Genomic DNA, 57671 nt, shown 5'->3' on the forward strand with positions numbered 1-57671 from the left:
AGCGCAACTACGTACCTTTGACTACCAGTTTTCAGTTAACTGTATTGCTCTATATATAAGAAAGAGCGCTGAAGCGCAACTACGTACCTTTGACTACCAATCTTAAGTGAACCGTACTGCTTGATGTATAAGAAAGAGCGCTGAAGCGCAACAACATACCTTAATGCACAAGTTATAATAAATTTAAATAAATCGGAGGTTGAAATGGTAACGCTGCAATTAAGGCAAATCAGTGTGCCGCCAGGACATAGACTGCTGTTGAACGATGTCAACTGGCAGGAATTTGAGGCGATTTTAGAGGAGTTGGGAGAACACCGTGGCTCTAGAATAGCTTACAGTCAAGGAACTTTGGAGATTAGGATGCCCCTACCAGAACATGAGAAGGCTAAAATTATTATTGGCTATTTAGTAAAAATTTTGTTTGAGGAACTTGAAATTGACTTTGAACCATTTGGTTCGACGACTTTCAAACGAAAAAGTATGTTGCAAGGAATTGAGCCTGATGAATGTTTTTACATCCAGAATTACGCTCGAATGATTGGCAAAAAGCGCATCGACTTAACTGTCGATCCGCCGCCGGATTTAGCAATTGAAGTCGATCTCACTTCCAAGACTCAACTGGATGCTTACGAGGCGCTGGGAGTCCCGGAAATCTGGCGCTATGAAAATAAAAGGCTTGAGATTAATGTTCTTGAAGATGGGAAATATGTTGAATCGGAATTTAGTCCGATATTTCCCAATCTGCCAATTATTGAAGCGATTTCTCAATATTGCGAACAAAGTCAAACCGCGGGGACGAGTCAAACTCTCCGATTGTTTCGCAAATGGGTTAGAGAGCAAGTACAAAATTGATATGAAATCTTCTGTTTTTTGACACCAAGCGTTATCATCCCGTTATATTGTTAATTTCGCTGTTGGGAAATTGAGAGAGAATAAGGGTGTTGACCTTGCGATCGATCGCCCACGAAAATCACGTAAGTCCCCTTGTCTCCATAACCAGAAAATTCTACATTCCCCGCAGCAGCATTCGCCGGTAGGACGCAGAAACGACCCCTCGGCCCCTGAATCATCAAACTGGGAGCTCCCGCAGTTTGTACTGCAATCCGCCAGTAAGGCAAATCCTGCGTTACTTCGATGACTTGGTTGGGGCCTTGGGCCACGAAACCGCAGTCGCCACTATTGTTCGGGCCGCCGGAAACTCCCGAAACTCTCAGCGGTTCGGGAAATCCTGGAGCAATTTGCAGCGGTTGGCTCCGAATAGCTCCGGCATCCGCTAAAATCATTGCCAAGGCTACGGTTACGATCGGGCTAAACCACCGTTTGTCGCGATCGCCCGCACAGTGTATCTTCATATTTCCTCACACAATGGGATTTAGTCCTACTTCTTTAGACGATAGATGATAATTGCGGTTCCAAACACGTGGATCTCAATCAAGTAAAATCTACCTAATTAAAGTAAAATATAGATCGCTAACAAGCTTGCTGTGTATGTCTTTGACAGTTGACAGTTGACAGTTGACAGTTGACAGTTGACAGTTAACTAATGACCAATGACTAATGACTAATGACTAATGACTAATGACTAATGACTAATGACTAATGACTAATGACTTCTTCCTTCTACTTAACTACTGATTTTTTTTATGAATCCTCAAAATAACTTCAATTGGCAGCAAGCGATCGGAGAACTCAAAGCTAAACTAGAACGATCGCCTCTCATCCAACAAAATCCAGACAGCTATCAAGCGATCGGAACCTTCTACAATCAATCTCTAGAGAAGTTTCAGAAACTCCCCAAACCTGGACAGGTGGCAGTCTTTGCCGTCGGAGCGATCGTTGTTCTGACAGTCTTCAATAGTATCGTACAGCTACTTTCCGCCGTGATGACTCTTGGCGTTCTCGGAGTGCTAATCTACATAGCGTATAAATTGGCAATATCTCCTGATTCCTCCAACTAAGGATTAACAATAGGAAATTATAAATATGTCTAACCCAACTGCACCCGGTGATATTAATCAACCCGATCCGTCTTGGCAAAGACAATCCCAGCCAATGCCACTGCTGGTTCGCCGGTGTGGCGCTTGGACTGTTGAAATTTCGTTAATCGCAGCTAGCGCCCTGGTTCCCTTCAGTATCGGGGCACTGGTTAACAAAGAAGCTCAAACCGTGCCACTCAATCCCTCGGTAGCAGCAGCATCGGAAACTGTTGCCCGTGTTTTGGCCATCCCCGTGCGCGATCGCAACCCCAGAGTTGCACCCCTAACTAATCTATTCTGGTCGGGGGCGCTGCTGGCGCCGGCAGCTTTAGCGGCGTGGCAGTTGTTTTTGCTCGCCAGAATCGGTCAAACTCTCCCGAAACGCTGGTTCGGAGTGAAAGTTGTCACAGCCTCGGGTACTCCTCCGGGTTGGGCGCGGGTGCTGGTTCGCGAAAGTTTGGGGCGCTGGGGAGTGCCTCTGGGCGTCGCTTACGGGGTTTGGCGCTTGACTGGCGCGTTTCCAGATTTAATCATTTTAGGGGCGTTGAGCGGCTTGGCAGTGCTGGCAGATGGCGCTTTTGGATTGCGCTACAAACGGCAATCGGGGCACGATCGCCTTGCGAATACTTTGGTGGTCAATAGTCGTGAAGCGAAGCTATCCCGTAGGGAATCGCACCAACTGTCACCCAATCCTGTCCAGAGTCAAGATTGGACTGAGGAAGACGCGCAAATTGCGGCTTTGGTTTTGACTCCAGAAACCAATATGAAAGAAGATCCGAGTCTGTGGAATTGGATTCGCCAACATCCAGGCACAACTTTAGTGATAGTTACTATTGGCAGTGCGGGATTGATTTTAAGTTTGTTTGTTGGCACTCTGATCTACACTCAAAGTCAAGCTAATTTGCGGGATTCTCGGCAGCGGAATGACGAATTATTTGTAGCTTTAGTTAGCAAATTGTCTCCTGCTTCGGCTAGCGGAACATCGGGGAGGCGATCGGCTATTTTGGCTTTGGGGGCGGTGGAAGACTCCCGCGCCGTACCCCTGTTAGCGGATTTGCTGGCTCAAGAAGAAAGCAAGGCGATGCTGGACGCGATCCAGCAAGCTTTAGTCAGTACCGGGCCGAAAGCTTTACCTGACTTGCAGCGGTTGAACCAAGCCCTCAGCAATGACCTCGAATCCCTGCGCTACGGTGGAAAGACTCCGGAACGCGAGTTAGCGGCTACCCGTCAGAGAACAGTGCAAAGGGCGATCGGCAAAATTCTCACAGTGTATAGCAGCCAGCTCAACGGCGCCGATCTGAGCCGCACAGATTTAGGTCAAAGTCCTGCCGGCCCGGGTCAGTTTACTTTAGTATTAGACAAAGTTGACTTATCAGGAATTAAGCTGAGAAAAGCCAATTTAACAAATGCCAGCTTGCAGGGAATTCGCTTTTATGGCACCGGCGAAGACAGGCGTCCTGGCACATTTGACGATTGGATTTCTGACTTAAGCGAAGCTAATTTTGAAGGAGCAAATTTAACCGGAGCATCTTTTAACAGCGCCGTAATGAACCGCACTACTTTTGTGCGCGCTGTTCTGAACAAAGCTAATTTGTCAAGCGGAAATTTGAATGGAGCTAATCTTAGCAACAGTCTTTTAATTGGGGCGAATTTGCAGCAAGCAATGTTAAAAGAGGCAAGCTTTACCGGGGCAGATATCGGCAGCGCCAATTTTTCGGGAGCCAATTTAGAAAGTGCGCGTTTGGGCAAAGTCAAGGCTCAAGGCACTCAGTTATCTTTAACAAATTTGTCTAAATCGGAATGGCAAGGTGCTGATTTGTCCGGTGCTGATTTGAGCGGCGCAAATTTACAAAATGCTGATTTAAGTTCGGCTAAACTTGCCAACGCGAATTTAAAAGATGCTCGATTGCAAGATGCTAATTTGCGGAATGCGGACGTGAGTTCGGTTGATTTTAGAGGTGCGAATTTAGCGGGAGCTAATTTTCAAGGCGCTGTTTTCCTGGGGAAGGGGACTTCGGATCAGTTTATTCAAAGTCAGGCTGGTAGCAAATCAGGTCGATTCCAAGGTATTAATTTTGCGGAGGTTAAGAATTTAGATCAAAGTCAAATTGCTTACATTTGTTTGCAGGGAGGGACTCATCCGAAGTGCCCGCCAAAAAATTAAGACTTGGTTCGTAGTGAGGACTTTAGTCCTTCTTTTTTGCGGGCTAAAGCCCTCACTACGAACCTTTATTTTTCTGTCTTTTGTTTGGTAGGATGGATGGCTCCACATACTACCAATTAGATAAGAAGGGCTGAAGCCCAACAACGTACCTTACCAGAAGGGCTGAAGCCCAACAACGTGCCTTACCTTTTTGAGAAGTGCTTTATTATGCAATGGCATCGGCACTTACAAGAGTCTCGAATTGTGCTAATAGCATTCCATCAGTGTTATTTGCAACTCCAAAAATTTTAGGTAACTGGCCTGTTTCAACTAGAACTTGTCTGACTTCTCGGTTAGATATATCGGCTAAATTTTTGTTATTGAGAATGGCATTAACGGCCGCAATACCGACACCTTGACCAACTGCTACATTGAATTCTACAATTCTGCCCACAGCACAAGCAAGCCCTTCAAATCCAGAACAGGGACTGACAACTGCCAGGTTAGGAACATTGTTCATTAATGCGTGGCGGATGCCAATATTGAAGGTAGGCTGTTGGAACATCAGACTTTTAAACCACCCTCGACTCTTTGCTTTGTCGCCAATCCCCGGAATGCCTCCCCGGACATCAAAATGATAGCTAAATGTTCCCAGTGCTTCAGTAGCTGGTACGCCACCACGCAGCATTTGTGCGCCTATTAAAGGTTCTACAACTCCCGTCACATTCCCGGCGTGTCTGATATAAAGTTCTGAAGCCGGAGTAACATAGGTAGCCCCCAAACTTTTCAGCCAAGTGGTCAGAAATGACATCTCTTTTTGCATATTAGCTGTGGGTTTGCTCCCGTTTCTCGCTAAGGCTTCTGCTTCGCTACCAGTGACTGCAAATAACAGCGCATTCCACGAAAGTCTTTCGTCTGGAAGTATGGCGATATTTCCTTCGTCTAAAATTATGCCAGTTTCAGAAAAAGATAGCTTTCTGCCTCTAAAAGAGTGGTATGCTACAGACAAAGCTGGCGATCGCACATCAATGTAATCGTTGCCCGCCCACAGAGTTTTGAGATTTCCTCTGGTGTCGATCATTTCCAGGCGGAGTTCTTCTGCTAGCTTGGCATCTTTCCCCGCAGCAGACAGCAAAAATTTTTGAGCCTCAGAATCGGCAAGGTTTGTGAAGCGTTTTAGATAAATATAATCGAGTTCTTTCAGTCTTCTGACACTGAGTCCTTGAGTTTCAAAAACTAGGGTGACTGGAAGTTCTGAGTTAGGCAAACCAAAGGTTTCAAATCCATTCAGCTTTCGCACACCTGCGGCTTGAGCTAATTCGCCATTGACAGTGGCATCAATAAATTGTTTTGCTACATAAACTGTCCCTTTTGAGGTAATTATGCTAGTAATTTTTTTGCCTTCTTTATTGATTGATTTAATTTCTACTTTGCCCAGGAGTGCAACTCCTGCTTGTACCAGCATTGCTTTCAGGGCTGCGGTGGCTTTGCTGGGGTCAAGGGCGATCGCGCTGACACCAGATTTTTGCAGGAATTCTTTATAGATTGTCGGCGGTGAACCGAAGGGGTCTAAATTTAAAGATTTTTGGAGTTCTTGACTAACCTGACTTCGATCTAAATAAGCGAGGCCGCCTCTGACTAAATGTCCGCCAATTCCTTCTTGCAAGCTTCCTTTAGACATCAGCAAAACTCGCGGATAAAGCTTTGTCCGGCGGCGGTATTCTCTGGCTGCTGAGATAACAGCTAGAACTCCTGGAACTTCATCACCAAAGCAGATGATATCGTAAGAACGTAGATCCATGAGCATTATTTAATCACGTCTCCCGATCGCCATTTTGTCGATCTGCATCTCAATTTTTGCCATCAAACTCTCTGTCTGTTCCAAATAAGGCCGCATCTTTCCTAATTTTTTTGATAATTTTCACACATTTCGGGACGCAAAAATCGGGATTTTCGGGAAAATCTTGCGTTTAGGGCGATCGCGATCGGTGAAAAAACTCGGTTGGCGATCGCCCGCAGGCTGCGTCATTCTGGCACTCTTTCCTCTCAATTAGCTTATATTATCAGGATCTATCCCCAACTCGCGCAATCGTTCAGCTAGTCGATCGGCGCGCTGGGCTAATTCCTTCACCTGTTCTTCAGGAGTCAGATAGCGTTTGCCATCCGCATCGTACCAATACAACCATTCCCTTGTCACCCCAGAATAATTGCCCCTTTCACAACCAATTCCCAAACCAATTTCTGGCATCCAAACTAGATTTCCTGGCTGTAACTCATACTTGCCATTGACTAACTTATGTACTTCCAAACGGGGTTTGCGGCGGCGAGAAGAATAAATGACATAGTAAAGTATGCCTAAACTTTGATATTCTTCCAACTTGGCGGTATATTCGTTGCGATAAGTTGGGGAAACAACTTCGAGGACAAAAGTTGGCATCACTTTTTCCTCCCATACCGCGTAACTGGGACGCAATTCTTCGTCATAAAACCTTTCCACACCTAAACTCAAGAAAGCATCTGGCACAATAGCTGGTTTGTCAGGGTGATGGTAAAGACCCATATCTATGCCAAAAAACCAGTCCATGCGTTCTGCCCAAATTATGAGCAATATTGCTTTCAGCAATCCTGGTATTAATTCTTGCAGTTCGTTATCCACTGGTGTTTCATCTGAGTCTGGTAGTTCTTCTGCTGAGGGCCAGTGCTTCGGGAAGTTGTAATTTAACATGGCGGCTTTTCTCAAAACTCATTAATATTATAGCATTGAGTTGTTGGGTGTTCTTTTGTATTTGATTAAGAATATTATGGATCGCAAAGACGCTAAGTAAGAAAAGGAAGAAAAGCAAGATGATAGGTAATATTGACTTATTTGATCTGAATTAATTTTTGTAAAATATCGGCCCAGAGTTGCGCGATCGACTAAACTATGTCTAAGCAGTCGGTTCTAATGGGGAACAGCCATTAGAGGAAACGGGGAAAGTTTGGTGCAAATCCAACGCTGTCCCGCAACTGTAATGAGGTTTGTAGTAAGGACTTCAGTCCTCTACCTCTCAAGTCAGAACGCCCGCCGATGTGTTGGTTCACATAGTCTCATCCGCGAGGTACTTGATGAAGGCGCGAAATCGGAAATTAGTCAGCCTGGGATTGATGGCTGGCTTGAGTTGTTATCTTGTCTTGGGTTCGGCAACACCGGCCGCTGCTATGCACATTTCAGAAGGTTTTTTGCCTGTACAATGGGCTGCGTTTTGGTGGATGGTGGCTTTGCCTTTTTTTGTGTTGGGTTTGCGTGAAATTACTCGCATCACCAAAGAACACCCGGAACTTAAATTATTACTAGCTTTGGCGGGTGCGTTTACTTTTGTGCTTTCTGCTTTAAAAATTCCATCGGTAACGGGGAGTTGTTCTCACCCAACGGGTACGGGTTTGGGTGCAATTTTGTTCGGCCCTTCGGTGATGGCTGTACTTGGTGCTTTAGTGCTGTTGTTTCAAACGTTATTGTTAGCGCACGGCGGGCTGACAACGTTGGGGGCGAATATGTTTTCGATGGCGATTGTTGGGCCGTTTGCTGCATATTTTATCTATCAATTGCTGATGCGAACTGGTAAACAAAGGTTGGCAATTTTTTGTGCGGCTGCTTTGGCAGATTTGCTGACTTATGTGGTGACTTCGATGCAGTTGGCATTGGCTTTTCCGGCAGCGAGTGGCGGTTTTATGGCTTCGTTTCTCAAGTTTGCTAGTATCTTTGCGATTACTCAAGTACCTCTGGCGATTAGTGAGGGATTGCTGACTTTATTGGTTTGGAATTGGCTGCATTCTTACGGAAAACCAGAGTTAGAAATTCTGAAATTATTGAAACAGGAGTCATAAAGTCGTGAATCAAAAACCTACAAAAAATCAGCAAGCTAGTTCGCAACAAAATTGGATGTTAGTAATTGCAGTTGTCGCCCTTGCGGTGATTCCCCTAGTTTTTGTGCGGGGTGAATACGGCGGATCGGACGATCGCGCACAGAAAGCAATTACCGAAATTCAACCCGATTATAAACCTTGGTTTAATCACTTGTTTGAACCGCCTAGCGCTGAAATTGCCAGTTTATTATTTGCGACTCAGGCGGCGCTGGGGGCTGGTGCGATCGGATATGCGATCGGGCTTTATAAAGGCCGATCGCAATCTCAGCAATCTGATGATAAATCGCCGCTGGAATGAATCATCAGATTGATAGTCTGGCTTACACCAATCGTTTGCGTGGGTTGCCGCCAACTCACAAATTATCGTTTGCGATCGCCCTTTTGATTCTATCTCTGCTTTCTGGGGCGATCGTCCAATTGTCGATCGCCCTGTGGTTAGCAGTCTGGATCATCATCTACGCGGGCATTCCGGGGAAACTATATCTGCGGTTGTTGTCGCTACCGTTGATGTTTTTGTTGACGAGTTTGCCTGCTTTGGCGATTAATGGAATTGAGTTAAATCAAATCCAGACAATGCAGTGGGATATTTGGCAAAGTTGGGGAATTAGCATCGGCAATTTGTATCTGTATGTGAGTCGCACAGGCTTATACCAAGTGAGCCTATTATTTCCGCGCACCTTGGCATCGACAAGTTGTATGTACTTCATTTTGTTGACGGTGCCATTTACAGAAACCTTGCAAATCCTCAGAAAATTGCGCTTTCCGGCTTTGCTGACAGAACTCTTGTTGTTGATGTATCGGTTTATTTTTAGCTTATTGGCGATCGCAGATGAACTTTGGATCGCCCAAAACTCGCGCTGTGGCTATCGCACTTGGAAACTGGGAATGCGTAGTTTAGGCATTTTAATCGGGCAATTACTTCAGCGAACTTTGGTAAATTACCGTCAAGTTTCGTTGAGTTTAGCATCGCGTGGCTTTAATGGAGAATTGCGGGTTTGGCATTCTTCCCCTTACAAAACTTCGCGAAGATATACATTTGAAGCCGTGTTTGGGTGCACGGTTTTAACTTTGTTAAGTGTGTTATTTCAAAGTTGAAAATAAATAAAGAAATGAGGAGACGGCAGTGCCGTGTCTCTACAATATGATTTTGGGTAGGGACACGGCATTGCCGTCTCCTCTATCCTGAGTGAAGATATGACTTTTATGAACATAATCAATGACTTTAATGAATTGACTCCACAAGAAACCTGTTGAATAATTGTAGTCAACACTTATCTTGTGGAAATCCTATGATAAATAAACGACTCCTCAAAAAAATAGCTTTTTCATTACTAGCATCATTAAGCCTACTGTTAGTCACAGTAACTCATGCAGCGGCCCAACAACTACCGTTTTACTGGGACAACATCAATGTTGCGATCGACGTTCAGACAAACGGAGATATGTTAGTCACCGAAACGCAAAAATATGTATTCACCGCAGCCTACAACAATGAACGATATCGCTATATTCCTTTAGATAAAGTCGATGCAATTCAAGATGTGACCGTTACCGAAAACAATCAAATAATTCCGAGTAGCACTGGAACTGAAAACAATCAACTTTGGATTCGTTGGCAACATGAATTAAAACCGCCAGACTCACATATTTTTGTCATCAAATATCGCGTGGTAGGTGGATTGCAGCTAGAAGGTGGGAATACTTTAGTTTATTGGAAAGCCATTGCAGCGGGTCGGAAAGCGCCAGTTAATACTGGAAAAGTTACGGTGAAATTACCAGATGCTTTGTCAGGGAAAGTTCTCTCCTTTACGAATTTTGGTGCAGCAGCAGTTCCTCGTCAAGTAGATACTAAGACATTTGAATTTGTCGCAAGTCAGGCTATTCAACCCGAACAAGAATTAGAAGTGCAGATTGCATTTCCCCAGGCAATTCTGAATATACGTCAACCTACTTGGCAACAAAATGGTAATCAATCTCAATCTACTTCGGAAAAAGCGGGCTTTCCCATGATTTTTGTAATGTTTTGGTTCGGGTTTGTGATGTTTTCGATTAGTGGCAGTGCTCGCAGTGATAGTCTTAGTAGCGGTGGTAGCGACTATGACAGTGGCGGCGGTGGTGGCGGTGGCGGTGGCGGTGGCGGCGGTGGCGGTGGTGGCGGTGGTGGCGGTGGTGGCGGTTGATGTCAACGGGACTTACGCCACAATCAAAGAAACCGGGTTTTTAGCTAATCTGTGGGTTATAGCGAAGTATTTCGGAAAAAACCCGGTTTCTGACTATCCGTTGATATATTGATATCACCCAAATTTAGGAGACGGCAGTGCCGTTTCCCTACAAATAATCGGGTAGGGAAATGGCATTTCCGTGTCCGAATTTGCTTGATTTTGAGATAAACCGATCGCACTCCCTACAAAATCATATTCAAAATATGACTTTTATGAACATAATTCATGACTTTAATGAATTGACTCCACAAGATAACTGTTGAATAATTGTAGTCAACACTTATCTTGTGGAAATCCTATGATAAATAAACGACTTCTCAAAAAAATAGTTTTTTCATTACTAGCATCATTAAGCCTACTGTTAGTCACAGTAACTCATGCAGCGGCCCAACAACTACCGTTTTACTGGGATAACATCAATGTTGCGATCGATGTTCAGACCAACGGAGATATGTTAGTTACGGAAACGCAAAAATATGTATTCACAGCAGCATACAACAATGAACGGTATCGCTATATTCCGTTAGATAAAGTCGATGCAATTCAAGATGTCACTGTTTCTGAAAATAATCAAATAATTCCGAGTACCACTGGCAATGAAAACAATCAACTTTGGATTCGTTGGCAACATGAATTAAAACCGCCAGACACACATACTTTTGTGATCAAATATCGTGTGGTAGGTGGATTGCAGTTAGATGGTGGGAATACTCAAGTTTATTGGAAAGCTATTGCAGCAGGTCGAAAAGCTCCAATCAATAGCGGAAAAGTTACGGTGAAATTACCAGCAGCTTTATCAGGGAAAGTTCTGTCGTTTACCAATTTTGGTGCAGCAGCAGTTCCCCGTCAAGTAGATCCTAAAACTTTTGAATTTGTGGCAAGTCAGCCTATTCAACCCGAACAAGAATTAGAAGTGCAGATTACATTTCCGCAGGCGATTCTGAATGTACCTACACCTGGTTGGCAACAAAGTGGCAACCAGGGAGGAGAAGGCTCTTTCATAAATAACATAATGGGTGTAATCGGTTTTTTGCTAGTTGGTTTGGTATTGTTTATGTCCGTAGTGTTTTTTCCGTTGATGATTCTTCTCTTTGTGTTGACTTTCAGCGTCATTATTTACCAAGGAATCAAGAAATCAATCAATGATCGACAATGCCCTGAGTGCAAAACGTTCAATCTTAAACGGACTTATCAAGTTTTGATTCCTGCAACTACTAGCACTTCAGGAAACAGGTATGTTACCCATCACTGTGGAAACTGCTCTTACCATCAGGAGTACGAAGAAGTAATTCCAGTCATTATCATTAGTAGCGGTGGTGATGGCGGTGGTGGCGGCGGTGGCGGCGGTGGTGGCGGTGGTGGCGGTGGCGGCGGTGGTGGTGGTGGTGGTTGATATCAACAGGAGTTACGCATCACAACCAAAGAAACCGGGTTTTTAGCTAATCTATGGATTATAAACGAAGTCTTTCGGAAAAAACCCGGTTTCTGGCCACCCATATTCCAAATATGACTTTTATGAGCATAACTCATGACTTTAATGAATTGACTCCAACAGAAATCTATTGAATACTGATTGTAGTAAACAAATTTCCCGTACCTTTTCGCTTAAAGCAGGTTAAAAACTATGACTAAATCACGTTGGCTTCGCAAGCTTTTACCCTTAGCAGCATCTTTCGCAACCACGATCGCACTAGCAGGCACTTTTGCCCCACCAACTCCCGCACAAACCAATCCGCCACCTCCCCAACCCCAACCAGTCCAACCAGCGACAGAAGAAGGTTTTACCATCCCGATTTGGATCTTTCCCGTAGGCGCAATGTTCCTTGTGTTCATGTTTATCCCCAAAATTGGTTGGACTTTGGGCTTAATTGCGATCGGCGAACGAGAAGTAGGCATTGTTACCAAGAAATTCTCCAGTAAAAACTTGCCATCCAGTAGATTAATTGCACTCGATGGCGAAGGAGGTTTGCAAGCAGATACCCTTCCTCCCGGCTGGCATTTTGGTTATTTTCCCTGGCAATATAGCGTTCGCAAAGAACCTGTTGTTGTAGTCCCTCAAGATGAAATTGGTTTAATTATTGCTAATGACGGAGCCACCATTCCTTCCGATCGCATTTTAGGCAAAGTCGTCGATTGCGACAACTACCAAAATGCCCGCAAATTCCTCACCGACGGTGGCGAAAAAGGACGGCAACTAGCAATTCTCACCACTGGTACTTATCGAATCAATACGGCTGTATTTGAGGTGATTACTTCAGCTAATGCCGCTGCAAAAGGTATGCAGCCATCGGAACTTCATCTATACAAACTTGCTCCCGATCTCGTGGGAATTGCCAACGTGCTCGACGGAGTTCCGATTGATGAAGGTGAAATCGCTGGGCCGATAATTCCCGGTCACGACAACTTCCAAAAAGCGCAATCCTTCATCAAGGGTGGCGGGCGCAGGGGCTTGCAAGAACAGGTAATTTTATCCGGTTCTTGGAACCTGAACCCTTGGTTTGTGAAAGTTGAAGAGGTGAAAATGACCGAAGTGCCGATCGGCTATGTTGGCGTAGTCATTTCCTATGTAGGGGAATCGCACAAAGATGTAAGTGGTGTGGCTTTTACCCACGGAAATCTTGTCAACAAAGGTGATAAAGGCGTGTGGGTAGAACCGCTTTACCCAGGCAAACATCCGATCAATACAAAGGTGATGAAAGTCGAACTTGTTCCCACTACTGATGTAGTTTTAAACTTCACAACACGGTTCAGCGGAGAACACGGCTACGACTCGAAATTAAGCGCTTTGAAATTGCTTTCTTTTGACGGATTTACCTTTGAGTTAGAAGTTTTTCAAATCATTCATATCGGTACTTTGGATGCACCGAGAGTCATTTCGCGGCAAGGTTCGATGCAAAATCTGATTGACCAAGTGCTGCGTCCAATTGTGGGCAATTACTTTCGGAATTCGGCTCAAGAATATACGATTCTCGACTTTTTAATCGCACGCAGCGAACGCCAAGCAGAGGCCGCCGAACACGTCCGTCAAGCCCTACGTGCCTATGACGTGCAGGCTGTGGACACGCTGATCGGTTTGATTTCGCCGCCAGCAGAGTTGATGCAAACATTGACCGATCGCAAAATTGCTCAGGAACAGGAAAAAACCTACGAAGTACAGCGGATTTCAGAGTATCAGCGTCAAGAATTGGTGCGCGCAACTGCGATCGCAAACATTCAAAATCAGGTGGTGGCGGCCGAACAAGGGGTTAAAATTGCTCAATTGAGTGCAACTGCTGCGATCGAACACGCAAGTGGTGAAGCTGAAGGGATTCGGTTGATGGGACAAGCAAAAGCGGATGCCTATCAAGTTGGTGTCAACGCTCTCGGTACGCAGAGTTATACGCTGCTGCAATTGATGCAAGCTGTCTCGGATGGTAGCGTTCGCGTTGTTCCCGATGTCACAGTCAATGGTAACGGCGGTAGTGGGGGTTTGTTGGATGGTTTGATGGCAATGTTGCTGCGGAATGAAACCAGTAAAAATGGAGATAATGGAGCACAATCACCTGTAATTAATGTGAAGAAATCTAAGTCTGTTGTTGTGGAACCTGTGGCCGAATCACCAGTAGCAAAAGTGCATTCGGTGGAGTCGCCGGAGTCTCCTAATCATTCGCCAGTTGCTCAGTCTGTGGCTGTTGCTGAGACTGATATTGATGCAGCATTTGGTGAATTGTTAGATATTTGAGTTGAGTGTAATTGGTAGAGAGGACGACTGTCCTCTCTGAAGGCTTTTTGTCTAAAACTTTACTATTTAGGGAATTAGAGGTGCAAAATTATGAAGTTTATGGTTATGCAGAAATACGTGAATTTGTCAAGGTTGGTGGCGGTAGTTGCTTTTAGTGCGATCGGTCTAGGATCGTGTGGAAATATATCTTTCCCATCAGTCGCACAGACGCAACCCGCAAACAAAACATTTGGTGATTGGTGTCGCGAAAAAGCTTCTTTAAGTCCTGAAGCTAAACATACTGTTGAAGTGTTGTTGCGGAAAGCTAAGACTACTGAGTGCGATGCAGCCGATCGGAAACTTTCAAGTCTTACAGAACTCGACCTCGATAACAATGACATCAGCGACATCAAACCCTTGCAATCTTTGACTAAACTAACTGATCTAGGCCTCAGTAAAAATGAAATCAGCGACATCAAATCCTTGGAATCTCTGACTAAACTGACTTCGCTCGGACTCTACAACAATCAAATCAGTGACATTAAACCGTTACAGTCGTTGACTAAGCTGTTTTTTCTCACTCTTGACAACAATCAAATCAGTGACATCAAACCCTTACAATCCTTGATTGAACTGGATTATCTCAGTCTTAGCTACAATCAAATCAGGAACATCCAACCCTTACAATCTTTGACTAGCGTGACTTTTATCGAACTCGGCACTAATCAAATCAGCGATATCAAACCGCTAGAATCCTTGACTAACCTGACTAATATCGGTCTCGACAACAATAAAATTAGTGACATCAAACCGTTGCAATCTTTGACTAGACTGTCTAGCCTCGGTCTCAATAACAATAAAATCAGTGATATCAAACCGTTGCAATTTTTGACTAAACTATCTAGCCTAGGTCTCGAAAACAATAAAATTAGTGACATCAAACCCTTGCAATCTTTGACTAAGCTAACTGGGATCGGTCTCGGCGGAAATCCGATCGCCCCCAAAACTTGCCCTCTCAGACCAGAGTCTATCTGTAATTGGGTATCACTACCTAAATCATAAAACTTTACTGTTCGGAAAATTATAGACACAAAATTATGAAATTTATAGCTGGACAGAAACACATGAATTTACCAAAGCCGATCGCACTTACTTGTAGTCCACTCATCGCTGTAGCATTATTATTTAGTTGCTTTTTCAAGATCCATCGATAATGTCTCGAATTTGATTGGCTGGAATGTCATCTTGGTCTGACTTCGAGTAGATAACGACGAGTAAGATGTAGGTATCACCGCTGAGTTGATAGATAACTCGATAGCCACCACTTTTGCCCTTTTGGATGTCGCTGTTTTTCAGGCGAACTTTGAATACGGTGTAGCCAGTTCCGGGGATTTGGTCGCCGATGAAGTTGCCAGACTGTAGCTCGTCAAGTAGCGGTTTTAGGTCGGTGCGGATGCTACGATAGCGTTTAATGAGGGTGCGAAGTCGCGTTTTGAACTCATCGGAAAAGACAAGCTCGATTTGGGGTGTCTCGTTAGTCATCTATGCCATCCCACAGTTCGGAAATAGGGTGTAATTTACCTTCTTTAACTTGCTGTAGGGATGTACGGAGGCTGGCTAGGACAAGTTCGGCGGGCTCGTCATCGATATCTGCGGGTGGAATGACGATATTGCGATCGATTAATAGTTGGTAAAAGTCGTCCACAGACATTACAGCAAGTTGAGCGGCTTGATCGAGACGGAGGCTGTGTTGCTGATAAAGTACGATCGCAAGTTCGAGTCGTACATCGGCTTCAGTCAGAGGTAGATTGTCGGGAAGGGCGATCGTAATTTGCATGATTTAAGGTTTAATTTCAGAGATATAAGACGATCGAACTTATAGTTGCACACAAACACATGAATTTACCAAAGCCGATCGCACTTACTTGTTCTACGATCCTAGCATTACCTGGAAATGCACTGTGTACGATCGCACCATAAACGCGATCGCACACAGCAAAAATTCCTGAAACCCCTGTGGGGGAGGCATCTTGCCCACCCCAAACATCCAAATATGACTTTTATGAGTTTAAATTAGTGAATTTAATGAATTGACTTTAACCAAAATCTCTTGAATACTGATTGTAGTTAATAACTTTTCTGTAGAAATCATATAAGGAGAAAAGATTATGTCCCAAGATAAAAGGAAAAGCCCGCCACCCATTGTTTTTATTATTGCCCTCGGCTTAATTGGGTTTGGTGTATTCAAATTCCTTCCCGGTTTATTCGCATCCAAAAGTTCAGATACATCTACACCTACACCTGGATCTACACCTACAGCGGGTGCGAGTCCATCGGGTGCGATCGCAACTCGCATCAGTTTAGGAAATCAGATATTGGTGACATCGCAAACAACACCAGACAAACAAGCAGGCGTTGATGCTTTTGGTAAAGGAGATTACTCTGCTGCGATGCAAAGTTTTCAGGCTTCGCTGCAAAAAAATCGCAACGATCCAGAAACAGTTATTTATTTAAATAATGCCGCAGCCCGCAGTAACCCTTCCTTGTTAAAAATTGCTGTCAGCGTCCCCATTGGTAGCAACCCCAATGTCGCCCAAGAAATTCTCCGAGGAGTGGCTCAAGCTCAATCTGAAGTCAATAAGAGCGGCGGTATCAATGGCGCAAAACTGCAAGTAGAAATTGTCAACGATGACAACGATCCAGGAGTTGTCAAAGAAGTTGCAAACACATTGACAAAAGATGCCAGTATACTAGCAATAATTGGACACAATGCCAGCAACGCCTCTCTCGAAGCTGCGCCAATCTATCAGCAACAAAAACTGGTAATGGTGACACCGACAAGCTTTGCTAATGATTTATCAGGATTTGGCAGTTACATCTTTCGGACTGTTCCCAATATTAGCATCATGGCCGCTCCCTTAGCAGAATATGCTGTCAAAACAGGCAAAACTAATATTGCTATTTGCTATGACTCGAAAGCACCCGATAATATATCATTTAGAGATGAATTTGTGGCAGCTCTAACTGCTGCTAAAGGCACAATAGTTCCTACTGTTTGCGACTTTTCACTCCCTTCTTTTAATCCCGACACTGCGATCGCCGATGCAGTCAGCAAAGGCGCACAAGGATTGATGTTAGCACCTCACATCGATCGCATCGATCGCGCAATTTTTCTAGCTCGCACCAATCAAGGCAAATTGCCACTCTACGGCAGCACCACAATGTACACCTTTCAAACGTTAAAAGATGGACAAAAGAGCGTTGACGGGCTTGTTTTGCCTGTTCCCTGGCATCCTGAAACGAATCCCGGTAGCACTTTCCCAAAAAATGCCAGTCAGCGCTGGGGAGGAGTAGTAAATTGGCGCACCGCAACGAGTTATGATGCGGCTCAAGCTGTGATCGCGGGATTGCGGAAAAGTAATACGCGGCAAGGGTTACAAGAAGCACTGAAAAGTACAAGTTTCTCGACACCAGGGGCTAGTGAGGATGTGAAGTTTTTGCCAAGTGGCGATCGGGCGGGTTCGCCAATTTTAGTGCAAATTAAAGCAGTAGGAAAAACTGGCTATAACTTTTCCCTGTTGCGGTAAATTTATTCGGACTGTAGGGGCGGGTTCACCAACAATATTTGCCAAAAACCGACAATCTCATAAACCCGCCCCGGCTTGTTTTTAAGCGATTTTTAAGATATACTAAAATAAGTAGATTAAAGGAGAGCCTTGTATATGATCGCGCAAGTTGAAACCAAAACCTACACGGCCCAAGAATATCTAGAAGCTGAAGTTAATTCTCTGGATCGACATGAATTTATCAACGGGGAGATTATTCTGATGGCTGGCGGCACACCGAATCACAATGAAATCACGAGCATCTTAAACGCTATTTTGAGGGTGAGTCTTAAGGGTAAACCTTACAGTATTTTTGCATCCGATCAGCGGCTTTGGGTTCCGCAACTTAATAATTATACTTATCCAGACGTGATGGTGGTGGCAAAACCAATTGAACTCCAATCTGGACGCACTGATACAATCACTAATCCTCTGTTGATTGCTGAGGTGCTATCTAAAGGTACTAGGGCTTACGATCGAGATGACAAGTTTGCGGCTTATCGCAGTATCCCGAGTTTTCAGGAATATTTATTAATCGACCAATATCGAGTACAGGTGCAACAGTATTCTAAAACTGATGCGAATAAGTGGATTTTTTCGGAATATAGCTGTGCGGGCGATCGGCTGATGTTAACGTCTGTGCAGGTGGAAATTTCGGTAGCAGATTTGTATGAAAATATTGAGTTTAGTGAATAGTTACCTCTCGATCGCTCGGCGGTTAAAACCGCTGCTACACAAACAATGTCCGCCTCCGCGGACTAAGAAATAAAGATAATTGATTTCTGATCTATTCACCGATCGCCCCTGAGTCCCTAGATCTCACCAACAAACCATATTTCGGGGCAAAAACCATCGCCAACACAAACAGCAGCGTTTGCAGCACCACAATACATCCGCCTGTCGAACCATCAATGTGATAGCTGATATAAGTTCCCATTACGCTAGAAAATACTCCCGAAGTCATCGCAATTAGCGTCATATGGTCAAAATTATCACTCAACAAATACGCCGTAGCCCCCGGAGTTACCAACATTGCTACTACTAAAATAATCCCCACAGTTTGAAGTCCCGCAACTGCTGTCAGCGATAGCAAAGACAGCAACACGTAATAAAGGAAAGTGATATTTAAACCGATCGATCGCGCGTGAGTCGAGTCAAAACAAAACAGGATTAAATCTTTGCGTAAAATTGCCAGCGTCACTAAGGTAATGACACTAATAATCACAGTTTGAACAATATCTGAATCGGAAATACCTAAGACATTGCCAAATAAGATATGCGTTAAGTCGATCGAACTTCTGACTTTAGAAATTAACACCAAACCAAAGGCAAAAAATCCAGTAAACACTAAACCAATCACTGTATCTTCTTTAACGCGAGTTTTTGCTTTGATAAAGCCGATCGCAATTACGGAGCCCACGCCAAACAAAAACGCCCCCACCGCCAAAGGAATATTCAGCACATAAGCAATCACAACCCCCGGCATCACCGCATGGGAAACCGCATCGCCCATCAAAGCCCATCCCTTCAAAGTCATATAGCACGAAAGCGCCGAACAAACAATCCCTACTAAGGCGCTGACTAAAATCGCCTTCACCATAAATTCATGCTGCAACGGTGCGGTAAACCACTGAATTAAGTCCATTATTGCTTCTCCCGATTCACTTGAGTTAACCGACTTTTTGCAGACGAAAAATCACCAACCGAACCGCCAAAGGTGCGGGAAAGATTTTCTTCTGTAAACACTTCTGAGGTGTTGCCGTAGGCGAGAATACTGCGATTAATTAATACTACTTGGTCGCAAAATGTAGTAATCGATTCTAAATCGTGAGTTGAAACGAGAATTGTATGGCCTGTTTGACGCAATTCCATCAGCAAATCAATCATCATTTTCTCGGTTTTGATATCAACTCCGGCGAAGGGTTCATCTAGCAGTAAAACCTTTGCTTGTTGCGCCAAAGCCCGCGCAAAAAAGGTGCGTTTCTTTTGTCCCCCGGATAACTCTCCGATTTGGCGATCGCGCATGGGCCACATTTCCACCCTTTCCAAGCTTTCTCGCACCGCTTGTTTGTCGATCGAACGCGGAATCCGCAACAGATTCATGTAGCCGTAGCGCCCCATCATCACCACATCATAAACGTTCACCGGGAAATTCCAATCTACCTCTTCCGACTGAGGCACATAGGCAACCAGATTGCTTTTTTGCACTTGACGGATCGGCAAGCCATTAATTAAAATTCGTCCGGTGTTTGGCTTCACAAACCCCATAATTGCCTTAAACAGGGTTGATTTTCCCGCACCATTCATCCCCACCAAACCGCAAATTGTCCCCGCTTTAAGTTGCAGAGAGGCTCTGTGCAAGGCTACTTTACCATGATAAGCAACCGTGACATTTTCAATGTCAATACTGATTCTATCCATACCAATTTCTCCAAATTACCAAATTACCAATGCCCAATGCCCTATCCCCCATTACCCTGTAGTCCTTTTATCAAAGTATTGACGTTGTATTCAAGCATCTTAAGGTAGGTTGATGCAGGGCCTTCCGATGGAGAGAGGGAATCGACATAAAACACCCCGGCAAATTTTGCCCCGGTTTCCTTTGCTACTTGAAGCTGTGCTTCGTTGCTGACGGTACTCTCGCAAAATACGGCGGGGATTTTGTTTGCTTTGACTGTATTAATCACCCGTTCAACTTGTTTCGGTGTAGATTGCTGTTCGGCATTTACAGGCCAAATATAAACTTCTTTCAAGCCGTAGTCGCGCGCAATGTAAGAAAAGGCGCCTTCACAACTTACTATGTAGCGTTTTTCTGGCGGAATCGCTGAAATAGCTTTTTTGAGCTTTTCATCGATCGCTTCAATTTGCTGACTGTATTTTGTCGAATTCGCTTCATAGGTTGCAGCATTGGCTGGATCGGCATTTGATAAAGCTCTGCGAATATTTCTAACGTAAATTAAGGCATTTTTAGGTGACATCCAAGCATGAGGATTCGGTTTACCTTTGTAGGAATCTTCGGCAATATTAATGGGATTGATTCCTTCGCTGACAGTAATGCGAGGAACTTTTGGCAAACTGTTATAAAATCGAGTTGCCCAACGTTCTAAATTCAATCCGTTATCCAAAATTAGACTAGCACCTTGCCCTCGTTTTAAGTCGCTAGGAGTGACTTCATAGCCGTGAATTTCCGCCCCAGGCTTTGTGATGGATTGAACAGTTAGCTTGTCACCAGCGACGTTCTGCGCCATGTCTGCCAGCACCGTAAAGGTGGTGAGAATGACTTTTTTGTCTTTTCGGAACCAATCGGTGGCAGTAGGGCTAGAATCTCGATTTTGATTGGTTTGAGGCTCTACCGTCGTCTGAGTGTTGCACGCGGTGACGCACACTCCCAGCAACAGCCCCAATCCAATCATCTGATATTGTTTCCAAACGGGAGAGGAGAGGAGAGATAGGGGGAAAGGGCGAGATAGAGTGAGACTTTGACGCTTTTTCAGCATATATTCTAAAATGCTAGCTAAATTTGCCACAGATTACGGCAGACAGCCCGATCGACTATCGCTAATTTTCATAATCTTTTCATTATTTAAATTTATCACAGAATCGGGGAAAATGAAAGAAGCATGAACAGTGAGGGTAAATAGGCGATCGGATCAGCAAAATAGACTCTTCAGTGAGAAGCCTGTTTTGGGGAGACACGATGCCTACCCACAAGTTTTGAATATGATAAACTTAAATAGATCGCTGATTGAAAAGTGTATAATTGCTGAGGTATTATAGTTGGTTGCGGAAAAAGATTACCAAAGAATGATTCAATCATTGCAATGGGATGGGTTGCGAACTCTATGGAACAATATCGAGAATCGTAGCACTCCAGGATGGGACGCGGGCAAAGCCTTTGAGTACCTGATTATCCGAGCATTTCAACTTGATGGTGCAGAGGTAAAATGGCCTTACAGCGTGACACTTTTTGATGAGGTAGTCGAACAAATTGATGGCGCTGTCCATTGGTTGGGACTTTCTTGTTTAGTTGAAAGCAAAGATTTTGCAGACAAAACAGTTGATATTACTCCTATTGCTAAACTTCGCAATCAACTTTTACGTCGTCCCGCAGGTACAGTTGGATTAATTTTTAGTCGTACTGGGTTCACCAATGCGGCTGTTAGCCTTTCATACTTTTCGCTGCCACAGGCGATTCTGATGTGGAATGGAGCAGAACTAAAATATGCCTTAGAACAGGAAAAAATTTGCGAACTATTAACTTTAAAATACCGTGCCTGTGTAGAAGAAGGATTGCCTAATTACAACGTTATCGAGGGAGATATTCAATGATTACTTACATTCTTTGTGAAGGGGCTTTTGATGCACAACTACTTAAAACTGTGCTACCAGAAAATTTACTCACTGATGTGGGAGTTGTTGTTGGTGGTAAAGTATATAATATTAAGTCACTAGCTATGTCTTTAATTGTGCGGCGGCGAGTACCAGTTCTGATCGTATTTGATGCAGATTCAGTAGTACCGGAGTTAGTTGAATTACGTCGCAACGATATTGAAGAAATACTTAAATTTGTAGCGGGTAAGACACCATTTAAAGTAGTTTCTGCTGTTCCTGAAATAGAAATTATCTTTTTTCAAGATGTCTCTTTGCTTTCGCGGTTGATAGGATACATTCCTCCTCAAGATGTACTTGACTTGGCAGTTTGTCAACCTAGAAAAGCTTTAGAAGAATTGATTGCCCGATCAGAAAATATTCACGATCGCTCACAAATAATCGATCATTTGACTAATGAAGATATTGAGATTTTACGATCGTCTTCAGTTATGCAGGAGATTGTTCACTTTCTTGATTCTGTACGTGAAACAGTAGCAGCTACTTTATAATACTCTAATTAATAACTTTGTTAATTTGAGTATAGATATTGTATGATTGGCGATTCACTTCCTGGTTGCAGGCTAATGCTTATTTGCAACAGCTAAAACTAGAGGAAAATACTGTTTCAAGTCTGCTCGAAATCATTGCCACCTACGAACTCAACTATGTAATTGTGTTTTTGTCGATCGCGAATGACAAGAAAATTTTGGATTTTGTGGCAAAAGTTGGCAATTTATGCGGTTCGCGTGCTATTAACATATATGCAAGCACTGGGAAGAATTTTAACCCTCCCGGAAATCCTAAAGTTTATTCAATTCTCCCTATGCCGAAATCACCATCAATCGAAATTTCCAAAGTAACTCGCTACCAAAATGCAGCGCTGAATTACTATTTGGGCTTGACAGAATCTCCCTATCTTCACTATGGCTATTGGGAAACCTTACCTGTGCCCGCTGATGAACTAACACTCGCGCGGCTACGCATCGCCCAGCAAGCTTATACGGATAAGTTGTTAGATTTTATCCCGAAAGACATTAAGACTGTCCTAGATGTAGGATGCGGGATTGGGGGAAATGCGGCTTATTTGCTCGATCGCGCTTTTGGAGTCGAAGGACTAGCGCCCGATCCGTTCCAACAACAGCGCTTTCTGAAGTGTACAGGCGATCGCGCCATCTTCCACCTCACCAAATTTGAAGACTTCCAAGCCACCCATTCCTACGATTTAGTCCTCTTTAGCGAAAGCAGTCAATATATGTCTGCTGTCGATATAGCTAAAGGTGCGGCGGCGGTGCTCAATCTTGGAGGATACGTACTGCTTGCGGATATGTTGCGCTCTAATCGTGATTATACAGAAGGAATGTTTTCTAACTGTCATGTTGTGGAAGAACTGGAATCTGCATTGATGCAAGCGGGGTTTAATTTAGTAAAAGCTGAGGATATTTCTGCTCATATTGTACCAACAATTGATTTGTATGTCGATACTTTCCGCAGGTATGGACTGAACACAATGATTTATGTTGCAGATTTAATTTCGATCGCGGTTCCGCCGATTCATAAAATTCTGCGTTGGATATTTCGCCGCTGGTTTAAGAAATTGGTGGTTGAAGGATTGGAGGCGAGTCAACTTTTTGAGCAGCATCTCTGTTATGAGATTCAACTTTGGCAGTTGAGAGAAAAAGATGAACGCAGCAAATAGAAGATTGGGCGGTTGAAACCGCGTCTATACAAATTGCTGTAATTGTCATTGCGAGCTCCTAGCGAATCAATCGCATAATCTCGGGGATTGCTTCGCTAAGAGCTCGCAATGACATATTGCAGTTGATAGTATTTAAATTTAATTTTTGTGCGGGCTAGAAGCCCACCCCACAAATCCCAATTACCAATTACCAATTACCAATTACCAATTACCAATTACCAATTACCAATTACCAATTACCAATTACCAATATATGTCTCAATCAATTCTAGAATTCGATCGCACTTTTTACTCATATCCCTGCACTTCGCGAGTAGCAATTCACGATTTAAGCCTCAAAATCCCGGCGGGGAAGCGCTGCGGGCTCATCGGTCAAAACGGCTGCGGCAAAACCACCTTGTTTCTGCTAGCAAATGGCTTGTACCAACCGCAACAGGGAATCATTCGCTGGGAAGGCGAACCGTTTCGTTACGATCGCAAATCTCTCATGAAACTGCGCCAACAAATCGGACTCGTCTTTCAAAATCCCGAACATCAGTTAGTTGCTTCCACAGTCGAAGAGGATATCTCCTACGGATTGTACAATCTAGGATTGCCAGAATCCGAAATTGCTCAACAGGTAGAAAAGGCGATCGAGCAATTCAACTTAAGCGAACTCGCCCGCGAACCAATCCACAACCTTAGTTTAGGACAAAAAAAGCGCGTTTCCATCGCCGATATCATGGTACTCAAACCCAAACTGCTGCTGCTAGACGAACCTACCGCCTATCTCGATCCGCGCCACACCAAACAACTGATCGGTTTGCTGCAACAAATTCACGCAGCCGGAACCACCATACTTTTAGCAAGTCACGACCTCGATTTCATCTATCGCTGGGCCGATTGGGTGTTTGTGATGGATTGCGGAAAACTGATTCTAGAAGGCACACCCGAAGCCGTTTTTGCCCAGCGGGATGTCTTGGAACAATTGCAACTTGGCGTACCGCTGGCGATCGAGCTAATCGACCAAATAAAGGATCTCATTGACAAAAATCCTAACTCAAAACTGCCCGCTTTCGAGGAATTGCAACAACAAATTTTACAAACCCGCAGACTGCTGTAAAAACCTGTAAAAAACCTTTATGTAAGGTGTCCATTGTGTACCTACTCAAATCAACTGCCAAGGGTGCATCTGGTTTTTGAAGCCTGAAGAAGCATGACCGTATATAAGTTATTAGTTATAATCCCATATTGACTGCGGTCATGCTTCGCCCCTACGGATATATTTGCCTTGCACAGGTCGCTGCACCCACTGTCAACTGTCAACTGTCAACTGTCAACTGTTTAACGATCGTACCAAAGTTGCAGCGCCAACCGATGAACTTCGCGCCAACTAACATTTTTAAGTCTGGCAATTTCCGCACAATCTTCGTATTCCGGCTGTACATTAACAATCGTTTCTCCCGACTTAGCAACTTTTATTTGCACTTCGCCGTATTCTGTTTGAACTTTCTGGATTTCTCTATCCAAAATAGTTCTCTGTTGAGTCGATCGCCTAATTCCCAGAGTAGTAGTCTCTCGAAACATCACAGCTTCGCAAGCATCCTGAAATTCGGGATGACAAATCACACTTAACAAAACCCCCAGCCGCGACTTTTTCATCACAATTGGTGTAGTAAAAACATCCAGAGCTCCGGCGAGAAACAAAGCATCAAAAACATACCCAATAGCCTGCGGGTTTAAATCATCAATTTGCGTTTCCAAAACACAGACTGTTTCTTGGGAATGGGGCATTGGGAATGGGGCATTGGGCATTGGGAATTGATTAAATACTTCCTTCTCCCCTCTTCCTTCTTCCTTCTCCCCTCTTCCTTCTTCCTTCTTCCTTCTTCCTTCTTCCTTCTCCCCAATCCAGAGGCGCAAAATATTAGGAATTGCCAGATTTCGCGAACCTGCACCCAAACCAATTAGCTGAACTTGCATCGGTGGCGGCGGGCCAAAAGCAGAGGCGAGAGTACAGGCGATCGCAGTTCCTGTAGGAGTGCACAATTCGCGATCGATTCCATTACTATAAACCGGTACTCGGTGCGTTTCCCACAACCGCATCACAGCAGGCGTAGGTACAGCTAACCTACCGTGGGCCGCCTTCACCGTACCCCCACCAGTCGGCATCGGCGAAAAGTAAAACTCATCAATATCCAACCAATCCAAACCCAAACAAGTACCGACAATATCAACAAGTGCATCCGTAGCCCCCACCTCGTGGAAGTGAACCTCACTGGGGGGAATACCGTGTACGGCAGCCTCTGCATCTGCTAACTTGCCAAATACGGCCAAACTCCAAGCTTCCACCCGCGGAGGCAATTTTGCAGCGACGATAATTTGCTCAATTTCTGGTAAGTGGCGGTGATGAGTGTGGCTAATTTCCGCATCTGCTTCGCCGTGAGTGTGAGAATGTTCTTCCCCGTGATGGTGGTGGCGCGCATCGAAAGTCGGCGATTCAGTTTCCGAGGGATCGAGGGCGGAGTCAGCAGCCAGATTGTTTGATTTTAAAGGCAAATCCGCAGCTAAATCGACATAAAATTTAGTTGCTTGTTGAGTATTGCGGTGAACTAATTCGGCCCGCAATTGGTACTCAGTCGAAATGCCTAGTAAATGGAGTTTTTCGATTAGGTACTCTAAGGGAACGCCCGCGTGTACAAGAGCTCCGAGGCACATATCGCCAGCAATGCCGGTTGGGCAGTCAAAATAAGCTATTTTATTCATTATTAACAATTAATTTTCAACATTGATTGTTTTAGCACATTTGTCGATCGCCCACTTAGCCTGGAATATATTAACATGGCAATTATTTACGGACTCCATCCAGTTGCACCCCAGAAAGACCGAATCGAGAAGATTACAAAAGCTCTCAAAGATGGGGCCGTGATGCTTTATCCCACAGATACAGTTTACGCGATCGGCTGCGATCTCAACTCCAAATCTGCCGTAGAACGAGTCAGGCGGATCAAGCAACTATCCAATGATAAGCCTTTAACATTTATGTGTTCCTCATTGTCAAATATCACCGAGTATGCTGCCGTCACCGATGAAGCATACAGAATCATCAAGCGGTTAATCCCCGGGCCCTACACATTTCTGCTACCAGCTACCAAATTAGTGCCCAAATTGGTAATGAACCCAAAACGCAAAACCACGGGAATTCGCGTTCCCAACCACCCGCTTTGTTTTACACTTCTAGAATCTTTGGGAAATCCGATTATTTCCACATCTGCTCACATTACCACTGATGATGAAGGTGCTGCACCAGTACCTGCTGCAAAAGCAGAAAGCTTTGGCAAAGCTGAACTATTTGACTGTTTTTTAAAGTTAGTAGATATCATTGTCGATGATGATTCCGATCCAGGATATCAAGTTTCTACCATTCTCGATTTAACTGAAAACAAACCAATTGTCGTTCGTCGCGGTTTGGGATGGGAAGCGGCCGCCGCTTGGGAACAAGATTAAAAATTAAGAGGAATTAGACTTGAATTGCAAAACTCGCAAATTATCTTGAATTAATCTCCGTCCATTCTTCAACCCACGGAGGTGGGTTTGGTTTGTATAGACGCGGTTTCAACCGCCCGGTATTATATCATTCTTCAACCCACTGAGGTGGGTTTGGTTTGTATAGACGCGGTTTCAACCGCCCGGTATTATATCAAATTTAATTCAAATAACCCGTAGGGACACAACAACGTTGTGTCCTCTATCTTGACTTGTCTAAATCGTGGCTAAGAAACCTGCGAAAAAGACCTAAGCCTCCACCTTAACTCCTTTCCAAAAAGCAACATATCCTGCAATATTTTTAGCAGCATCTTTCGGAGTAGGATAGTACCAAGCAGCATCCTTATTAACCTGTCCGCCGACTTCAACACTGTAGTAACTAGCAACACCTTTCCAACCGCAAGTAGTGTGAGTGCTGCTATCCTTGAAATACTCGCGGTTGATGGCATCCGCCGGGAAATAATAGTTATTATCTACCATTTCGCACTTATCGCTCTCGGCCAAAACGGCACCATTCCAAATTGCTTTCGGCATCGGTTTATCTGCTTAAATTGAGATTCTCAAATATTGTAACTGTATTTGTGCTCAAAAGACCTAGAATAAGGTTGAAGTCAACAACCAATTACTGCAAATGTCAGGGTCGAATCCGCCAACATCTCTCGCGCCCTCATCCCTCGAACAATCCCTCAAACATTTCTTTGGCTATGACTCTTTCCGCCCGGGCCAGCGGGAAATTGTCGAAGCTGCTTTACAACAACGCGATATGATGATTGTCATGCCGACTGGCGGTGGCAAATCTTTGTGTTTTCAATTACCGGCTTTGTTGAAACCGGGATTGACGGTGGTGGTTTCGCCGCTGATTGCCCTGATGCAAGACCAGGTGGAAGCTTTGCAGGATAATGGGATTGGGGCGACTTTTCTCAACAGCACTTTGAGCGCGATGGAAACCCGATCGCGCGAAACAGCAATTCTCGAAGGTAAAATTAAACTACTGTACGTTGCGCCCGAACGCTTGCTGGGCGAGAGATTTTTACCGTTTTTAGATATAGTAGCTTCTAAGTTAGGAATTTCGGCATTTGCGATCGACGAAGCCCACTGCGTTTCGGAATGGGGACACGACTTTCGACCAGAATACAGGCAAATGGAGCGAGTGCGCGATCGCTACCCAGACATCCCCATTATGGGACTAACAGCCACCGCCACCGAGCGCGTCCGCCAAGACATCATCCAGCAGCTAAACCTGCGAAATCCCTACATCCACGTCGCCAGCTTCAACCGCCCCAACCTATACTACGAAGTCCGCCAAAAAACCAAGCACAGTTTTGCCGAAGTCTTGCAAATCATCCAAAAAAAAGGCGGTTCAGGAATCATCTACTGCCTCAGTCGCAAAAAAGTTGACGAAGTTGCCTACAAATTGCAGCAAAGTGGCATCCAAGCCCTACCATACCATGCCGGAATGAGCGATGTAGATCGATCGACCAACCAAACCCGATTCATCCGCGACGACGTACAAGTAATGGTAGCAACAGTCGCCTTCGGCATGGGAATCAACAAACCAGACGTGCGATTTGTAATTCACCACGACTTACCCAAAAACCTAGAAGGATACTATCAAGAATCAGGCCGCGCAGGCAGAGACAACGAACCATCCCACTGCACCTTATTTTTCGGATTCGGCGATGTCAAAACCATCGAATACATCATCGAACAAAAACCCGACGAACAAGAACAAAGAATAGCCCGCCAACAACTACGGCGAGTAATCAACTATGCAGAATCCAGCGATTGCCGCCGCACAGTCCAACTAAGTTATTTCGGCGATTCATTTCCCGGCGATTGCGGCAACTGCGACAACTGTTGCAACAAAAAACCCGTAGAAGACTGGACGCTTGAAGCCATGAAATTTCTTTCCTGCATCGCCAGATGTCAAGAGAAATTCGGGATGAATCACATTATAGACGTACTGCGGGGTTCCAAAAGTCAAAAAATATTGCAATACCAGCACAACCAACTTTCCACCTACGGCATTGGCAAAGATAGAACTGCCGACGAGTGGAAAAAGTTAAGTCGTTCGCTGATCAACCAAGGTTTTTTAGACGAAAAAACAGACGGCTTTCCCATCTTGAAACTCAACGAAAAAAGTTGGGAAATCATGAAACGCCAGCGCACAGTTGAAATCGCCATCGAAGCGCCGCGGGAAGTACAGGCAAGAGTGCGGTCTTTAGCCGTAGAAGTAGAAGGCTTATTTTCCATATTGCGAAGTCTCCGCAAACAAATTGCCGACGAACAATTTGTACCGCCTTACGTAGTTTTTGCCGATAGAAGCTTGCGAGACATGGCAGAAAAACGCCCGCAAAATCTCACCGAATTTGAAGAAGTTTACGGCGTCGGTAGCAACAAGCGAGATAAGTACGGCAAAGTTTTCTTAGAGGCAATTCACGCTTTTTGCCAAGAACAAGGATTGCCAATCGGTACAGCATCTGCTGATGTCGCAAATCTTCCCACTCTTGCTAATGCTCCATCTTATTCGCAGATGCAAACCTGGGAATTATACCGCCAAGGTTTGACGGTTCAAGCCATAGCCAATGCGCGGGGCATGAGTCCGACTACTATTGCGGGACATCTGGTAGAATTGATGGATATGGGCAAGGAAGTTGATATAAATTTGTTGGTAGAATCGGAAAGCCAACAGGCTATTGTACAAGCAATTGAAGTTGTTGGAGATGAGAGATTGAGAGTAATTTATGAGTATTTGCAAGAACGTTATACGTTTGAGGAAATTAAGTTTGTCCGCGCTTGGTGGCGGCAAAATTATGTCAGCTTTTAACCGCTGATATCGGCGGATTAACGCTGATGGACGCAGATGATTAATAGATAGGAGCGGAAAATGAGAATTAAGAAAGTAGCTTTTTGCGATCGTGTATTAGAGTGGCGTTTTGAACCAATCTATTTTTCCAATCTTGCCTTGCTAGTTGGGGTATCTGGCGTTGGCAAAACTCAAATACTCAAAGGAATTTCGAGGTTAAAAGAGATAGCAAATGGTGCTTCATTAAATGGCTTAGCGTGGGATATCACATTTTCGACAATAGATGATGATGTGGAGTACCAATGGCAAGGCGAGTTTGAAACGAAAAAAAATCCTGTCATAATTCCTAATCAGGCAGACGAAGCCAGTAACTTTAGGATTGTCCGCGAGCATTTATCTAGAAATGGAGATACAATTATCGAAAGAAACTCTACTGAAATCAAGTTTAAAGGTAACACAACGCCCAAATTATCACCTTTTCAAAGCGCAGTACAAATCTTAAATCAAGAGGAAGATATTTTACCTGTTCAGCAAGGTTTTAATAAAATCATTTATAGTGACAATCTTAGTGTTTCTTTTAATGCAGTTTTTGGTATGCCTCACAGGGTAATATCGATATTTTCAACTAATATTTTCTCACTAGATGATATCAAATCAAGTAATTTACCAATTTTAATCAAAATTGCTTTAATTGCTCGCCATCACCCAGATACTTTTCATGAAATCAAACGCAAATTTATAGATATATTTCCTCAAATTGAAGATATTAAAATAGAAGCAGTCGAAAATGATGACAATCCATTATTTCCGAATTTTCCGATTCAGATCAAAGAGAAAAGTATCAATGATTGGATTTTGCAAAATAACATTTCGTCGGGAATGTTGAAAACGCTAATTCTCATTAGCGAACTGTACTTGTCGCCACAAGGAACTGTAATTCTGATCGATGAATTTGAAAACAGCTTGGGGATTAACTGTATCGATGTTGTTACCGATTTGCTCACGGAAAACCGAAATATTCAATTTATCCTCACCAGTCATCACCCGTACATAATCAACAATATCAGCATGGAATACTGGAAAATAGTAACTCGCAAGGGAGGTGTAGTAACGGTAACTGATGCGAAAGATTTGAACCTGGGAAAATCTAGGCATCAGGCTTTTACACAATTGATTAATCTCGAAGAATACAGCGAGGGAATTAAAGTTTAATGAATCTGTATTTTTTAGTCGAAGGGATGCAATCGGAGAGAAAAGTTTATCCAGCTTGGTTAAGTCATCTGTTGCCTGAATTAACACGAGTTCAGAGTTACGATGAGGTGAATGAAAAAAATTATTACCTGATTAGTGGTGAAGGATATCCATCATTATATGATTTTATTCCTCCTTCGATTGAGGAAATTAACTTAAGTGGAAAATACAACTATTTTGTAGTGTGCTTTGATGCGGAAGAAAATACTGTTGCGGAAAGGTACGCAGAAATTTATGATTTTTTAAATCAGGAAAAGCTAGTATTAAAAAATACAGAACTTGTGCTAATTGTTCAAAATCGCTGCTTGGAAAGTTGGCTTCTGGGCAATCGCAATATTTATTCAAGACATCCTCAACATTTAAGAGATCATCAAAGCCAACTTTTATTAGATTTATTAGATTATAATAAGTATTACGATGTTTCCATTGAGTGTCCTGAAAAGATGGGAAGATATCACAAATTTCATACTCACGCTCAGTTTCACGGAGCTTATTTGAGAGCATTATTGGCAGCTAAACACACCACATATTCTAAAACAAGACCCGGAGATGCACTCAAGCCCTTTTATTTGGAACAGCTATTGAAAAGAATTGAAGAGAAGCCAGAACAATTGACTACTTTTCGTCATTTTGTCGATTTTTGTAATAGAGTTAAATCTAAATTGCAGCATTAAATCGCAATAATTACAGAAATTACGCAGAACATCTAGTCGATCGCACCGATCGCTCTCTTAACTATCAAACAATATATCTTCAGGATATTGACAGAATTTATAAAATGTGTTGTTAACTCTCGAATTTTTGTGAAACTAGCTATTTACCCGATCGCCCTTAAATCGCATACAGTCATATAATCCCGCGGATTGAGAGATAACGTGCATACAGTTCGTGGATAACAAACAAATTTACGCATCGATTTGACTCGCTAAAATCATTTGAATTTAATCTTAGCAAATTGCGAAGTATCTTGTCAACTCCGATTCACAGTACAATCGATCGCAATATTGCATATGAGGAATCCCTATGTCAGAAAAGTTTTCCACCGAAATTAGCGATCGCATCTGCACTCACATGAACGACGATCGCGCTAGCGCCGTAGTTTTGTACGCTCAAGCCTACGGTGGCCAACCCGAGGCGACATCAGCTCAAATGCTCGCTATTGATGCCAACGGCATGGATTTAACAGCTCAAGTCAATGACGAAATAGTGCCAGTCAGAGTAAAGTTCGTAGGCGTAAGCCGGGGCGTAGCCATCGCACTTTAGTAGACGCCGAAGATGCTCACCACACTCTCATTGACATGGTGAAACAAGCCCGAAAAGTTGCTAAGTAGCCAAATTATCCCTATTCTGTTATAATTTCAAAGTTCGTTCGTAGTACGGACTTTAGTCCGTTTAAATCCTTGATATGGACTAAAGTCATTACTACAAACCTTGAGTCTGGTGAAATGATTAATAAGGACTAAAGTCCTTACTCCAAACAAAATATTTAATCAAGTTAAATTTACATCTAAGATATCAAATAAAATGACAGAAAAATACCCCAATTCTAAAGAATTAGATGCCCGAAATGGCAGTAAAAATAACCCTTTCGATGCCCTAATCAAGCGACTGGATTTGATGATTCGCGCCCGGTACTCCCTGCTGTACATTGTCGGCGCCGAAGAAGAACCAGTCGAAGCTGTAATTGCCCAAGTAGCGCTGCAAGTAACACCCGCGCGCCGAGTATTGTTCTGGGATATCGTGCGCGGCTGGGAAGATAACGGTTCTGGAAAAGGTTCAGTAATGGCAGCGCTCGATCGCATCGGCAAGACCGCTGTCGAAGAATATACTCTATTTGTACTCCGAGATTTGCACCCAATCTTGAAATATCCCTACAGCAGTACAAGTGCTCCTGTAATCCGGGAATTACGTAATTTAACCAGGGAATTGAAGCGCAGCAAAAAAACGATCGTCCTCACTTCTCACGCGCTAGAATTGCCGGAGGAATTGAAAGAAGAAGTAACAGTAATTGATTTCCCTTTGCCCAACATCCAAGAAATCAATCATTTAATTTCCCACGTTGTGGAAAAGCCGGAACAGTTGCAAGTTAGCGGCTTAGTAAAGGAACAATTAGTTAAAGCTTGTCAAGGTTTGAGCCGCGCTCGCATCGGGCGGGTTTTAGCTAAAGCTTTGGCCGCCAAACAGCAAATTAACGAGTCAGATATTGACGGAGTTTTGGAAGAGAAACAGCAAGCAATTCGCCAAACCGGAATTTTGGAGTTTTGCAACTCCCGAGAATCCTTAAAAAATGTCGGCGGATTGGAGAATTTGAAACAGTGGGTAAAGATGCGGCAAGATGCTTTTACTGACGAAGCCCGCCGCTACGGTATACCCAATCCTAAGGGCGTTTTGTTAGTAGGAATTCAAGGAACGGGCAAATCTTTATCGGCGAAAACTATTGCTTGTGAATGGCGTTTGCCGCTGCTGCGCTTGGATACTGGCAGATTGTTCGGCGGCATTGTCGGGGAAAGCGAAAGCCGGGTTCGGCAAATGATACAATTGGCAGAGGCGATCGCACCTTGCGTCTTATGGATCGATGAAATAGATAAAGCCTTCGGCAACATCATCAGCGGCGGCGACGGCGATTCGGGAACTTCGCGCCGGGTATTCGGCAGTTTGATCACTTGGATGCAGGAAAAAACTAGCCCAGTGTTTATCGTCGCAACTGCAAATAACGTGCGGATTTTGCCCGCTGAGTTGCTGAGAAAGGGCAGGTTTGATGAGATTTTCTTTTTGAATTTACCCTCGGAATCAGAAAGGCAAGATATTTTTAAGGTGCATTTACAGCGTTTGCGCCCCACTAGATTCCGCGACTTTGATTTGGCAATTTTGGCGAAGTCTTCTGAGAATTTTAGCGGTGCGGAAATTGAGCAAGTGGTGATTGATGGATTGTACCGGGCTTTTGGCACTTTTGTGAACGGGCAGCGCCGGGATTTGATGACGGAGGATGTTTTGAGGTCGATCGAGGATACAGTACCATTAGCTGCGATCGCGCGATCGCAAATTGAAGATTTGAAGCACTGGGCTGCCGAAGCAGGTGCGAGAACAGCTTCTAACGATACTCGATTGATTGATGAATTGAAGCGTTACAGCCGGCCGCTGGGTGAAGATGCGATCGATAATTAACTGAATTTCGGTTCGTAGTAAGGACTTTAGTCCTTAATTCAGAGGACTGAAGTCCGAACGATCAAACCGGGTGCATCTGGTTTTTGAAGCCTGAAGAAGCATGACCGCATATAAATTATTAGTTATAATCCCATATTTTCTGCCGTCATGCTTCGCCCCTACGGATATATTCGCTTGCATGGAGATGCACCCTACGAACCTTACTCGACGGTGATTATTCCGCAAACCGAACCTCCCCAGACGGATAACACCCTAATTCAACCATTAACATCTCAGTTACATTTCGTTACGATAAGGAAACAGAGAGCAAAAAACTCTCACCCATAATATCAGAGGTAGCCATTATGAACGGTACATTTCGCGTCGGCAACCTGTTTGGAATTCCCTTTTTTGTCAACGCTTCTTGGTTTTTAGTCCTGGGTTTAGTAACTTGGCAATACGGCGGCGCACTAGCAGCCCTGTTTCCCACATTAGGCCCCGTAGCGCCGTGGCTGCTAGGATTACTCGCAGCCCTGCTGTTATTTGCTTCCGTCTTAGCCCACGAATTAGGACACAGTTGGGTAGCTATCAAACAGGGAATTGGCGTGAAATCGATTTCGCTATTTCTGTTTGGCGGACTGGCTAATTTAGAAAGAGAATCGAAAACCCCAGCCGAAGCATTTTGGGTCGCCATTGCAGGCCCGTTAGTCAGCTTATTTTTGGCTGGTTTGTTAACAGTTATCGGCGTCGGTGCAGCCCTCACAGGCCCAGCCGCAGCCATCGTTCAACTTTTAGCTTCCATCAACCTAGCTTTAGCCTTATTTAACTTAATTCCCGGCTTGCCCCTCGATGGCGGCAACATCCTCAAAGCGATCGTCTGGAAGATTACCGGCAACCCTTACAAAGGCGTAATTTTTGCCAGCCGCGTCGGTCAAATCATTGGCTGGATTGCCATTGCTACAGGCATCTTCGGCAATATTTGGAATCTAGTAATCGGTTGGTTCTTGCTGCAAAATGCCGGTCAGTCTGCACAGTATGCCACAGTCCAAAATGAACTCGCAGGACTCACAGCCGCAGATGCTTTGACTGCCGAAAGCCCGATCGTCCCAGAAAACTTATCCCTCAGAGAATTTGCCAACAACTACGTCATCGGTAGCACTCACACCTGGCGCCGGTTCCTAGTTACCGATGATGCCGGACAATTGGTAGGTGCGATCGACCTTGACGACATGAAAACCATCCCCACCGGAAGCTGGCCCCAAGTTCAAGTTAAAGAGCTCGTGAAGCCGATCGAATTTTCCACCACCGTCAAACCCGAATTGTCCCTCCTCGAAGTCGTCACCCTCCTCGAACAACTCAAAGTCCAAGAACTCCCCGTCACAGGCGAAAACGGCGTCCTAGTCGGGCTTGTAGAAAAAGCTGAGATTGCCCGCCTCCTGCAAAGACGAGCTCAAGCAAACCCTGCTTGACACCCTCAGATACTTGACAAATAACAGTTAACCCCCTCGATTTGCCTTACCAAAAGGGCGATCGGGGGGCTTAACTGTAGCTACCCAAAAGTCAAGTAAAATACTAAATTATTAGCTGCAAAGCAGCAATAAATAACTATAATAGTGTATTGATCATCTGAGCGAGGACGGTATGCCATCTCAGAACGTTACCTCTCAATCCGAAACCCAAGAGTCAAAAGTTCTACCTACTCTAAAAAACAATATATTGCCCGAGGCGCGATCGTCTCAACCAACAGCTCAATTACAAAAATCAGAGCTGACAGTTTTCGCAGCTCAAGAGATCGTTTACAAATTTTTCATATATCACATCAACAACTCGGAACCAGAAGTTAGTCTCCAGGAATTCAAAAAAATCTTTATAGAACTAATTGCTCCAGTTAACCCTAAATTAATTCAATCCCTATACATAATAATTGAATTTAACAGTCAACAAGAATTTAACAACTTATTTAAACGCTGCTCTTACATCTTATTAAATAACTGGATATCCAACAAACAATACGAACTTGCTCGGAAATTAATTACAATTATTAGCGAGAGAACCCTCAGCGAGCCTCACGCAGACAATATTCTCAAAAGACTGAAAGTGTGGCTGACAAACTTTGTCAGCAGCCAAGACTATGAAAACATCAAATTATTTGTATTGAAGTACGGCGACTACCGGCCCGTAGAAAAGCACTGGACTTCTCGCTATCAGCCTTATTTGCTAGCCACTCAATATCTCGATACTAAAAACACCCTCGAAGCACGCCAAACTGCCAAACTCTTGTCCCAGAAGTTAAAAGACAAGTATAAGTTTGACCTAGCAATGTATACATCTCGCTCTCAGTCAGCCACATTCAAATTTAAAAATTATCATAATCCCACACTTTTAGGAGAGGAAGCCCTGCGTTTAATCAAAATAATTTTGGTCAACCGAGGCTCGTTGAACTATCGCAGCTTAGCCAATCTTTTTATCAGTCACAGTCAAAATATTACCTACAAGCAGTTCAAGGAATCTCTGATTAAGTATTTATGTTATTACAATGAAAAAAAAAATAGTTCTGATATTTATCACCAACAACTCATCAATATTTTAGATAATTTTCATCCCCAGAATGACGAAGAAAGTTTGAACAGTAGCCTGTTGCTCAGAACTTGCAATTATCTAATCAAATGTTTGACAGTGGAAAATTCTGGGGAACCAACCGCCTTATTTCTAATTTTCGTGACTCAACTAAATCCTTTAACGCTAGCGATTTTGATGCTAAAGATAATTTTAATCTCACCGTATTCCCAAACCTACTTAGAACTTTGTTTTGCTCGATTAATTGAATACTATCAAGATAACTCCGCTGCTGAATGTCAGTGGCTAATTAAATTTTTAGAAGTTTGCCAGATTGCTCTAACTATTTATGGAGACAATGTTCAATACAATCTAGTGAATATGTCAGACAACAATCAAGAGGAACATTTGTTTATCGACCTCAATAACTGTCGAGTTTTTTCTCAACACAAACAAACACCCAAAAATCGAGATTAGTCATTAGCGCTGTCCCCGCTCGCGAACATTATTAGCGATGTATTCGTAGGGTGCGTCGCCATGAAAAATCCCTAAACTTAATCGGCAATCTGATAGCGACGCACCTTATACCAATTCACTATGAAGGTACACGCTCATACATGGTAAAGTAGAGGAGAGCAAATGTTGATTTTTTCGGGGAGAACTGGTATTAGTCATTAGTCATTAGGTGTACCCTACAGCTCAAATTTTGCAATCAAATCCAGTATCTTTTGATAATCAAAATTATCTAAATAATTCATCATAACTTCGGCAAAAATAGGATTATCGCTGCGAATTTCCTCAATTGTTTTGGCAATAAAATCGAAGTCAGCCTGATGGACTGCCTGTTTGAGATTGCGCGTCCATTCTGGGGAAACTTGCGGCTTAGAGTCCAACGTAAATATTGCAGCACTATCAGATATTTTTTCGGTAACAATAGTTGAACTCTCCGATACATTATTTACTGTAACATATTTATTGATAAGTTCAACAGGGCCGACTCCCGTCACAACTTGAATATCAAATTTGAAGACTGTGCCGCGTCCAACTTCGCTCTGGGCGGTAATGTCACCGCCCATTAATTTGATGAACTCGCGGCTGATACTTAATCCTAAACCTGTACCTTTTTGAACTTTTTGACCAGATGAACTTTGCACGAATAATTCAAATATACTGTCTAATTCCTCGGGGATAATTCCTAACCCTGTATCGGCAATTTCAAAGTAAATAAAAGCATTATTTTTTTGAGCTTCTGATAGATTGATATTATTATTTGGTTCTGGAGATATAGCTACTTCTATTCTGGGTCTTACTGTTACTGAAATTGAGCCTTTTTGGGTGAATTTAACGGCATTATCTAACAAATTAATCAGCACTTGTCGCAACTTAACATCATCAGCTTGTACGTACTGAGGAACATCGGGCGAGCGGTTGACAATTAATTGCAATTCTTTATTTTGTGCGGGAAGTTGAAACATATTTTGCACGTCGCCCAGCAAACGGTACAAGTCAAAGTTTTTTGGGTTGAGTGTCATGCGTCGAGCTTCAATTCTAGATAAGTCTAATATTTGATTAATGAGTTGAAGCAAGTGTTCTCCGCTGCGACGAATAATTTTAATATTCTCTTGTTCCTGCAAAGTTAAATTAGCACTGGGTTCTATTAATTGAGCAAAGCCGAGAATGGCGTTGAGGGGTGTTCGCAATTCGTGGCTCATGTTGGCAAGAAAGATGCTTTTAGCTTTGTTGGCAGCTTCTGCGGCTTCTTTGGCTTGTTTGAGTTCTTGTTCTGCTTGTTTGCGATCGCTAATATCAAGTATTATGCCGTGCCAGACGATATCTCCATTTTCGCGCAATTCTGGGCGAGAATAGCCTTGCAGCCATTTGAGTTTTCCCGATGCTGTCACAATCCGCCACTCGTGGGAAAATGGTTCAAGATTTGTGGCGCTGTTGACAATTGCCTCGAAGTGGCTGGGGCGATCGTCCGGGTGCATTTGTTCGTAGAGTAAAGCAGAGTTGTTTTTGACTTCCTCCGGCTCTAATTCTTGAATTTCTCGGCACATAGGACTGATATATTCCATCTTGACTGAGCCGTCGGGATGTTGCACGAATATGTAAAGTTCTCCGGGAACCGTGATCGCTAATTTGTGAAACAGAGCTTCGCTTTTTTGCAAGGCTAATTGTGCTTGTTTGCGATCGCCAATATCAATCCCAAATCCAAAAAGAAAGTCAAAATTGCCATTTTCATCCAAAACGGGCGTACCGTGCCACTCGACTAACAAACCCCGATCCGACTTGGTGACAATCCGGTGCTCATTAACCGTTTGCGGGCTGGCTTTGACGGCCTTAAAAATCGAGTGCAATCCGGCTCGATCGCCCTCGGGTACAAATATAGCTAAATAATCTTTGCCGATAACTTCTGCGGCAGTATAGCCCACAGCTTGCAGCATACAGTCATTCACCCGCAGGATTTTACCCTCACAGTCGATCGCCACAAAAAATATCGGAGAATTTTCGATAATCTTGAAGTTAAAGTCGCGCTCTTTGCGGATAATTTTTGTAGCTTGCTTGCGCTCCTCAATTTCGATTTCCAAGCGGGCATTGATTTCGGCTAACTCGGTTGTGCGCGAAGCTACTTCAATTTCCAGAGTCCGGTTGTAGTCAGCCAATATTTTTTCTGCTTGTTTGCGATCGGTGATATCTTGAAAAACAATAATCACATACAGGACATTGCCAAGAGCGTCAAACACCGGCATCGATCGCACTTGCAAAGGAATAATTTTCCCACCGAGGCGAATTTCCATATCTTCAACAATCATTGTTGCACCCCTCACAGCCCGTGCAAACGGGGACTTATCGATCGGGTACAGCCGATCGGTGCCTGCTACATAAAGCTGATAAGTTTCTGAGAGCCCTGCTGCGGTTGTACTTGGCATTGCCCTTTTGCCAGTGAGCTCTTCTCCCACCGAATTCATAAAAATAGTGCTACCTGTGGGAGTCAGGGCTGTGACTCCAACGGGCAAGCTTTCTAACAACTTGGCAAATTTTTCTTCACTAGACGCCAAAGCTTCAAAAGATTTTTTCAATTGAGCGGCCATTTCATTAAAAGACTGGGCTAATTTACCGACTTCATCCAGCCTGCTCACACCAACAGTGCGATCGAATTCTCCTTGGGCAATATCTTTAGCTGCTGCGTTGAGACGCAGCAGCGGCAGCGTTACCCACCTAGCTGTCAGAACTCCGGCAATGGTCGATAGCAGTAGCGCGGCCACACAAAGTACAATCGTATTGCGGGTATTTCTGTTAACTTGCCCCATGAAATCGGATTCGGGAACTGCGATCGCAATCAGCCAGTTCAAACCGTAACTATCAGAAAAAGGCACCACTGCCACAAAATAATCCTGCCCGTCTCGGTTAAATTTCAGTTGATGCTGCTGCTTAATCTCGCCAAAGCCCCCGAAGTATTCGTACAAATGCTTAGCTGCGGTACGAATAACAGGAGTTTGGCTGTCTAAAACATTCAGCCGCTCCGGCTGGTGCTTTCCCGACAACTTTCTAAAGGGTGATTCTTGACTCGAACTGGCAACCAGCAAGCCCGATCGTTCGATCGCGAAAATTTCCCCCGTTTTGCTAAACCTGAGGCGATGGAGATATTGCTGAATTTCCAAGATCGAAAAGTCTACCGCACTAACTCCCAGCAATTTACCATTGCGATCGCGAATCGGTTGACTCGCAGCAATAAACACAGTCCCCGGAGTGAAACCGGGGTAAATGCTCGTCCAAATTGGTTTGTTAGCTGCGACAGCTTCTTTGTACCAAGGGCGCTGGCGAGCATCGTAGGTTCCTGCTTCTACTTTTAATTGAACCGTGCGAGTTCCTCTGTTGTCTGTAGCGTAGTAAATGTTCTGAGAGTTGGTAGATTTGTTAGCGACGACAATTTGCAAGCTCTTGTCCTTAGGGTTGCGCCAAATGGCGAGACATTCTCCTGAGTTTTCAGAACCGAGGGACATCCACTGAATGCTTTTAAACGATTGCATTTGCTGCCAAAGGAACTTTTCTGCCCGAGGCTGGCGGCTTTCTAACTGTAAGTTTAATTCCTTGCGATCGATCGCTTCAGCGTTGAGTTGATTTACCCAGTGAGTATTTTCGAGAACACCACTCAGCTTTTCTTCAACTCTTTTCCCCGTCTCCCCGATCAATTTCTGGGCGAGCTCTTCGACTGCTCTTTGTCCGTTGCGAAAGGAAAAATATCCGACCATCCCGACTGCTGCGACGATTTGCACCACAAAAGAGCCGACTAGAACGCAGCGCAGAGGTATTTTTGTGGGTTGTCGGACAGTTTGAAAGGCGAATCGGGACAAAGGCATAGGCTGCTGACTAATTGCTCCCTAACACTGTAACTGTTTCGACCCATAATTTCACGTAGGGCGATCGAAGCTGGTTGCTTCGGTGTCAGTCGATTTTAGATTTTAGATTTGAGATTTGAGATTTGGGAATGATCGAGCTCGTGCTGGCGATCGCCAGCACGAGAGTTGCATCAGACAAGATTGGAAAAGTCACTCTCCAATCGGGAAATACATCTGCTTGTCCGTCAAACTTCATCCTGAAATCCCTCGAACCTGTTCCTTTTCCTTCTTCCCTCTTCGTTGTTCGGGTGCATCTGGTTTTGGAATAGGGCGAAGCATGACCGCATATAAGGAGGGAGCATCTCAATTTGGCATTTACAGTGCGAGCGTCCCCGCTCGCGTGCTTGTTTGTACAAGCACGCGAGCGGGGACGCTCGCACTACGATAAAAAATGCTTCTTGCAAAACTGAGATGCTCCCTATAAGGAATGAGAATTAAATAACTTACAATTTTAATGATTGTGGGATGGGCGTCCCGCCCGTCTATAAGGGACGGGCGGGACGCCCATCCCACTTTTAAGAGTGTAAGTTATTAAATTTTCGTTCCTAAGTTATTAGTTATCATCTCATATTGACTCTTGTCATGCTTCGCCCCTACGGATATATTCGCCTTGCACAAGCCGCTGCACCCCGTTGTTCGAGCAACTGTCAACCGTCAACTATCAACTGTCAACTATCAACAGCTACGCGGAAAATCCCCCGCTTGTCCAAACGGATATAGCGAGGGGCGAGAATAGGTATTCTCAGAAAATATAAAGTAGTAGCACTGACTTTTATCGAGCCATTGCCATCTATAGAATCCATACTGTTTTAGGCGCACTGAAAAATTTCAGAACAAAATTTCAGAGCCCACTCTCTGCCAGCAGTCAATGCTTGAAGTCAAACCAACCCGTTCAAGCAAGAATTCAAAGCAAATTGTAAAGACCTAGGATACTTCTTCGCGATCGATTTGGCGCAGGTGAATGTGCTTGCGTCCCAGAGAAATTTCAAATTCATCTCCTGGCTGGAGTTCCATCTGCTTGGTGTAGGCAGCTCCAATCAGTAAGTTGCCATTAGATTGAACGCTAATCCGATAGCTAGCCGAGCGTCCGCCGCGTCCGTTGCCGTTTTGCTTCCCATCTAGCTGAATGCCTTCTGCATCAATCAGCGCATTCAGGAATTTCATCATGTTGACCCGTTCTACGCCGTTCTTGGTAACGGTATAGTAGCCACAGGCTCTAGCTTTTTCTTCCTTGGTCAGATTCTCTAGGTCTTTGACCTTTTTGATCAGATCTTCGCCTTCAAGGGGTTCGATATTTTTCTTTTTAGCCATTTACTGAGTCCTGAAATATTCAAGTGGTGTACGGATTTTTTCTCGGTTGGTTTTTGGTTTGACCAAGAAAGTTTAGCTTTATAGCCGGTCTTGACATACTCCCCCACCTAAAGGCGCTGGGATTCTGGGTTCAAACAGCGATTGCAGGTTCTTCACCTGTCTAACATCACCTCGCCCACAGGTTGATGCCCCAACCTGTTTGAGATTTTTTGAAATAAGAGAGTTGAGACCGGATTTTTATATCTCGCGAATCAACAAAGTCTACTCTATCATGAAAGCCGTCTTTTTAGGATGGGGCTTTAAACCCAATTGTTTGATAAAACTATATTACACCGATCGGCTCAATTGTTAACCACTATTGTCTAAATATTTTTAACAAGGTGGAGTCTTTCTTGAGGAGTAGCTGCCAGGAGCGTGCGAGCAATCTCTAAACTAGGTAGCATAAGCTATCAGCTATCAGCTAGCTGAATATTTGCCCCGCTCTTAAAATCCCATGAAGTTAACCACACGCGGACACTACAGTGTCAAAGCTCTACTGGATCTAAGTTTGCAACCTCGGTTCGGGCCGACATCGGTGAAATCGATTGCGAACCGACAGGAGTTACCCGCTCCATATCTAGAAAAATTGCTGATTGAAATGCGACGAGCCGGTTTAGTCCAATCTGTTCGGGGTTCCCAGGGAGGATATCAATTGGCTCGGGAGCCAGCTCAAATCTCTTTAGGACAAATCTTAGAGGCTGTAGGGGAAACTATTGAACCTTTACCTCGACATTCTCCTGACGCTACCCAACCAGAGGACTGGGTAACATTCAGTTTGTGGAACCGATTGCACAAAAAACTGGCCGAAGCGCTGTACAGTATTTCCCTCGAAGACTTATACTATGATGTCCGCAGTTGGCAAGCTGCTCTCGGAGAAGAAACTAGCTTTATCATTTAGATGGTAAGTTCATTCATTCGATCGCCAACTCACATGGACGCAACACTTGTTACCTACTCTGGTGGCACACGTTGCGGTGCTGTCCGCTTCACAGTCACGGTTGACAAACACTCGTCATCTGACTGCAACTGCTCTATCTGTAAAAAGAAAGGATTTTTGCACCTGATTGTGCCGCCCGAACGTTTTACCTTGCTCTGCGGGGAAGATGTTTTGACAACCTATACATTTAATACAGGCACTGCTAAACATACTTTCTGCCGGATTTGTGGGATTCACTCGTTCTATCGTCCCCGATCGCATCCCGATCAATTCGATGTCAACGTCCGCTGTCTTGACGACTATGCCGTTTCCCAATTTCAGATTCTACCCTTTGACGGTGTTAATTGGGAACAGAACGTACACGAACTGCACGACGAAAGTCATCTCAGCAGTTAAAATCGGCTCTAAAAAATCACACTCCGCTCGATGTAGCAGCAGTTAAAACAGCAGCTACCCGATCGCTCACTAGCGATCGAAGGGACTATCATGTTGAACACCATATATAATAATGCCGGATGAATTTACTGTTTTGATTTTAGCTGCGGTATTGGATTATTCGATCGGCGATCCTTGGGGTTGGCCGCATCCCGTGCAGGCGATGGGTTGGGCGATCGACCGCTATACTCGATTTGTCTTTAATATATGGAACAATCCCGCAGACAAAATGCCTCTCTCTGGCGATCGTCCCCCAGGCGAGCGGCACCAACTGCTGCTACGATGTGCTGGTACAATACTAGCGATCGGGCTGATTATAGGCAGTTATACTGTCAGTTGGTCGATCGTCCTTGCTGCTAGTTGGGTGCATCCTGTTTTAGGCATTGCCCTACAAACCATTTTGCTGGCTAGCTGTTTTGCCGGTCGCAGTTTGAGGGCGGCTGCTGAAGACGTGCTAGCGCCTTTAAATGTTGGAGATCTAGTCAAGGCGCGAGAAAGGTTGAGCCTTTACGTCGGTCGGGATACCGAAAACTTATCTGAGCCAGAAATTCTGCGAGCATTGTTAGAAACTGTAACAGAGAATGCAGTAGATGGCGTGAGTGCCCCGCTATTTTATGGATTAGTTGGGTTCGCTCTGCCGCATCTATTATTAACTGTTATCGATCGACCGATCGCTCCTGACTCGATGTGGGATCTGGCGATAGTTCCCTGTGCGATCGCCTACAAAGCAGCTAGCACATTAGATTCTACCGTCGGCTACAAAGAAGCACCATACACAGATTTAGGATGGTTTAGCGCCAAACTAGAAGACGTGCTGACATGGATTCCTTGTCGGCTAACAGTGATTACTTTAGCCCTGATATCTGGCAAACCGATCTACGTTTGGCAGATTTGTCAGAGAGATGCTGTTAAAGATGCCAGTCCCAATTCCGGTTGGAGCGAGTGCGCCTACGCCGCCATCTTGGGAGTACAACTGGGAGGTACAAATTCCTATCGGGGAGTTATCAAACACAAACCGCTGTTAGGCGAGTCGATTCGTGCGATCGCACCGCAGCAAATTGACCAAGCATTGCAATTAACTCGGTATTGCTTTCTGATTTGGTTGGGACTATCATTGCTTGTTTATACTTTATTATGTTTTGTTCCCTAACAATGGGCCTGACCCGCAGACAGATACAGCCCTCCGACAGGAGTCTGGAAGGGGAGTATCTTAGTTTTGCATTTATAGTGCGAGCGGTATAATACTCGCGAGCGGGGACAGCACTATAATAAAAGATGCTTTTTTCAAAAATGAGATGCTCCCTCTGGAAGAGCCAAACAAGTTTCGACGTTAGTAGTTCTACTCCCAGATTCAACTGTCAAGTCAATCTAAAATCTAAAATCGTTCGACGCTGACACTAACGCCGAAGTCTCACATCTAATAATTGTTCCAACCCTGAGATTAATTTGTCCAGTCAATCTAAAATCTAAAATCTAAAATCTAAAATTGTTCGATTCGCCAACAGCCAACCATTAGCTCGCAGCCAGCAATGACTAAAATTATTAAGATTTTATCCCCGGATGAAGTGAGGCGCACTCTCACCCGCGTCGCTTCCCAGATTGTCGAAAAATCAGGAGCTCCTTCGGACTTAGTGCTGTTGGGGATTCATACTAGAGGAGTGCCTTTAGCTCAAATGTTGGCAGCTCAAATTGAAGTCCTCGAACAAGTCAAAGTATGCGTGGGTGCTTTGGATATTACGTTTTACCGAGATGACTTGGATCGAGTTGCGATGCGGACACCTGCTAAAACAGAAATTCCTTTCGATTTGACCGGCAAAACGGTGGTGTTGGTAGATGACGTTATATATAAAGGTAGAACAATTCGAGCGGCTTTGAATGCGGTAAACGATTACGGGCGGCCGGAGAAAATTTGGTTGGCGGTATTAGTCGATCGCGGCCACCGAGAAGTACCGATTCAGCCGGATTTTACGGGTAAAAAGTTGCCGACAGCCAAGGAAGAACAAGTTAAGGTGTATGTTCAAGAACTTGACGGGCGCGACGGAGTGGAATTGATTAAGGGTTGATGTCGCTCGTTAGCCTCGAAACATCCGGGACACAACTGACTTAGGTACGTAGTTGCGCTTTAGCGCTCTTTGCTTCATGAAAGAGCGCTGAAGCGCAACTACGTACCTTAACGGCAGAAACAGATTCTCAGTTTTTCCAATCAGTAGTATAGACAAGAGCGCCCAAGCGCAACTACGTACCTTAAAATCGGCAGTGCAGGAGTTGAACCTGCCTGGGGCGAATTATGAGTTCGCTGCCTAAACCGCTCGGCCAACTGCCGTTAGATCGACTTATGTCGATCCAACTCAAAAGTAGTATAACATAATTTCCCAGTCCGTGCTAGAACTAGAGAACAAAAATCAAAATCTTTTAGATCTGCCGAACCCGCGATCGCCTGCATCACCTCTGTGCTGGAGTCGATCGACCGGAATTAGCAGTTTCTACGACTTGGAATCAACTTATAGGCAATGGCAGTCAACAACCCACCGTTAAATCGGAGTACCGACTATAACGGGGGCTTGAAACATAGCCCTAGTTGACCAGACTCAGGCAGTAATGCCTGCGTTAGTGGCAAGGCGTTTAACTAATACGAGTTGGAAGTCCCGCACTCTATCCGTTTACAGGATGAGTGACGGGATGAAAACGAGCACCAAACAAATTGAGCGATAGCGAATCCATGATAGGCTCGAACTAAGCGGGGATGATAAGAGTAGCCGTGGTGGGCGAACTTTCCGTTGTATAAAGGCTAGACACCACCTATCAGTTTCTGACTGGTAGCCCCAATATCCAGCTAAGCCGTAAAAGAGCTGATGGATGGGTGAAAAAATCAACAATTCTACTCCTTGGGACACAGGGAGTCTGCCGGAAAAGATAAGTAATTATCTTGCTAGTGAGTACCACATAAAGGTGAGTAAAACCTACGGAGGGAGGATAAGACCAGCTTAGAGAGGGCTGCGAATAAGGCTCTCCCGTTGAAAGAGGAAGCCCGCACTCTATTTGTTTACAAAATGAGTGTCGGGTATGTCACGTTCTTACCTACGGATGCGTAGCTAGTCCGTAGCTCTAAAACTCTTAGGTTAAACAGTCATTTGGGAGACAGTGCCAAGCGAGAAAGTACCGACCACTAACTTTGTCGAAGCTAACATTACCGGAGCAATCCGAGAGGGAGCAATCCCCAAATTAAACGCCCCACTGAGGCGGGTAAGCGAAAGAACAATATCAGCAGCCTCTATCCTGTAATGTCAGCAGGTATGCCAGGGAGAATAACCACTTTTGAGGCGCAACGGTTTCCTTTTATGGAGATACATAATGCAGTATAGACCCTGGCCTCCCTTTCCTCTCACCGCCAAGCCGAGTATAGTTATGGCGGGAGTCTCTAGGGAGGAAGAAAGGTGAATTCGACGGTAGTGCTGACTCTTATTCTGCTAACTCTAATGTTTGGAGCAGGTGTGACGAGTTCTGTTTGGGGATTTACTATAGGTCGCGAAGCGTTGAAAGGAACGACTCAACCTGATGTTCGCCCCAGCAACAATGCTGGCAGCGGTAAGCAGGGAGCTGCGGCTAGCAAAGACCAAGTGAGCATTTTGAAAGAAAAAGACATTCTTAAAACCGTCAAAGCGCGGGTAGAAGGTCGCGATCCTGACAAAAAAACAGCCGCGACAAATACTAAAGCAGACAAGGCAAGCTCTAAACCTGCCACAGCCAAAAAACCGGCTGCGGCAAATACCAGTGCCAAGTTTCCCCTGAACAGTCGCGACGGGGGAGTAACTCTGGAAGTGAGCGCAGCCAGCCAGCGCAGCAACTCGATGCTGCTAGACGTGAGCATGAAAAACGAAGGTTCCCAAGCTGTGAGGTTTCTCTACAGTTTCTTGAACGTCACTGACAATCAAGGGCGGGCTCTTTCGGCGACTGCTGAGGATTTGCCGGCGGAACTTCCACCCAACGGGCAGGTGTATTACGGTACGGTGAGTATTCCTACAGCTTTGCTGGAAAATGCTAAGGAAGTTTCGCTGACGCTGACAGATTATCCAGGCCAAAAATTACAGTTGCAAATATCTGGCATTCCAGTGGCAAAGTAATTATTGGATTTGGGATTTGGAATGGCTGATGAATTAAGTGTTTGGAGCACGGGCTTACATTTGCATTATTTTCGGACAATGGTATGAGACAAAAGGAGACCAAACCTCCAGACTGTTGACATAAAGTAAATAATTTCCTAGAAATTCCTAGTAAATCATTGTAAAAGCTGGCACTATGGATTGAAAACAAAAATACCACCTAGCGATGACAAAATATGTCACACCGCGAAAAGCTTGCAAAATCCTGCAAGTCTCAGATAAAACCCTTAGAAACTGGGAACTTGTCGGCAAAATATCAGCAATCAGAACCCCATCCAACCAGCGACGCTACGACATCGACAGCGTTCTCGGAGGCAGACACGACCGAATTACAGCCATCTACGCCAGGGTTAGCAGCTATAAACAGCGAGAAGACCTCTACAGACAAGTCAGCTACCTCCAAAGTATCTACCTGCAAGCCAAGGTCTTCAAAGACATCGGAAGCGGACTCAAATTCAAAAGAAAAGCGCTGCTTGCCCTTTTGGGACAAGTCATGTCGGGAGATATCTCAGCAGTTGTGGTCGGACATCAAGACAGACTCGCAAGGTTCGGTGGTGAGCTCATCAAATGGATCTGCGAACAAAACAATTGCCAACTCATGGTTCTCAGCAGAAACGAGTTGTCTTGTGAACGAGAAATGGTTGAAGACATCCTTGCTATCATCCACGTCTTTAGCAGCCGACTCTACGGTCTGGGAAAATACAAATCTGCTATCAAAGAAGATTCGAGTTTACCCGGAAGCCAAGCTAGCAGCAAAATGGAGGACTTGGATTGCGGCAAGTAGGTGGTGTTACAACCAAGCAATTGCTATTCTTAAGGACGAAAAAATAGGCAAGTATGATTTAAGAAAAAAGATAATGGATTCGGCTCCCGACTGGGTTTGCGAACAACCTTACAACCCGCGACAGATGGCAGTGTTTCAAGCTTTTGAAGCACACAAAGCTGCTAAAAAGGCAAAAGGAACGGCAAAATTTAGAAGCCGTTTAGACACATCTCAAACTATCCGATTTCAAACATCTAACTGGAAGTTCGGGGCTTTTTACCCGCTTGCTACTAAAGGGCTAACCTTTAAAGCGTCCGAACCAATCGTTGAGGTAATGCAACACGAGCCAACACTCAGTTTGATCGACAGGCAGTGGTTTATCTGCTATGTGATTGACGAACCAAAAATAAAGCCGATCGATAGTGATTTAGCTGTCGCACTGGATCCAGGTGTTAGGACTTTTGTTACTGGTTTTGACGGCAGTGACTTTATCGAAATAGGAAAAAACGATATTGGTCGCATCTATCGGCTAGCAAGACATCTAGACAAATTAATGTCCCGCATTGGACTAAGTAAAGGGAGGCAATTCAAGCGACTGAGGTATTGCTTGCGGAAATCGGCAGCAAAAATTAGAATCAAAATCAAGAACTTAGTTAATGAATTGCACAAAAAAGCTGCAAAATATTTTGCAGCCAAGTACAAACTAATTTTCTTGCCAACCTTTGAAACACAGCAAATGGTTAAGAAAGGTAGGCGTAGGTTGGCGACTAAAACTGCTAGAGCGATGGTCACGTTGAGCCATTATCGTTTTAAGCAAATGTTGAAGCATCAAGCCACCAAACATGGTGGTGTTGTAGTAGACGTAACAGAAGAGTACACATCGAAAACTTGCTCAAAATGTGGGCATATCCACGCTAAATTGGGTGGAGCTAAAATCTTTAAATGTCCAGAATGGGGACACACTCTGGACAGGGATAAAAATGGCGCTTTCAATATTTTGTTGAAAGCTTTGAGAGATACCTCCCTGACAGGAGAGCTTGCTGCTTTTTCTGTTTTGCCATACACGGCTATTCTGGGCTTAGTCCGGGATTTACCGGGTTAAATGTATCTGATTCTCAGGTTCGATCGAGAAAGTTGTTCTAGGGAGAATTGTGTCACTTTTAGGGGCTAGAGTTCAGGAGATAGCTGATTTACCTGCGATGAGTTGGGCAGAGGTGCTGTCGCGGTTGCTGTCAGTGCTGCTGCTGATTGCGATCAATGCTTTTTTCGTGACGGCTGAGTTTTCGATGGTGACGGTACGCCGATCGCGCATCAATCAATTAGTCGAGGCCGGCGATGTTCCGGCGATAACTGTTCAATCTTTGATACACAGTATCGAGCGATTGCTCTCAACAATGCAGTTGGGAATCACTCTTTCTAGTTTAGCTCTCGGCTGGATTGGAGAAGATACGATCGCCGTACTGATCCGAATGTCGATCGGCTATTTGCCGCTACCAATCTATATCAAATCGGCGATCGCCCATTCTGCCAGCATCTCAATAGTAACTTTTTTCCTGCTAGCTTACCTGCAAATCGTACTCGGCGAAATCCTGCCCAAATCTGTAGCCTTAGTTTATTCCGAACAGCTAGCCAGAAGTTTAGGGCCTCCGAGTTTATTGATTTCCCGCTTGTTCAATCCCTTTGTGTCGTTTCTCAATCAATCCACGCGATCGCTATTGCAGCTTGCGGGAATCGAATACGAGCGCACGCACCAGCCAGTTACGCCCCAAGAACTGCAATTAATTATAGCGACTTCCAGCGAATCAAGCGGCTTGGAAGCAGAAGAGCGAGAATTGCTGAATAACGTGTTTGAATTTGGCGAAGTTTGCGTAGAAGAAGTGATGGTACCCAGGCCCAGCATTGTGGCACTTCCCAAGACGGCTACGTTTCAAACTTTGCTTTCGGAAATGGCGATTTCCAACCATTCCCGCTATCCCGTCACGGGAGATTCTTTAGACGATATTATCGGGATTATTGGCTTCAAACAACTGGCGAAACCCTTAGCTGAAGGTTTGCTATCTCCCGACACGCCGATTGTAACTTGGATTAGTGCGGTGAGATTTGTGCCGGAAATGATGCTGCTGGGGGAATTACTGCCTTTGATGCAGGGTTCGTCGGAAGAAATTGCGATCGTCGTCGATGAATTTGGCGGCATTTCCGGCTTGGTGACGCTGAGGGATTTGATCGCTGAAATTATCGGCCGCACTTACGAGTCGCCCGACAGCAAAGAAATAGCTTTGCAAGTATTGGACGATCGCACTTTTTTAGCGCAAGCGCAGTTAAATGTAGATGATGTCAATCAAATATTGAATTTGGACTTGCAGGTGACAGACGAATATCAGACAATCGGAGGTTTTCTGAGTTATCAGTTGCAAAGAATGCCGGCGGTTGGGGAAGTTTGGCGCTGCGAAAATGCGGAACTTACAGTAGTTTCTGTGTGCGGGCCGCGGTTGGATCAGATTCAAATTCAGTTGTTGAGTGCGACGGCGGGCGATCGAGTTTTGGGTGAAGTTGCAGCGGCGGGCGGGGAAGTTGGGGGAAAAGGGCGATCGAATGGCGGTTTGAGAGGTGCGGCGAAGTTTTCTAGTTAATACCAATTAAAAAAATAAATGCAACAATATTGGTAGGGTGTGTCGCCAGAAAGCTTACCTTAAAAGAGATGAACAATCAGCTATGGCGACGCACCACCGACAAGATTTCAGCAAACAAACTCAACCTCAATTATTGTACAATACCGTTTACTTAAGACCGCCCTGGGGGTAAAACCCTCTGAAAAATAGATACGGAGATTGCTTCGTTCCTCTCTTCGGACTATATTAAGTAAACCGTATTGAATTATTGTAGAAACATTTTTTTGAATTGGTATTATATTTGGATTTTGATGGGGAGGACGATCGCAAATATGTCGATCGGCTTTTAGTCTGATTAAATGCAAAACGAAATTCAAAATAAACAGGACAATAACTAATGTTGGAGGAACAAGCTAAAGTCCTTTAATATCAAGCTTTGTGCTGTTCGTAAGAGTTTTTGCGGTATCAAGCATTCGGGAAAACTTCCTCTGAAAACATACGGCGCAGAATCTCATAGAAGGGTTCACAATACTGCGCTTGTTCGGGTGACAGACAAGCCCCAATCTCCTTACGAAGTAGGTGAGTCATCTGGCTGACGAGCTCCCAACTGACATTCAGTCGAGGGTAAATCATCACGCACAGGGGAAATAGTTCCGTTTCTAGCGCGTGCAAATTGCCTTCGAGCAAACAAACCCACATATAAACCTGAAACATCTCGACATCACGAACACTTGATGTACGGATACGTTCACTGTTAAGGGGCCCAGAATAACAGCGATAGCGTGGGTACAGTTGATTCACTCGATCGACTACCCGTTCAGCAATATAGCTCATCTTCGACATCAGCAGGCGAACAGATTGCACCGGAATCGCATTCGGTGGATGCTTTGCAGCAGCTTGGTATGCGCGTTGCAGTGGCATATATAAATGATCGTCTAGCATCTTGACGTAGTTACCAAAATTTTCCTGTTCTCCCTCAGGGAGCAAGTCCATCAACTGCGTTCCCGTGTAGTGATATTGCATCGCCACAAAGCCAATCACGCGGGGATCAATTGCTGTAACGTGCTGTCGGACTTGTCCGAGAACTGGGCTCACCTTGTTAACTATACGATAGGGCGACAATTGCTCGCTATATGCTTCGATCGCAAACTTATAAACTTGATGAATACCACCAGAAATATACCAAGGATCGATCAGATCCGTATCTATACCGTGTTCAATTAACGTTTCTGCCAATAGGTAGTCAGTTTTTGTCCAGGATTTTGCACTCACAGAACGCAGCGATGTCAACATTTGTTTTGCCATACTGATACGCCGTCGTTCGATAAATTTATCCTCACCCACAACCGCAGGGGTACCGCTTTTCATCTGTTGTAGATACTTTTGCGCGAAGGAAACAGATAAGTCTACCGATGGTGATAGCGGATCGAATGATATGGAGCTGAGCAAAGAAGGATGAGTAGTCATTGATTTAGTATTTATTCTGTCAAGGTTAGATGCTGATGGTTTTTCAGTCACACATTCATTTTTTGCGAGAGACAATTGTGCGAATGCCGGAGTAGATTTAATCTAGAATTTGGTAGCAAATGATGGCGATAATAGCGATCGCTATTGTTTGTTGAAGCATTCGATCTTAACTATAATCTCCTAAAACTCCAGGATTCAATCGTATAAATACTGATAAATATAATAAACTTCGCAGCCATTTCCGAGTCAATACCGTACTTGTAGGTAGACTTTCAAATTAAATAGTTGGCTGACTTTGTGCAACGCCTATATACCACGCTGGTAAGGTCAAAAAACGGCACTTGTCGCTGGAACCGAACTCCTTAGCCGAAATACCGAAGCTAGAGACTGTTATTGTTCAAAATTAGCCTAAAATTGCCTGATTTAACGATCGTGCTAGACAGTGCTGGCTGTATGTACCCAGCGGGTGCATCTGGTTTTTGAAGCCTGAAGAAGCATGACCGCATATAAGTTATTAGTTATCATCCGATATTGACGGAGGTCATGCTTCGCCCCTACAAACATATTTGCCCAAGTGACATGCACCCTACCCAGCACTGTTCGGCGGAATAAATTTAAATTGCACAAAAAGCAGGAAATCGCTATTTTGCTTGAGATTTTTTCATATTTCAAGCAAAGAAAATTGATCGAGAGCTTGATTTCAAAATCAAAACCCTTAAACTTGACGAGACTCGCGGTGTTCAAAATCAATCTATCTGCATTGCCAACCCTACAAATTGGTTAATTTCAGTGAGTTAAACAATCAATTAGTGCGGATTGAAAGGGTGCATCTGGCGCAAGGCAAATATATCCGTAGGGGCGAAGCATGACCGTAGAAAATAGGAGATTATAACTAATAACTTATATGCGGTCATGCTTCGCCCTCTTCAAAACTCAGATGCTCCCTTGCAAACCTGCAATATTAAGCGTAAGGCACCGGATCTTTTAATCCTAATTCGTCAAAAGCAGCCAGCCGCAGCCGACAAGAATCGCAAACGCCGCAGGCTTTTTCCCCGCCTGAATAACAAGACCAAGTTTGTGTCCAAGGCACTCCCAACTTGTTGCCCAATTGAATAATTTCGGTTTTTTTAAGTTCTATCAAAGGTGTGAAAATCTTAATAGCTTCTCCTTCCCTTCCCTGCTTGGTTCCCAACCGAAATACTTCCTGCATGGCTTGGATGTAATCGAGGCGGCAGTCGGGATAGCCGGAATAATCTAAAGCGTTGACACCGATGTAAATTCGCTGAGCTCCTAGGGTTTCGGCGTAGGCGAGGGCAAAGCTGAGAAAAATGGTATTTCTAGCTGGAACGTAGGTAACGGGGATGTTTTGCGACATTTCTGCCAGATTGCGATCGATCGGCAATTCTATCTGATTGTCTGTCAAAGCCGAACCGCCCCACTGCGTCAAGTCAAAGTTTACCACCTGATGCACCTTAACCTGTGCTGAAAGTGCGATCGCCCGTGCTGATTCTAACTCTCGCCGGTGTCTTTGCTTGTAGTCAAAGGATATCGCATAACATTCGCAGCCGTCGGCTTTGGCTTGATACAAAACTGTTGAGGAATCCAGCCCTCCCGACAATAAAATAACTGCTTTCACTTAAAACATCCTCGATTGCATCAGGTTTTATATTTATATCAAATCTGTTGTCACTTGACAAGATAGGACGTACGGTTGAAACCGCGCCTACAAAAACGTAGGCGTTAGCCTTCCCGAAGGGTAGTCAGCCGGACGCCGACTGAAGAAGATAAAATAATTTTAACCGCATAAGACGGCGGTTGAAACCGCGTCTACAAAAACGAAGTCCGCCTCTGCGGACTGAAGAAGATAAAATAATTTTAACCGCCGAGTCTTCTTCAACCCGCGGAGGCGGGTTTTGTTTGTATAGAAGCGGTTTCAACCGCCGAGTTTTCATGCAACAAATCGTCTAGTTCCCGGTAATCCGGCAAAGTTGTATCAATTGCTCTACCCTGCCGCAAAACTGTGCGATCGCGCTGCGATCTAGATAACAATTCGCTAAAATTCCGCGCCTTAAACAAAATCAAATCTGTGGGTAAACCAACTCCGATTCGTCCCAAATTCGGCAATCCCATTAAGTCGGCTGCTGTGGTTGTGACTGTGCGCGGCCAATTTTCCCAAGGCCGATCTAAATGGGCGATACGGGCTGCCATATTCAAGACTTCCAAAACATCGTGATCGCCAAATCCGTAAAACGGATCGCGACAATTGTCGCTAGCAACTGCGACGGGAATTCCTGCTGCTTTTAGTTCATGCAAGACAGTCACTCCGCGCCACCTCGGTGTACGCCCAGATTGTCTGTCTTGCAGGTAAAGGTTGCACATCGGCAAGCTGACAATGCCAATATTTGCTTCCTTGAGTAATGTCAAAGTTTCTGTTACTAAGTCTGGCGGTTGTACGGCTAAACTACAGCAATGCCCGCAGATTATTTGACCTGCAAATTCATGCCTAATAGCGGTTTTTGCGACTTCTCGCAGTGTCGTTGATTCTGGATCGTCAGTTTCGTCGGTGTGGAAGTCGAGGTTTAAACCGCGTTCTTGGGCTAAGCTAAATACGCGATCGAGTTGTTTGTCTAAATCGGGATTCATGTAGGCGACGCCGCCGAGAATGCCACCGATTTGGGCAATTTTGTCTGCTAATTTTTCGCCCTCGGGTGTCAGGTAATAGTCGAGGGAAACTAGGGAAACTGCTTGCAAAATTAGCCGATCGCGCCATTCGGCCTGCAAGGCTGTAAATACTGCTAAACTAACGGTTCCCTGTTCTCCTGCGCTGTCGATGTGAGTGCGGATCGCCTTGGTTCCGTGGGCGTAGCTGCACTGGAGGCCGAACTGCATCCGCCGGTAAACATCCTCTGCATTCCAGTATTTTTGGGCATCAGCGTGCACTGTGTCGATCGCGCTAGCAAACGTTCCATCGGGATTGGGCGATCGTTCCCAGATATGTCCTTTGTCTAAATGCGCGTGCATATCGACAAAACACGGGAAAATTAAGCCGCCTTGCAAGTCTACCATCGGAATATCTGCAAGTTGGGATAAAGATTCTGTACCTGTGGGGATGATTTGGGCGATCGCGCCGTTGGCAATTTCCAGATCCACCAGACAAAAATTGCGATCGGCTGTTGTGGTGATAGTAGACGCTGAATTGGCGATCGATTTCATCTCTAGAAGAGATTCGGGTACGCGACCATTTTTTAGCAAATAATTAGATGTAGCTGGCAACATGAAATTTTCTAGTTAATATTTTATTGAGTTGAGAGTTATTGAAGATGTCTATTGTAGGGGCGCGTATCTGCTAATAATTCATGAAACAATCCAGTGTGTCAATGCTCTCATCCGCCCTCTTCTCCTTAAATGAACTCTATTGGGTTATACAATAACATTATAGCAGCTTTAATAAACATGATATCTGTCAAATTTTGCTGCTGGGATAAGCCCCTCAGGGAGAGCAAAAGTAATCTAAAAATAGACACAGAGATTGCTTTCATAAAAAATCGCGTTCATGTATATAGCGTTATATCGTTGACCGTTACATCGGAATGATTTAACCACAGAGAACACAGAGGACACAGAGTCCGAGAATAGAGAGATGAATCATTCTGATGCTACCGGATTTGGTGTTACTCACTTCGGAAAAAATTAACATTTACCCAAGCATATCACTCGATCTAAAATCTTAAATGAAAAATCCCCATTCCCCAATCCCCAAATCTAAAATCAACTGAGCCGTGTTGCTTTATATTATTGGCAATGTCGTGCATATTTCTGACCCACAGAAGCAGTTGGCGGTACGGGTAGACGATGAATGCAAGGGTTCTGACGTGTTTAGTTCGGATATCTGCACTTGTTGCCGTCCTGATTTGGTACAGGGTATCGAAATTTGCATCCAAACGGCACAATCCGGTAGTTCTGGGGTAATTGTTTACTTCCGCAAGCAAGGCAGAGCTTTGGGGGAAGTAACTAAGTTTTTGGTGTACAATGCCAGAAAAAGGCTGGGAGCATCTCAGTTTTGCATTTATAAGTGCTGTCCCCGCTCGCGAGTTGTAGAATACGCGAGCTCTTGCGTGCTCGCACTATAATAAAAAAATGCTTTTTGCAAAACTGAGATGCTCCCAAAAGGCTCGAAGGTGGCGATCGCCCTGATGACTATTTTACTCGCACTCAATGTGTTGCAGGATTTCAAGATATGCGGTTTCAAGAACTAATGCCAGACGTGCTGCACTGGTTGGGTATCCCTCGCACTGACCGTTTAGTTTCCATGAGCCATCTCAAATACAATGCTATTATCAATTCTGGCATTCAAGTAGTCGATCGCCTCCCCATCCTCGAAGATTGGATTCTCGCAGGCGCACAAGTCGAAATCGTCGCCAAAAAAGCCGCCGCCTACTACACGCCAGACCCTGTGCCAGATGCTACAATTCTTGCAGAAGCGATCGGACGCGATGCCAGGAGATTCAGAAGGCAAAGACACGACTGTTCGGAAACAGTTGCGTCTTTGCCAAATTAAATTTATTACTGGTTTTTGATCAGTCAGGGTAGGTTATGGCTAATTTGCGTTCTACTGTGATCGTAAAAACAGATATTTGCGGATATACCGCCCG

53 protein-coding genes, 1 tRNA gene and 1 riboswitch (1 of these 55 running past the window's edge) are annotated in these 57671 nt (G+C 44.4%); of the genes, 37 read left to right on the forward strand and 17 right to left on the reverse strand.

Annotated elements, in window-relative coordinates; translation table 11 throughout:
* Positions 1-204 precede the first annotated feature (204 nt).
* Complete coding sequence (locus JGK11_RS06285; RefSeq protein WP_293210994.1) at positions 205-852, forward strand: Uma2 family endonuclease; 648 nt, start codon at positions 205-207, stop codon at positions 850-852.
* Between the two features lie 50 nt (positions 853-902).
* On the opposite strand, the gene JGK11_RS06290 is transcribed toward JGK11_RS06285, so the two are convergent.
* Positions 903-1352 carry a hypothetical protein gene (locus tag JGK11_RS06290; RefSeq protein ID WP_293185384.1) on the reverse strand — a complete coding sequence of 150 codons (450 nt, stop codon included), beginning with the start codon at positions 1350-1352 and terminating at the stop codon, positions 903-905.
* Positions 1353-1643: 291 nt separating this feature from the next.
* Here JGK11_RS06290 and JGK11_RS06295 point away from each other — a divergent pair, with 291 nt between their 5' ends.
* Both JGK11_RS06295 and JGK11_RS06300 read left to right on the forward strand, forming a co-directional pair.
* On the forward strand, positions 1644-1958 hold the full coding sequence (locus tag JGK11_RS06295; RefSeq protein ID WP_293185382.1) for a hypothetical protein: 315 nt from the start codon (positions 1644-1646) through the stop codon (positions 1956-1958).
* A 25-nt stretch (positions 1959-1983) separates the two neighbouring features.
* Positions 1984-4140 (forward strand): pentapeptide repeat-containing protein, encoded by a 2157-nt coding sequence (locus JGK11_RS06300; RefSeq protein WP_293199119.1) that lies wholly within the window; start codon positions 1984-1986, stop codon positions 4138-4140.
* Between the two features lie 205 nt (positions 4141-4345).
* On the opposite strand, the gene JGK11_RS06305 is transcribed toward JGK11_RS06300, so the two are convergent.
* Together JGK11_RS06305 and JGK11_RS06310 are read right to left on the reverse strand one after the other, a co-directional pair.
* Positions 4346-5920, reverse strand: a complete 1575-nt coding sequence (locus tag JGK11_RS06305; protein ID WP_293210996.1) for an FAD-dependent oxidoreductase — start codon at positions 5918-5920, stop codon at positions 4346-4348.
* 249 nt (positions 5921-6169) lie between these two features.
* Positions 6170-6844 carry a Uma2 family endonuclease gene (locus tag JGK11_RS06310; protein ID WP_293185379.1) on the reverse strand — a complete coding sequence of 225 codons (675 nt, stop codon included), beginning with the start codon at positions 6842-6844 and terminating at the stop codon, positions 6170-6172.
* A gap of 194 nt (positions 6845-7038) precedes the next feature.
* A riboswitch (cobalamin riboswitch) is annotated at positions 7039-7203 on the forward strand.
* 21 nt (positions 7204-7224) lie between these two features.
* Between JGK11_RS06310 and JGK11_RS06315 the strand changes: the two genes are divergently transcribed.
* The 8 genes from JGK11_RS06315 to JGK11_RS06350 all read left to right on the forward strand — a co-directional run bounded on the left by JGK11_RS06315 (position 7225) and on the right by JGK11_RS06350 (position 15006).
* Positions 7225-7983, forward strand: coding sequence for an energy-coupling factor ABC transporter permease (locus tag JGK11_RS06315; RefSeq protein WP_293199114.1), 759 nt, complete (start codon positions 7225-7227; stop codon positions 7981-7983).
* 4 nt (positions 7984-7987) lie between these two features.
* Positions 7988-8320, forward strand: coding sequence for an energy-coupling factor ABC transporter substrate-binding protein (locus tag JGK11_RS06320; RefSeq protein WP_293185377.1), 333 nt, complete (start codon positions 7988-7990; stop codon positions 8318-8320).
* The gene (gene cbiQ, locus JGK11_RS06325; RefSeq protein WP_293210999.1) at positions 8317-9117 is read left to right on the forward strand and encodes a cobalt ECF transporter T component CbiQ; all 801 of its coding nucleotides are present in this window, start codon (positions 8317-8319) and stop codon (positions 9115-9117) included. The genes JGK11_RS06320 and cbiQ overlap by 4 nt, the downstream gene beginning before the upstream one ends.
* Before the next feature lie 194 nt (positions 9118-9311).
* On the forward strand, positions 9312-10202 hold the full coding sequence (locus JGK11_RS06330) for a DUF2207 domain-containing protein (protein ID WP_293185375.1): 891 nt from the start codon (positions 9312-9314) through the stop codon (positions 10200-10202).
* Entirely contained in the window at positions 10120-10314 is a 195-nt protein-coding gene (locus JGK11_RS06335; protein ID WP_293185374.1) for a hypothetical protein, read from the forward strand. Before JGK11_RS06330 ends, JGK11_RS06335 begins: the two co-directional genes overlap by 83 nt.
* Before the next feature lie 228 nt (positions 10315-10542).
* Positions 10543-11637: a DUF2207 domain-containing protein gene (locus JGK11_RS06340; RefSeq protein ID WP_293211002.1), complete on the forward strand. Its 1095-nt coding sequence runs from the start codon at positions 10543-10545 to the stop codon at positions 11635-11637.
* A gap of 231 nt (positions 11638-11868) precedes the next feature.
* A complete protein-coding gene (locus JGK11_RS06345; protein WP_293211005.1) occupies positions 11869-13965 on the forward strand; it encodes an SPFH domain-containing protein in 2097 nt (698 codons plus the stop codon).
* 90 nt (positions 13966-14055) lie between these two features.
* The gene (locus JGK11_RS06350; RefSeq protein ID WP_293211007.1) at positions 14056-15006 is read left to right on the forward strand and encodes a leucine-rich repeat protein; all 951 of its coding nucleotides are present in this window, start codon (positions 14056-14058) and stop codon (positions 15004-15006) included.
* A gap of 135 nt (positions 15007-15141) precedes the next feature.
* Here JGK11_RS06350 and JGK11_RS06355 read toward each other — a convergent pair whose 3' ends face one another.
* From JGK11_RS06355 to JGK11_RS06365, 3 genes are read right to left on the reverse strand one after another with little or no spacing between them, the layout of a single operon-like run.
* A complete protein-coding gene (locus JGK11_RS06355; RefSeq protein WP_293185370.1) occupies positions 15142-15486 on the reverse strand; it encodes a type II toxin-antitoxin system RelE/ParE family toxin in 345 nt (114 codons plus the stop codon).
* Positions 15479-15781 carry a UPF0175 family protein gene (locus JGK11_RS06360; protein ID WP_293185368.1) on the reverse strand — a complete coding sequence of 101 codons (303 nt, stop codon included), beginning with the start codon at positions 15779-15781 and terminating at the stop codon, positions 15479-15481. The genes JGK11_RS06355 and JGK11_RS06360 overlap by 8 nt, the downstream gene beginning before the upstream one ends.
* 16 nt (positions 15782-15797) lie before the next feature.
* Entirely contained in the window at positions 15798-15995 is a 198-nt protein-coding gene (locus JGK11_RS06365; RefSeq protein WP_293185367.1) for a hypothetical protein, read from the reverse strand.
* Positions 15996-16112: 117 nt separating this feature from the next.
* Here JGK11_RS06365 and JGK11_RS06370 point away from each other — a divergent pair, with 117 nt between their 5' ends.
* A complete protein-coding gene (locus tag JGK11_RS06370) occupies positions 16113-17531 on the forward strand; it encodes an ABC transporter substrate-binding protein (protein WP_293185365.1) in 1419 nt (472 codons plus the stop codon).
* A gap of 135 nt (positions 17532-17666) precedes the next feature.
* On the forward strand, positions 17667-18245 hold the full coding sequence (locus tag JGK11_RS06375) for a Uma2 family endonuclease (protein WP_293185364.1): 579 nt from the start codon (positions 17667-17669) through the stop codon (positions 18243-18245).
* Positions 18246-18336: 91 nt separating this feature from the next.
* Here the strand turns inward: JGK11_RS06375 and JGK11_RS06380 are convergent, their stop codons facing one another.
* From JGK11_RS06380 to JGK11_RS06390, 3 genes are read right to left on the reverse strand one after another with little or no spacing between them, the layout of a single operon-like run.
* Complete coding sequence (locus tag JGK11_RS06380; RefSeq protein ID WP_293185363.1) at positions 18337-19194, reverse strand: metal ABC transporter permease; 858 nt, start codon at positions 19192-19194, stop codon at positions 18337-18339.
* On the reverse strand, positions 19194-19970 hold the full coding sequence (locus JGK11_RS06385) for a metal ABC transporter ATP-binding protein (protein WP_293185361.1): 777 nt from the start codon (positions 19968-19970) through the stop codon (positions 19194-19196). The genes JGK11_RS06380 and JGK11_RS06385 overlap by 1 nt, the downstream gene beginning before the upstream one ends.
* A gap of 41 nt (positions 19971-20011) precedes the next feature.
* Positions 20012-21076, reverse strand: a complete 1065-nt coding sequence (locus JGK11_RS06390) for a metal ABC transporter substrate-binding protein (RefSeq protein WP_293211010.1) — start codon at positions 21074-21076, stop codon at positions 20012-20014.
* A 277-nt stretch (positions 21077-21353) separates the two neighbouring features.
* Here JGK11_RS06390 and JGK11_RS06395 point away from each other — a divergent pair, with 277 nt between their 5' ends.
* From JGK11_RS06395 to JGK11_RS06410, 4 genes are all read left to right on the forward strand, one after another.
* The gene (locus JGK11_RS06395; protein ID WP_293211013.1) at positions 21354-21878 is read left to right on the forward strand and encodes a hypothetical protein; all 525 of its coding nucleotides are present in this window, start codon (positions 21354-21356) and stop codon (positions 21876-21878) included.
* Positions 21875-22429 carry a hypothetical protein gene (locus JGK11_RS06400; protein ID WP_293211016.1) on the forward strand — a complete coding sequence of 185 codons (555 nt, stop codon included), beginning with the start codon at positions 21875-21877 and terminating at the stop codon, positions 22427-22429. Before JGK11_RS06395 ends, JGK11_RS06400 begins: the two co-directional genes overlap by 4 nt.
* A 38-nt stretch (positions 22430-22467) precedes the next feature.
* Positions 22468-23616, forward strand: a complete 1149-nt coding sequence (locus tag JGK11_RS06405; protein ID WP_293211018.1) for a methyltransferase domain-containing protein — start codon at positions 22468-22470, stop codon at positions 23614-23616.
* Between the two features lie 253 nt (positions 23617-23869).
* Positions 23870-24718, forward strand: coding sequence for an ABC transporter ATP-binding protein (locus tag JGK11_RS06410; RefSeq protein WP_293182475.1), 849 nt, complete (start codon positions 23870-23872; stop codon positions 24716-24718).
* A gap of 221 nt (positions 24719-24939) precedes the next feature.
* Here JGK11_RS06410 and larC read toward each other — a convergent pair whose 3' ends face one another.
* Positions 24940-26361 carry a nickel pincer cofactor biosynthesis protein LarC gene (gene larC / locus JGK11_RS06415; protein ID WP_293211020.1) on the reverse strand — a complete coding sequence of 474 codons (1422 nt, stop codon included), beginning with the start codon at positions 26359-26361 and terminating at the stop codon, positions 24940-24942.
* Between the two features lie 75 nt (positions 26362-26436).
* On the opposite strand from larC, the gene JGK11_RS06420 reads away from it, so the two are divergent.
* On the forward strand, positions 26437-27102 hold the full coding sequence (locus JGK11_RS06420; RefSeq protein WP_293182459.1) for an L-threonylcarbamoyladenylate synthase: 666 nt from the start codon (positions 26437-26439) through the stop codon (positions 27100-27102).
* Positions 27103-27390: 288 nt separating this feature from the next.
* On the opposite strand, the gene JGK11_RS06425 is transcribed toward JGK11_RS06420, so the two are convergent.
* Entirely contained in the window at positions 27391-27675 is a 285-nt protein-coding gene (locus JGK11_RS06425; protein ID WP_293182457.1) for a DUF427 domain-containing protein, read from the reverse strand.
* Positions 27676-27772: 97 nt separating this feature from the next.
* Here JGK11_RS06425 and recQ point away from each other — a divergent pair, with 97 nt between their 5' ends.
* The 7 genes from recQ (at position 27773) to JGK11_RS06460 (ending at position 37375) form a co-directional block, all read left to right on the forward strand.
* A complete protein-coding gene (gene recQ, locus JGK11_RS06430; RefSeq protein WP_293211023.1) occupies positions 27773-29968 on the forward strand; it encodes a DNA helicase RecQ in 2196 nt (731 codons plus the stop codon).
* A 60-nt stretch (positions 29969-30028) separates the two neighbouring features.
* Positions 30029-31159: an AAA family ATPase gene (locus JGK11_RS06435; RefSeq protein WP_293197787.1), complete on the forward strand. Its 1131-nt coding sequence runs from the start codon at positions 30029-30031 to the stop codon at positions 31157-31159.
* Complete coding sequence (locus tag JGK11_RS06440; protein WP_293190292.1) at positions 31159-31872, forward strand: hypothetical protein; 714 nt, start codon at positions 31159-31161, stop codon at positions 31870-31872. The genes JGK11_RS06435 and JGK11_RS06440 overlap by 1 nt, the downstream gene beginning before the upstream one ends.
* A gap of 349 nt (positions 31873-32221) precedes the next feature.
* Positions 32222-32461: a DUF2470 domain-containing protein gene (locus JGK11_RS06445; protein WP_366035287.1), complete on the forward strand. Its 240-nt coding sequence runs from the start codon at positions 32222-32224 to the stop codon at positions 32459-32461.
* 261 nt (positions 32462-32722) lie between these two features.
* A complete protein-coding gene (locus tag JGK11_RS06450; RefSeq protein WP_293182449.1) occupies positions 32723-34363 on the forward strand; it encodes an AAA family ATPase in 1641 nt (546 codons plus the stop codon).
* A 344-nt stretch (positions 34364-34707) separates the two neighbouring features.
* Positions 34708-35811, forward strand: coding sequence for a site-2 protease family protein (locus tag JGK11_RS06455; RefSeq protein ID WP_293182447.1), 1104 nt, complete (start codon positions 34708-34710; stop codon positions 35809-35811).
* 172 nt (positions 35812-35983) lie between these two features.
* The gene (locus JGK11_RS06460; RefSeq protein ID WP_293182445.1) at positions 35984-37375 is read left to right on the forward strand and encodes a hypothetical protein; all 1392 of its coding nucleotides are present in this window, start codon (positions 35984-35986) and stop codon (positions 37373-37375) included.
* A 215-nt stretch (positions 37376-37590) separates the two neighbouring features.
* Here the strand turns inward: JGK11_RS06460 and JGK11_RS06465 are convergent, their stop codons facing one another.
* Positions 37591-41259, reverse strand: coding sequence for a PAS domain S-box protein (locus JGK11_RS06465; protein ID WP_293182443.1), 3669 nt, complete (start codon positions 41257-41259; stop codon positions 37591-37593).
* Between the two features lie 128 nt (positions 41260-41387).
* Between JGK11_RS06465 and JGK11_RS06470 the strand changes: the two genes are divergently transcribed.
* Positions 41388-41567, forward strand: a complete 180-nt coding sequence (locus JGK11_RS06470; protein ID WP_293182441.1) for a hypothetical protein — start codon at positions 41388-41390, stop codon at positions 41565-41567.
* Positions 41568-42222: 655 nt separating this feature from the next.
* Here JGK11_RS06470 and JGK11_RS06475 read toward each other — a convergent pair.
* Entirely contained in the window at positions 42223-42609 is a 387-nt protein-coding gene (locus JGK11_RS06475) for an AbrB family transcriptional regulator (RefSeq protein ID WP_293157313.1), read from the reverse strand.
* Between the two features lie 493 nt (positions 42610-43102).
* Between JGK11_RS06475 and JGK11_RS06480 the strand changes: the two genes are divergently transcribed.
* From JGK11_RS06480 to pyrR, 4 genes are all read left to right on the forward strand, one after another.
* The gene (locus JGK11_RS06480; RefSeq protein WP_293182439.1) at positions 43103-43546 is read left to right on the forward strand and encodes an Rrf2 family transcriptional regulator; all 444 of its coding nucleotides are present in this window, start codon (positions 43103-43105) and stop codon (positions 43544-43546) included.
* Between the two features lie 33 nt (positions 43547-43579).
* Positions 43580-43981 carry a GFA family protein gene (locus JGK11_RS06485; RefSeq protein WP_293182473.1) on the forward strand — a complete coding sequence of 134 codons (402 nt, stop codon included), beginning with the start codon at positions 43580-43582 and terminating at the stop codon, positions 43979-43981.
* A gap of 112 nt (positions 43982-44093) precedes the next feature.
* A complete protein-coding gene (cbiB, locus tag JGK11_RS06490) occupies positions 44094-45170 on the forward strand; it encodes an adenosylcobinamide-phosphate synthase CbiB (protein ID WP_293190289.1) in 1077 nt (358 codons plus the stop codon).
* A 379-nt stretch (positions 45171-45549) separates the two neighbouring features.
* Positions 45550-46083: a bifunctional pyr operon transcriptional regulator/uracil phosphoribosyltransferase PyrR gene (pyrR, locus tag JGK11_RS06495; protein WP_293182435.1), complete on the forward strand. Its 534-nt coding sequence runs from the start codon at positions 45550-45552 to the stop codon at positions 46081-46083.
* 187 nt (positions 46084-46270) lie between these two features.
* Here pyrR and JGK11_RS06500 read toward each other — a convergent pair.
* Positions 46271-46343, reverse strand: a tRNA-Ile gene (locus JGK11_RS06500).
* A 1153-nt stretch (positions 46344-47496) separates the two neighbouring features.
* On the opposite strand from JGK11_RS06500, the gene JGK11_RS06505 reads away from it, so the two are divergent.
* The 4 genes from JGK11_RS06505 (at position 47497) to JGK11_RS06520 (ending at position 51573) form a co-directional block, all read left to right on the forward strand.
* Positions 47497-48141 carry a hypothetical protein gene (locus JGK11_RS06505; protein WP_293190294.1) on the forward strand — a complete coding sequence of 215 codons (645 nt, stop codon included), beginning with the start codon at positions 47497-47499 and terminating at the stop codon, positions 48139-48141.
* Between the two features lie 205 nt (positions 48142-48346).
* A complete protein-coding gene (locus JGK11_RS06510) occupies positions 48347-48964 on the forward strand; it encodes an IS607 family transposase (RefSeq protein WP_293182433.1) in 618 nt (205 codons plus the stop codon).
* A complete protein-coding gene (locus JGK11_RS06515; protein ID WP_293211066.1) occupies positions 48903-50045 on the forward strand; it encodes a transposase in 1143 nt (380 codons plus the stop codon). The genes JGK11_RS06510 and JGK11_RS06515 overlap by 62 nt, the downstream gene beginning before the upstream one ends.
* Before the next feature lie 97 nt (positions 50046-50142).
* Complete coding sequence (locus tag JGK11_RS06520) at positions 50143-51573, forward strand: hemolysin family protein (RefSeq protein ID WP_293182467.1); 1431 nt, start codon at positions 50143-50145, stop codon at positions 51571-51573.
* Between the two features lie 444 nt (positions 51574-52017).
* Here JGK11_RS06520 and JGK11_RS06525 read toward each other — a convergent pair whose 3' ends face one another.
* The 3 genes from JGK11_RS06525 to JGK11_RS06535 form a co-directional block, all read right to left on the reverse strand.
* Complete coding sequence (locus JGK11_RS06525) at positions 52018-53070, reverse strand: hypothetical protein (RefSeq protein WP_293211025.1); 1053 nt, start codon at positions 53068-53070, stop codon at positions 52018-52020.
* A gap of 910 nt (positions 53071-53980) precedes the next feature.
* Positions 53981-54655, reverse strand: coding sequence for a 7-cyano-7-deazaguanine synthase QueC (gene queC / locus JGK11_RS06530; protein WP_293206355.1), 675 nt, complete (start codon positions 54653-54655; stop codon positions 53981-53983).
* 257 nt (positions 54656-54912) lie between these two features.
* The gene (locus tag JGK11_RS06535) at positions 54913-56295 is read right to left on the reverse strand and encodes a cytosine deaminase (protein ID WP_293211027.1); all 1383 of its coding nucleotides are present in this window, start codon (positions 56293-56295) and stop codon (positions 54913-54915) included.
* Positions 56296-56798: 503 nt separating this feature from the next.
* On the opposite strand from JGK11_RS06535, the gene JGK11_RS06540 reads away from it, so the two are divergent.
* The 3 genes from JGK11_RS06540 to JGK11_RS06550 all read left to right on the forward strand — a co-directional run.
* The gene (locus tag JGK11_RS06540) at positions 56799-57149 is read left to right on the forward strand and encodes a hypothetical protein (RefSeq protein WP_293190253.1); all 351 of its coding nucleotides are present in this window, start codon (positions 56799-56801) and stop codon (positions 57147-57149) included.
* A 107-nt stretch (positions 57150-57256) separates the two neighbouring features.
* The gene (locus JGK11_RS06545; RefSeq protein WP_293211030.1) at positions 57257-57577 is read left to right on the forward strand and encodes a hypothetical protein; all 321 of its coding nucleotides are present in this window, start codon (positions 57257-57259) and stop codon (positions 57575-57577) included.
* 35 nt (positions 57578-57612) lie between these two features.
* Positions 57613-57671, forward strand: the 5' portion of a protein-coding gene (locus JGK11_RS06550) for an adenylate/guanylate cyclase domain-containing protein (RefSeq protein WP_293156167.1). 1024 nt of this gene lie beyond the right edge of the window; only the first 59 of its 1083 coding nucleotides appear in the window; its start codon is at positions 57613-57615; the stop codon falls past the right edge of the window.

The sequence above is a fragment of the Microcoleus sp. PH2017_34_RAT_O_A genome (genome assembly GCF_020737885.1).
Taxonomy (GTDB): Bacteria; Cyanobacteriota; Cyanobacteriia; order Cyanobacteriales; family Microcoleaceae; genus Microcoleus.

Excerpts from the sequence above, each read along its gene's own strand:
- JGK11_RS06285 (WP_293210994.1), top strand. The coding sequence starts at position 205 with ATGGTAACGCTGCAATTAAGGCAAATCAGTGTGCCGCCAGGACATAGA.
- JGK11_RS06290 (WP_293185384.1), bottom strand. The coding sequence starts at position 1,352 with ATGAAGATACACTGTGCGGGCGATCGCGACAAACGGTGGTTTAGCCCG.
- JGK11_RS06295 (WP_293185382.1), top strand. The coding sequence starts at position 1,644 with ATGAATCCTCAAAATAACTTCAATTGGCAGCAAGCGATCGGAGAACTC.
- JGK11_RS06300 (WP_293199119.1), top strand. The coding sequence starts at position 1,984 with ATGTCTAACCCAACTGCACCCGGTGATATTAATCAACCCGATCCGTCT.
- JGK11_RS06305 (WP_293210996.1), bottom strand. The coding sequence starts at position 5,920 with ATGGATCTACGTTCTTACGATATCATCTGCTTTGGTGATGAAGTTCCA.
- JGK11_RS06310 (WP_293185379.1), bottom strand. The coding sequence starts at position 6,844 with ATGTTAAATTACAACTTCCCGAAGCACTGGCCCTCAGCAGAAGAACTA.
- JGK11_RS06315 (WP_293199114.1), top strand. The coding sequence starts at position 7,225 with ATGAAGGCGCGAAATCGGAAATTAGTCAGCCTGGGATTGATGGCTGGC.
- cbiQ (WP_293210999.1), top strand. The coding sequence starts at position 8,317 with ATGAATCATCAGATTGATAGTCTGGCTTACACCAATCGTTTGCGTGGG.
- JGK11_RS06330 (WP_293185375.1), top strand. The coding sequence starts at position 9,312 with ATGATAAATAAACGACTCCTCAAAAAAATAGCTTTTTCATTACTAGCA.
- JGK11_RS06335 (WP_293185374.1), top strand. The coding sequence starts at position 10,120 with ATGACAGTGGCGGCGGTGGTGGCGGTGGCGGTGGCGGTGGCGGCGGTG.
- JGK11_RS06340 (WP_293211002.1), top strand. The coding sequence starts at position 10,543 with ATGATAAATAAACGACTTCTCAAAAAAATAGTTTTTTCATTACTAGCA.
- JGK11_RS06345 (WP_293211005.1), top strand. The coding sequence starts at position 11,869 with ATGACTAAATCACGTTGGCTTCGCAAGCTTTTACCCTTAGCAGCATCT.
- JGK11_RS06350 (WP_293211007.1), top strand. The coding sequence starts at position 14,056 with ATGAAGTTTATGGTTATGCAGAAATACGTGAATTTGTCAAGGTTGGTG.
- JGK11_RS06355 (WP_293185370.1), bottom strand. The coding sequence starts at position 15,486 with ATGACTAACGAGACACCCCAAATCGAGCTTGTCTTTTCCGATGAGTTC.
- JGK11_RS06360 (WP_293185368.1), bottom strand. The coding sequence starts at position 15,781 with ATGCAAATTACGATCGCCCTTCCCGACAATCTACCTCTGACTGAAGCC.
- JGK11_RS06370 (WP_293185365.1), top strand. The coding sequence starts at position 16,113 with ATGTCCCAAGATAAAAGGAAAAGCCCGCCACCCATTGTTTTTATTATT.
- JGK11_RS06375 (WP_293185364.1), top strand. The coding sequence starts at position 17,667 with ATGATCGCGCAAGTTGAAACCAAAACCTACACGGCCCAAGAATATCTA.
- JGK11_RS06380 (WP_293185363.1), bottom strand. The coding sequence starts at position 19,194 with ATGGACTTAATTCAGTGGTTTACCGCACCGTTGCAGCATGAATTTATG.
- JGK11_RS06385 (WP_293185361.1), bottom strand. The coding sequence starts at position 19,970 with ATGGATAGAATCAGTATTGACATTGAAAATGTCACGGTTGCTTATCAT.
- JGK11_RS06395 (WP_293211013.1), top strand. The coding sequence starts at position 21,354 with ATGATTCAATCATTGCAATGGGATGGGTTGCGAACTCTATGGAACAAT.
- JGK11_RS06400 (WP_293211016.1), top strand. The coding sequence starts at position 21,875 with ATGATTACTTACATTCTTTGTGAAGGGGCTTTTGATGCACAACTACTT.
- JGK11_RS06410 (WP_293182475.1), top strand. The coding sequence starts at position 23,870 with ATGTCTCAATCAATTCTAGAATTCGATCGCACTTTTTACTCATATCCC.
- larC (WP_293211020.1), bottom strand. The coding sequence starts at position 26,361 with ATGAATAAAATAGCTTATTTTGACTGCCCAACCGGCATTGCTGGCGAT.
- JGK11_RS06420 (WP_293182459.1), top strand. The coding sequence starts at position 26,437 with ATGGCAATTATTTACGGACTCCATCCAGTTGCACCCCAGAAAGACCGA.
- JGK11_RS06425 (WP_293182457.1), bottom strand. The coding sequence starts at position 27,675 with ATGCCGAAAGCAATTTGGAATGGTGCCGTTTTGGCCGAGAGCGATAAG.
- recQ (WP_293211023.1), top strand. The coding sequence starts at position 27,773 with ATGTCAGGGTCGAATCCGCCAACATCTCTCGCGCCCTCATCCCTCGAA.
- JGK11_RS06435 (WP_293197787.1), top strand. The coding sequence starts at position 30,029 with ATGAGAATTAAGAAAGTAGCTTTTTGCGATCGTGTATTAGAGTGGCGT.
- JGK11_RS06440 (WP_293190292.1), top strand. The coding sequence starts at position 31,159 with ATGAATCTGTATTTTTTAGTCGAAGGGATGCAATCGGAGAGAAAAGTT.
- JGK11_RS06445 (WP_366035287.1), top strand. The coding sequence starts at position 32,222 with ATGTCAGAAAAGTTTTCCACCGAAATTAGCGATCGCATCTGCACTCAC.
- JGK11_RS06450 (WP_293182449.1), top strand. The coding sequence starts at position 32,723 with ATGACAGAAAAATACCCCAATTCTAAAGAATTAGATGCCCGAAATGGC.
- JGK11_RS06455 (WP_293182447.1), top strand. The coding sequence starts at position 34,708 with ATGAACGGTACATTTCGCGTCGGCAACCTGTTTGGAATTCCCTTTTTT.
- JGK11_RS06460 (WP_293182445.1), top strand. The coding sequence starts at position 35,984 with ATGCCATCTCAGAACGTTACCTCTCAATCCGAAACCCAAGAGTCAAAA.
- JGK11_RS06465 (WP_293182443.1), bottom strand. The coding sequence starts at position 41,259 with ATGCCTTTGTCCCGATTCGCCTTTCAAACTGTCCGACAACCCACAAAA.
- JGK11_RS06470 (WP_293182441.1), top strand. The coding sequence starts at position 41,388 with ATGATCGAGCTCGTGCTGGCGATCGCCAGCACGAGAGTTGCATCAGAC.
- JGK11_RS06475 (WP_293157313.1), bottom strand. The coding sequence starts at position 42,609 with ATGGCTAAAAAGAAAAATATCGAACCCCTTGAAGGCGAAGATCTGATC.
- JGK11_RS06480 (WP_293182439.1), top strand. The coding sequence starts at position 43,103 with ATGAAGTTAACCACACGCGGACACTACAGTGTCAAAGCTCTACTGGAT.
- JGK11_RS06485 (WP_293182473.1), top strand. The coding sequence starts at position 43,580 with ATGGACGCAACACTTGTTACCTACTCTGGTGGCACACGTTGCGGTGCT.
- cbiB (WP_293190289.1), top strand. The coding sequence starts at position 44,094 with ATGCCGGATGAATTTACTGTTTTGATTTTAGCTGCGGTATTGGATTAT.
- pyrR (WP_293182435.1), top strand. The coding sequence starts at position 45,550 with ATGACTAAAATTATTAAGATTTTATCCCCGGATGAAGTGAGGCGCACT.
- JGK11_RS06505 (WP_293190294.1), top strand. The coding sequence starts at position 47,497 with ATGTTTGGAGCAGGTGTGACGAGTTCTGTTTGGGGATTTACTATAGGT.
- JGK11_RS06510 (WP_293182433.1), top strand. The coding sequence starts at position 48,347 with ATGACAAAATATGTCACACCGCGAAAAGCTTGCAAAATCCTGCAAGTC.
- JGK11_RS06520 (WP_293182467.1), top strand. The coding sequence starts at position 50,143 with ATGAGTTGGGCAGAGGTGCTGTCGCGGTTGCTGTCAGTGCTGCTGCTG.
- JGK11_RS06535 (WP_293211027.1), bottom strand. The coding sequence starts at position 56,295 with ATGTTGCCAGCTACATCTAATTATTTGCTAAAAAATGGTCGCGTACCC.
- JGK11_RS06545 (WP_293211030.1), top strand. The coding sequence starts at position 57,257 with ATGCGGTTTCAAGAACTAATGCCAGACGTGCTGCACTGGTTGGGTATC.